Source organism: Cupriavidus sp. BIS7, assembly GCF_000292345.1.
In the GTDB taxonomy this organism is placed as follows: domain Bacteria; phylum Pseudomonadota; class Gammaproteobacteria; order Burkholderiales; family Burkholderiaceae; genus Cupriavidus.
Window position 1 is genome coordinate 1 of the sequence record NZ_ALOU01000075.1, and the last position, 54,854, is coordinate 54,854.

The 54,854-nt window shown below is 64.3% G+C and carries 58 protein-coding genes (1 of these 58 running past the window's edge); 20 read left to right on the plus strand and 38 right to left on the minus strand.

Going from position 1 to position 54,854, the window contains the following annotated elements:
- The 8 genes from B552_RS27830 to B552_RS0123065 all read right to left on the minus strand — a co-directional run.
- Positions 1–347 (minus strand): biotin carboxylase N-terminal domain-containing protein (locus tag B552_RS27830; protein WP_035880225.1); only part of this gene is annotated, 347 nt, incomplete at its 3' end.
- A 23-nt stretch (positions 348–370) separates the two neighbouring features.
- On the minus strand, positions 371–1,528 hold the full coding sequence (locus tag B552_RS0123035) for an acyl-CoA dehydrogenase family protein (protein ID WP_019451418.1): 1,158 nt from the start codon (positions 1,526–1,528) through the stop codon (positions 371–373).
- A gap of 46 nt (positions 1,529–1,574) precedes the next feature.
- Complete coding sequence (locus tag B552_RS0123040) at positions 1,575–3,194, minus strand: carboxyl transferase domain-containing protein (RefSeq protein WP_019451419.1); 1,620 nt, start codon at positions 3,192–3,194, stop codon at positions 1,575–1,577.
- Positions 3,181–4,068 carry an SDR family oxidoreductase gene (locus B552_RS0123045; RefSeq protein ID WP_019451420.1) on the minus strand — a complete coding sequence of 296 codons (888 nt, stop codon included), beginning with the start codon at positions 4,066–4,068 and terminating at the stop codon, positions 3,181–3,183. The genes B552_RS0123040 and B552_RS0123045 overlap by 14 nt, the downstream gene beginning before the upstream one ends.
- A gap of 11 nt (positions 4,069–4,079) precedes the next feature.
- Positions 4,080–5,234, minus strand: coding sequence for an acyl-CoA dehydrogenase family protein (locus tag B552_RS0123050; protein ID WP_026035965.1), 1,155 nt, complete (start codon positions 5,232–5,234; stop codon positions 4,080–4,082).
- Between the two features lie 7 nt (positions 5,235–5,241).
- Entirely contained in the window at positions 5,242–7,023 is a 1,782-nt protein-coding gene (locus tag B552_RS0123055) for an acyclic terpene utilization AtuA family protein (RefSeq protein WP_019451422.1), read from the minus strand.
- A 1-nt stretch (position 7,024) separates the two neighbouring features.
- The gene (locus B552_RS0123060) at positions 7,025–7,774 is read right to left on the minus strand and encodes an enoyl-CoA hydratase/isomerase family protein (RefSeq protein ID WP_035880230.1); all 750 of its coding nucleotides are present in this window, start codon (positions 7,772–7,774) and stop codon (positions 7,025–7,027) included.
- 276 nt (positions 7,775–8,050) lie between these two features.
- The gene (locus B552_RS0123065) at positions 8,051–8,917 is read right to left on the minus strand and encodes a LysR substrate-binding domain-containing protein (protein WP_019451424.1); all 867 of its coding nucleotides are present in this window, start codon (positions 8,915–8,917) and stop codon (positions 8,051–8,053) included.
- A 112-nt stretch (positions 8,918–9,029) separates the two neighbouring features.
- Here B552_RS0123065 and B552_RS0123070 point away from each other — a divergent pair, with 112 nt between their 5' ends.
- Positions 9,030–9,650 (plus strand): LysE family translocator, encoded by a 621-nt coding sequence (locus tag B552_RS0123070; RefSeq protein WP_026035967.1) that lies wholly within the window; start codon positions 9,030–9,032, stop codon positions 9,648–9,650.
- A gap of 122 nt (positions 9,651–9,772) precedes the next feature.
- Here the strand turns inward: B552_RS0123070 and B552_RS0123075 are convergent, their stop codons facing one another.
- On the minus strand, positions 9,773–10,957 hold the full coding sequence (locus tag B552_RS0123075) for a lipid-transfer protein (protein WP_019451426.1): 1,185 nt from the start codon (positions 10,955–10,957) through the stop codon (positions 9,773–9,775).
- A gap of 277 nt (positions 10,958–11,234) precedes the next feature.
- Between B552_RS0123075 and B552_RS0123080 the strand changes: the two genes are divergently transcribed.
- Positions 11,235–11,822, plus strand: a complete 588-nt coding sequence (locus B552_RS0123080; protein WP_019451427.1) for an XRE family transcriptional regulator — start codon at positions 11,235–11,237, stop codon at positions 11,820–11,822.
- Positions 11,823–11,835: 13 nt separating this feature from the next.
- Here B552_RS0123080 and B552_RS27835 read toward each other — a convergent pair whose 3' ends face one another.
- Together B552_RS27835 and B552_RS0123090 are read right to left on the minus strand one after the other, a co-directional pair.
- Positions 11,836–12,339, minus strand: a complete 504-nt coding sequence (locus B552_RS27835; protein WP_019451428.1) for a hypothetical protein — start codon at positions 12,337–12,339, stop codon at positions 11,836–11,838.
- Positions 12,340–12,426: 87 nt separating this feature from the next.
- A complete protein-coding gene (locus B552_RS0123090) occupies positions 12,427–12,960 on the minus strand; it encodes a GNAT family N-acetyltransferase (protein WP_026035968.1) in 534 nt (177 codons plus the stop codon).
- 403 nt (positions 12,961–13,363) lie between these two features.
- Here B552_RS0123090 and B552_RS0123100 point away from each other — a divergent pair, with 403 nt between their 5' ends.
- Complete coding sequence (locus B552_RS0123100) at positions 13,364–14,083, plus strand: haloacid dehalogenase type II (RefSeq protein ID WP_019451431.1); 720 nt, start codon at positions 13,364–13,366, stop codon at positions 14,081–14,083.
- Positions 14,084–14,188: 105 nt separating this feature from the next.
- Here B552_RS0123100 and B552_RS0123105 read toward each other — a convergent pair whose 3' ends face one another.
- Positions 14,189–15,190 (minus strand): AraC family transcriptional regulator, encoded by a 1,002-nt coding sequence (locus B552_RS0123105; RefSeq protein ID WP_019451432.1) that lies wholly within the window; start codon positions 15,188–15,190, stop codon positions 14,189–14,191.
- Positions 15,191–15,427: 237 nt separating this feature from the next.
- Here B552_RS0123105 and B552_RS0123110 point away from each other — a divergent pair, with 237 nt between their 5' ends.
- The 6 genes from B552_RS0123110 to B552_RS0123130 all read left to right on the plus strand — a co-directional run bounded on the left by B552_RS0123110 (position 15,428) and on the right by B552_RS0123130 (position 19,544).
- Positions 15,428–16,486: a 3-keto-5-aminohexanoate cleavage protein gene (locus tag B552_RS0123110; RefSeq protein ID WP_019451433.1), complete on the plus strand. Its 1,059-nt coding sequence runs from the start codon at positions 15,428–15,430 to the stop codon at positions 16,484–16,486.
- 44 nt (positions 16,487–16,530) lie between these two features.
- A complete protein-coding gene (locus B552_RS28610) occupies positions 16,531–16,656 on the plus strand; it encodes a DUF1289 domain-containing protein (protein WP_237718334.1) in 126 nt (41 codons plus the stop codon).
- Between the two features lie 34 nt (positions 16,657–16,690).
- The gene (locus B552_RS0123115) at positions 16,691–17,557 is read left to right on the plus strand and encodes a TauD/TfdA family dioxygenase (RefSeq protein ID WP_019451434.1); all 867 of its coding nucleotides are present in this window, start codon (positions 16,691–16,693) and stop codon (positions 17,555–17,557) included.
- 35 nt (positions 17,558–17,592) lie between these two features.
- Positions 17,593–18,762: a zinc-binding dehydrogenase gene (locus B552_RS0123120; RefSeq protein ID WP_019451435.1), complete on the plus strand. Its 1,170-nt coding sequence runs from the start codon at positions 17,593–17,595 to the stop codon at positions 18,760–18,762.
- 79 nt (positions 18,763–18,841) lie between these two features.
- Positions 18,842–19,129 (plus strand): DUF1330 domain-containing protein, encoded by a 288-nt coding sequence (locus tag B552_RS0123125; RefSeq protein ID WP_019451436.1) that lies wholly within the window; start codon positions 18,842–18,844, stop codon positions 19,127–19,129.
- A gap of 103 nt (positions 19,130–19,232) precedes the next feature.
- Positions 19,233–19,544 (plus strand): muconolactone Delta-isomerase family protein, encoded by a 312-nt coding sequence (locus B552_RS0123130; protein WP_019451437.1) that lies wholly within the window; start codon positions 19,233–19,235, stop codon positions 19,542–19,544.
- A gap of 78 nt (positions 19,545–19,622) precedes the next feature.
- Here the strand turns inward: B552_RS0123130 and ggt are convergent, their stop codons facing one another.
- Together ggt and B552_RS0123140 are read right to left on the minus strand one after the other, a co-directional pair.
- Positions 19,623–21,359, minus strand: coding sequence for a gamma-glutamyltransferase (gene ggt / locus B552_RS0123135; protein WP_019451438.1), 1,737 nt, complete (start codon positions 21,357–21,359; stop codon positions 19,623–19,625).
- Positions 21,360–21,652: 293 nt separating this feature from the next.
- On the minus strand, positions 21,653–23,047 hold the full coding sequence (locus B552_RS0123140; protein WP_019451439.1) for an MATE family efflux transporter: 1,395 nt from the start codon (positions 23,045–23,047) through the stop codon (positions 21,653–21,655).
- Positions 23,048–23,230: 183 nt separating this feature from the next.
- On the opposite strand from B552_RS0123140, the gene B552_RS0123145 reads away from it, so the two are divergent.
- Positions 23,231–23,704 carry a MarR family winged helix-turn-helix transcriptional regulator gene (locus B552_RS0123145; protein ID WP_019451440.1) on the plus strand — a complete coding sequence of 158 codons (474 nt, stop codon included), beginning with the start codon at positions 23,231–23,233 and terminating at the stop codon, positions 23,702–23,704.
- Between the two features lie 70 nt (positions 23,705–23,774).
- Here B552_RS0123145 and B552_RS0123150 read toward each other — a convergent pair whose 3' ends face one another.
- Together B552_RS0123150 and B552_RS0123155 are read right to left on the minus strand one after the other, a co-directional pair.
- Complete coding sequence (locus tag B552_RS0123150; protein WP_019451441.1) at positions 23,775–25,154, minus strand: FAD-containing oxidoreductase; 1,380 nt, start codon at positions 25,152–25,154, stop codon at positions 23,775–23,777.
- Positions 25,155–25,273: 119 nt separating this feature from the next.
- Positions 25,274–26,221, minus strand: coding sequence for a LysR family transcriptional regulator (locus B552_RS0123155; protein ID WP_019451442.1), 948 nt, complete (start codon positions 26,219–26,221; stop codon positions 25,274–25,276).
- Positions 26,222–26,305: 84 nt separating this feature from the next.
- On the opposite strand from B552_RS0123155, the gene B552_RS0123160 reads away from it, so the two are divergent.
- The 3 genes from B552_RS0123160 to B552_RS0123170 all read left to right on the plus strand — a co-directional run bounded on the left by B552_RS0123160 (position 26,306) and on the right by B552_RS0123170 (position 29,319).
- Positions 26,306–27,124 carry a class I SAM-dependent methyltransferase gene (locus B552_RS0123160; RefSeq protein ID WP_019451443.1) on the plus strand — a complete coding sequence of 273 codons (819 nt, stop codon included), beginning with the start codon at positions 26,306–26,308 and terminating at the stop codon, positions 27,122–27,124.
- Entirely contained in the window at positions 27,121–27,525 is a 405-nt protein-coding gene (locus B552_RS0123165) for a hypothetical protein (protein WP_237718336.1), read from the plus strand. The genes B552_RS0123160 and B552_RS0123165 overlap by 4 nt, the downstream gene beginning before the upstream one ends.
- A gap of 345 nt (positions 27,526–27,870) precedes the next feature.
- Positions 27,871–29,319, plus strand: coding sequence for a cytosine permease (locus B552_RS0123170; protein WP_202802753.1), 1,449 nt, complete (start codon positions 27,871–27,873; stop codon positions 29,317–29,319).
- Positions 29,320–29,656: 337 nt separating this feature from the next.
- Here B552_RS0123170 and B552_RS0123175 read toward each other — a convergent pair whose 3' ends face one another.
- Together B552_RS0123175 and B552_RS0123180 are read right to left on the minus strand one after the other, a co-directional pair.
- A complete protein-coding gene (locus B552_RS0123175; RefSeq protein WP_157160328.1) occupies positions 29,657–30,286 on the minus strand; it encodes a YceI family protein in 630 nt (209 codons plus the stop codon).
- Between the two features lie 195 nt (positions 30,287–30,481).
- Positions 30,482–32,362, minus strand: a complete 1,881-nt coding sequence (locus B552_RS0123180; RefSeq protein ID WP_019451447.1) for a sugar phosphate isomerase/epimerase and 4-hydroxyphenylpyruvate domain-containing protein — start codon at positions 32,360–32,362, stop codon at positions 30,482–30,484.
- 130 nt (positions 32,363–32,492) lie between these two features.
- Between B552_RS0123180 and B552_RS0123185 the strand changes: the two genes are divergently transcribed.
- Positions 32,493–33,260: an IclR family transcriptional regulator C-terminal domain-containing protein gene (locus B552_RS0123185; protein WP_019451448.1), complete on the plus strand. Its 768-nt coding sequence runs from the start codon at positions 32,493–32,495 to the stop codon at positions 33,258–33,260.
- Positions 33,261–33,306: 46 nt separating this feature from the next.
- On the opposite strand, the gene aroQ is transcribed toward B552_RS0123185, so the two are convergent.
- The 4 genes from aroQ to B552_RS0123205 all read right to left on the minus strand — a co-directional run bounded on the left by aroQ (position 33,307) and on the right by B552_RS0123205 (position 37,239).
- Complete coding sequence (gene aroQ / locus B552_RS0123190) at positions 33,307–33,768, minus strand: type II 3-dehydroquinate dehydratase (RefSeq protein ID WP_019451449.1); 462 nt, start codon at positions 33,766–33,768, stop codon at positions 33,307–33,309.
- A gap of 56 nt (positions 33,769–33,824) precedes the next feature.
- Complete coding sequence (locus B552_RS0123195) at positions 33,825–34,889, minus strand: porin (RefSeq protein WP_019451450.1); 1,065 nt, start codon at positions 34,887–34,889, stop codon at positions 33,825–33,827.
- A 79-nt stretch (positions 34,890–34,968) separates the two neighbouring features.
- A complete protein-coding gene (locus B552_RS0123200; protein ID WP_019451451.1) occupies positions 34,969–36,306 on the minus strand; it encodes an MFS transporter in 1,338 nt (445 codons plus the stop codon).
- A 99-nt stretch (positions 36,307–36,405) separates the two neighbouring features.
- Positions 36,406–37,239: a shikimate 5-dehydrogenase gene (locus B552_RS0123205; RefSeq protein WP_019451452.1), complete on the minus strand. Its 834-nt coding sequence runs from the start codon at positions 37,237–37,239 to the stop codon at positions 36,406–36,408.
- 278 nt (positions 37,240–37,517) lie between these two features.
- Between B552_RS0123205 and B552_RS0123210 the strand changes: the two genes are divergently transcribed.
- Positions 37,518–38,600, plus strand: coding sequence for a VOC family protein (locus B552_RS0123210; protein WP_019451453.1), 1,083 nt, complete (start codon positions 37,518–37,520; stop codon positions 38,598–38,600).
- A gap of 19 nt (positions 38,601–38,619) precedes the next feature.
- On the opposite strand, the gene B552_RS0123215 is transcribed toward B552_RS0123210, so the two are convergent.
- From B552_RS0123215 to B552_RS0123290, 16 genes are read right to left on the minus strand one after another with little or no spacing between them, the layout of a single operon-like run.
- A complete protein-coding gene (locus tag B552_RS0123215; RefSeq protein WP_019451454.1) occupies positions 38,620–38,811 on the minus strand; it encodes a 2-hydroxymuconate tautomerase in 192 nt (63 codons plus the stop codon).
- A gap of 39 nt (positions 38,812–38,850) precedes the next feature.
- On the minus strand, positions 38,851–39,891 hold the full coding sequence (gene dmpG / locus B552_RS0123220) for a 4-hydroxy-2-oxovalerate aldolase (RefSeq protein WP_019451455.1): 1,041 nt from the start codon (positions 39,889–39,891) through the stop codon (positions 38,851–38,853).
- A gap of 13 nt (positions 39,892–39,904) precedes the next feature.
- On the minus strand, positions 39,905–40,831 hold the full coding sequence (locus tag B552_RS0123225; RefSeq protein ID WP_019451456.1) for an acetaldehyde dehydrogenase (acetylating): 927 nt from the start codon (positions 40,829–40,831) through the stop codon (positions 39,905–39,907).
- A 38-nt stretch (positions 40,832–40,869) separates the two neighbouring features.
- Complete coding sequence (gene dmpH / locus B552_RS0123230; RefSeq protein WP_019451457.1) at positions 40,870–41,661, minus strand: 2-oxo-3-hexenedioate decarboxylase; 792 nt, start codon at positions 41,659–41,661, stop codon at positions 40,870–40,872.
- A gap of 25 nt (positions 41,662–41,686) precedes the next feature.
- Entirely contained in the window at positions 41,687–42,469 is a 783-nt protein-coding gene (gene dmpE / locus B552_RS0123235) for a 2-oxopent-4-enoate hydratase (protein ID WP_019451458.1), read from the minus strand.
- A 28-nt stretch (positions 42,470–42,497) separates the two neighbouring features.
- Positions 42,498–43,349, minus strand: coding sequence for an alpha/beta hydrolase (locus tag B552_RS0123240; protein WP_019451459.1), 852 nt, complete (start codon positions 43,347–43,349; stop codon positions 42,498–42,500).
- Positions 43,346–44,800, minus strand: coding sequence for a 2-hydroxymuconic semialdehyde dehydrogenase (locus B552_RS0123245; protein ID WP_019451460.1), 1,455 nt, complete (start codon positions 44,798–44,800; stop codon positions 43,346–43,348). Before B552_RS0123245 ends, B552_RS0123240 begins: the two co-directional genes overlap by 4 nt.
- Positions 44,801–44,859: 59 nt before the next feature.
- Positions 44,860–45,309: a heme-binding protein gene (locus B552_RS0123250; protein ID WP_019451461.1), complete on the minus strand. Its 450-nt coding sequence runs from the start codon at positions 45,307–45,309 to the stop codon at positions 44,860–44,862.
- Between the two features lie 48 nt (positions 45,310–45,357).
- Complete coding sequence (locus B552_RS0123255; RefSeq protein WP_019451462.1) at positions 45,358–46,302, minus strand: catechol 2,3-dioxygenase; 945 nt, start codon at positions 46,300–46,302, stop codon at positions 45,358–45,360.
- Between the two features lie 22 nt (positions 46,303–46,324).
- Positions 46,325–46,690: a 2Fe-2S iron-sulfur cluster-binding protein gene (locus B552_RS0123260; RefSeq protein WP_019451463.1), complete on the minus strand. Its 366-nt coding sequence runs from the start codon at positions 46,688–46,690 to the stop codon at positions 46,325–46,327.
- Between the two features lie 14 nt (positions 46,691–46,704).
- Positions 46,705–47,769, minus strand: coding sequence for a 2Fe-2S iron-sulfur cluster binding domain-containing protein (locus tag B552_RS0123265; protein WP_019451464.1), 1,065 nt, complete (start codon positions 47,767–47,769; stop codon positions 46,705–46,707).
- A gap of 4 nt (positions 47,770–47,773) precedes the next feature.
- Positions 47,774–48,142: a phenol hydroxylase subunit P4 gene (locus tag B552_RS0123270; protein ID WP_019451465.1), complete on the minus strand. Its 369-nt coding sequence runs from the start codon at positions 48,140–48,142 to the stop codon at positions 47,774–47,776.
- Positions 48,139–49,683, minus strand: coding sequence for an aromatic/alkene/methane monooxygenase hydroxylase/oxygenase subunit alpha (locus B552_RS0123275; RefSeq protein WP_019451466.1), 1,545 nt, complete (start codon positions 49,681–49,683; stop codon positions 48,139–48,141). The genes B552_RS0123270 and B552_RS0123275 overlap by 4 nt, the downstream gene beginning before the upstream one ends.
- 49 nt (positions 49,684–49,732) lie before the next feature.
- The gene (locus B552_RS0123280) at positions 49,733–50,002 is read right to left on the minus strand and encodes an MmoB/DmpM family protein (RefSeq protein WP_019451467.1); all 270 of its coding nucleotides are present in this window, start codon (positions 50,000–50,002) and stop codon (positions 49,733–49,735) included.
- 37 nt (positions 50,003–50,039) lie between these two features.
- On the minus strand, positions 50,040–51,047 hold the full coding sequence (locus tag B552_RS0123285) for an aromatic/alkene monooxygenase hydroxylase subunit beta (protein ID WP_019451468.1): 1,008 nt from the start codon (positions 51,045–51,047) through the stop codon (positions 50,040–50,042).
- A 53-nt stretch (positions 51,048–51,100) separates the two neighbouring features.
- Positions 51,101–51,310 carry a phenol hydroxylase subunit gene (locus B552_RS0123290; RefSeq protein ID WP_026035972.1) on the minus strand — a complete coding sequence of 70 codons (210 nt, stop codon included), beginning with the start codon at positions 51,308–51,310 and terminating at the stop codon, positions 51,101–51,103.
- A gap of 665 nt (positions 51,311–51,975) precedes the next feature.
- Between B552_RS0123290 and B552_RS0123295 the strand changes: the two genes are divergently transcribed.
- The 5 genes in view from B552_RS0123295 to B552_RS0123315 are tightly spaced (at most 24 nt apart) and all read left to right on the plus strand, a layout consistent with a single transcriptional unit that may run on beyond the window.
- Entirely contained in the window at positions 51,976–53,481 is a 1,506-nt protein-coding gene (locus tag B552_RS0123295) for a Toluene-4-monooxygenase system protein A (RefSeq protein ID WP_019451470.1), read from the plus strand.
- A 24-nt stretch (positions 53,482–53,505) separates the two neighbouring features.
- Positions 53,506–53,766, plus strand: coding sequence for a toluene-4-monooxygenase system B family protein (locus tag B552_RS0123300; RefSeq protein WP_026035973.1), 261 nt, complete (start codon positions 53,506–53,508; stop codon positions 53,764–53,766).
- 7 nt (positions 53,767–53,773) lie between these two features.
- Positions 53,774–54,109, plus strand: coding sequence for a Rieske 2Fe-2S domain-containing protein (locus B552_RS0123305; RefSeq protein ID WP_026035974.1), 336 nt, complete (start codon positions 53,774–53,776; stop codon positions 54,107–54,109).
- Between the two features lie 19 nt (positions 54,110–54,128).
- The gene (locus B552_RS0123310) at positions 54,129–54,446 is read left to right on the plus strand and encodes an MmoB/DmpM family protein (protein WP_019451473.1); all 318 of its coding nucleotides are present in this window, start codon (positions 54,129–54,131) and stop codon (positions 54,444–54,446) included.
- A 12-nt stretch (positions 54,447–54,458) separates the two neighbouring features.
- Positions 54,459–54,854: the 5' end (the start) of an aromatic/alkene monooxygenase hydroxylase subunit beta gene (locus B552_RS0123315; protein WP_019451474.1), read on the plus strand. It continues 603 nt past the right edge of the window; only the first 396 of its 999 coding nucleotides appear in the window; it begins with the start codon at positions 54,459–54,461; its stop codon lies beyond the right edge, outside the window.

Here is a 54,854-nt window from a genome sequence, read left to right on the forward strand (position 1 = left end):
CCGACGAAGATCAGGCCCGCCTCGGCACAGGCGCGGGCGAACGCGTCGCTTTCGGCCAGGAATCCATAGCCCGGGTGTATTGCCTCGGCACCGCTCAGCCGTGCCGCCTCGATCAACGCGGGAATGTTCAGGTAGGACGCCGATGGCTGCGACGCGCCGATCGGCAATGCCAGGTCTGCCTCGTGTACGTGCGGCGCATCGCGGTCAGCCTCCGAATACACGGCGATGGTGCGCATGCCCAAGCGGCGCGCGGTACGCATGATGCGCACGGCGATCTCGCCTCGATTGGCAATCAGGAGCGAGCGGAATGGCGAACCAAAGGTCCGGGTTGACTGGGTGCCTCGCATGGTGCCTCGCATGGTCCGTCGCTTTAGCCGTGCTTGCCCGGCAGCGTGTTCATGTACTTGCAGATGATGCTGAGCATGACCTCGTCAGCGCCGCCGCCAATGGAGCCAAGCCGGCCGTCGCGGTAGAAGCGCGAAACCGGGTTGTCCCACGTGAAGCCCATGCCGCCCCAGAACTGCAGGCACGCATCCGGCACGATGCGCGAAAGGCGGCCGGCCTTGAGCTTGGCCATCGAGGCGAGTTCGGTTACGTCCTGCCCGCTGATATAGAGCTCGCACGCGCGGTAAGCCAGCGCACGCAGTGACTCCACCTCGGTCTTCAGTTCGGCCAGCTTGAAATGCACCCACTGGTTGTCCAGCAGGCTGGCGCCAAACAGCTTGCGCTCGCGCCCGTATTCGATAGTGGTGTCCAGGCACATTTCCATCGTGCGCAGGCTGCTGGCAGCGGCCCACAGGCGCTCTTCCTGGAACTGCAGCATCTGGTAGGTAAAGCCCTTGCCCTCTTCGCCGATACGGTTGCGCTGCGGCACGCGCACGTCGTCGAAGTAGATCAGGCCCGTGTCCGAGGAGTTCATGCCGATCTTGCGGATCTTCTTACCCACCGATACACCCTTGGTGTTCATCGGCACGATGATCAGCGACTTGTTCCGGTGCGCCGGGCCGTCGGACGTATTGGCCAGCAGACACATCCAGTCAGCCTGCAGGCTGTTGGTGATCCACATCTTGCTGCCGTTGATGACGTAGTCGTCGCCATCCTTGCGCGCTACGGTCTTGATCGACGCCACGTCGGAACCCGCGCCGGGCTCGGACACGCCCACGCATGCCACCGCATCGCCGGTGATGGCGGGCGCAAGGAACTCGGCGCGCAGCGCATCGGAGCCAAAGCGAGCCAGCGCAGGTGTCGCCATGTCAGTCTGCACGCCGATCGCCATGGGTACGCCGCCGCAGCGGATATGTCCCAGCGCTTCGGCCATGGCCATCGCGTACGAGTAATCCAGTCCCAGCCCGCCGAACTCCGTCGGCTTGGCGATGCCAAGGAAGCCCAGCGCGCCCATCTTCCTGAACAGTTCCTTGGCGGGGAAGATCTCCGCCTCTTCCCATTCGTCAACGTGCGGGTTGATGTCGCTGTCGATAAAGCGCGTGAGGTTGCGCTGCAGTTCCTGGTGCTCGTGGGTGAATTGCATGGTGTCTCGCTCCGGTTGTTCTTTTACGGGCTGCTGCAACGTGGGATTAAGGTCTGGCGACCGCGAACTGCACGGGCCGCAACTGTCGGCGGCGTGCGTCTTCGCAGACGGATAGCACGCTGGCCAGCACTCTGCGCGTGTCGCGCGGGTCGATCACGCCATCGTCGAGCAGGCGGCCCGATACCGTGAAGGCGTCCGACTGGCGTTCGAAGGTTTCGATCACTTTGGCGCGCATGGCGTTGATGGCTTCGTGGTCCACCGGCTGGCCCTTGCGCTCCATGCCGGCGGCCATCACGCTGGCCATGGTGCCGGCAGCCTGCTCGGCGCCCATCACGGCGGTGCGGGCGTTGGGCCAGCTAAAGCAGAAGTCCGGAAAAAAGCCGCGCCCAGACATGCCATAGTTGCCCGCGCCGAACGAAGCGCCGCAATGCAGCGTAATGCGCGGCACATTGGCATTACTCATGGCCTGGATCATCTTGGCGCCGTGCTTGATCATGCCGGCCTGCTCGGATGCCTTGCCGACGATAAAGCCGGTGGTGTTCTGCAGGTACAGCAGCGGCGTGCCTGACTGGCAGCACGCCTGGATGAAGTGCACTGCCTTGGTGGCGCCGGCCGGGTCCAGCGGGCCGTTGTTGCTGAGGATGCCCACCGGCATGCCGCAGATGGCCGCGTGGCCCGTCAGCGTGGCGGGGCCGTAATCCGGCTTGAACTCGAGGAAGTCCGAGCCGTCGACAATTCGCGCGATGACTTCGCGCATATCCAGCGGCTTGCGGTGGTCAGTCAGCGCGATGCCGACCAGATCGGCGGCGTCGAAGCGCGGGGCTCGGTAGTCCGGCACGCCGGTCGGCATGTCGCGGTTCCAGCCAAGCGCGGCCACCAGTTCACGGGCGATGCGCAGTGCATCGGCGTCGTCTTCGGCCAGATATTCGGCCAGCCCGGACGTGGTGGCATGCATTTCGGCGCCGCCGAGTTCTTCTTCCGTGGCGATCTCGCCAGTGGCCGATTTCAGCAGCGGCGGCCCCGCCAGAAACGCGCGGGCGCGGTCACGCACCATCACCACGTAGTCCGACAGCCCCGGCATGTAGGCGCCGCCTGCCGTGCTGGAGCCGTGCACGACGCTGATCACCGGCAGTCCGGCTGCAGACAGCCGCGCCAGCCAATAGAAGCCGGAGCCGCCGTGGATAAAGGTCTCTATCTTGTATTCCAGCAGGTTGGCCCCGGCTGATTCCACCAGATGGATAAACGGCAGCTTCTGGGCCAGTGCGATCTGCTGCGCGCGCTGGAATTTCTCGATGCCCATCGGCTGGACGGCCCCCGCGTCGATGCCGGCGTCGTCCACCAGGATCATCGCGCGTACGCCGCTGACCCAGCCGATGCCGGCAATCATGCCGCCGCCCGGGATCGTGCGTGACGGGTCGCTGCGATCGAGGCAATAGCCCGCCAGCGTGGAAAGCTCAAGGAACGGCGCGTCCGTATCGAGCAGGTGGCCCAGCCGTTCGCGCGGCAGCAATTGGCCGCGCCGGGCAAAGCGCTCGCGCGAGGCGTCCGACTTGTCGCGCGTGCGCCGCTCCAGTTCGCGCAACCTGTCTACCAGTTCAAGCACCGCCGCCTGATTCTGGCGGAAGCTTTCCGCCTGCGGCACCACGCGGGTTTCAAGCACTGGCATCGTTGTCCTCCCTTGCCTGCAGCACCCTGGGGGTGGCCGCAAGATGGAATCCGTTGAACGGCTCGGCGGCATGCTGCGGCGCGGGCATTGGCGTACCGCCGCGCACATTGGGCCGGCCGCCATCGACGCGCAGCGTGACACCAGTCACGAATGCTGCCGCCTCGCTCAGCAGGTAGGTCACCGCCGCCGAAATCTCGGCCTCGGTGGCAAAGCGGTTCAGCGGCACGGTTGCAGGCATCGCGCGGATGTTCTCGGCCATCCACACCGGGTACTGATCCATGCCGGACGACGCCACGTAGCCCGGCGCCACCGCATTCACGCGCACGCCGTACTGGGACCACTCAAATGCCGCAGTCTCGGTGAAATTGACCATGCCAGCCCGCGCCGCGCCGGAATGCCCCATGCTCGGCATGCCGCCCCACATATCGGCCACGATATTGACGATGGCCCCGCCATGCCCCTGCATATGCTGGGTCAGGCATTCCCGCGCCATCAGGAAGCCGCCGGTCAGGTTGGTCTGCAGCACCGCTTCCCAGCCTTTCGCCGAGATGTCTTTCAGCGGCGCGGGAAACTGGCCGCCGGCGTTGTTGACCAGGCCGTCGACGCGCCCGTGGTCGCGCAGCACCTGTGCCACGAGTTCATGCACGGCGGCTTCGTCGCGGATATTGCAGACGTAGTCCTGCGCCCGGCCACCCTCGGCGGCAATCTCTTCGCGCACGGCGCGCAGCTTGTCCGGGTTGCGGCCCACCAGCGCCGCCGTGGCGCCCAGCGCCGCGAGTTCGTGCGCGATACAGCGGCCGATGCCGCTGCCGCCCCCGGTAACGATGACGACCTGACCCGCGAACAGGCCGGGCCGGAACACTGAGCGATACATGTCCTCTCCCTTCAATGCCAGCCAAGCTGGCGCGCGGCCAGATCGCTGAGAATGTCTTCCGCGCCGCCGCCGATCATGTAGACCTTCACCTCGCGGTAGATCCGTTCCGATCGCGTGCCGCGCATAAAGCCCATGCCGCCAAGCAACTGCACGGCGTGGTCTGCACAGAACTGCAGCGTCTGCGTGGCAAAGTTCTTCAGCATGCAGAGCTGGGCCACCGGCATCGCGCCGGCCTGCATACGGCGCATCAGGTCTTCCAGCATCGCGCGCGTGGCTTCGATGCGCGTGGCCATGGCCACCAGCTTCATACGCACGGCCTGATGCCCGACCAGCGCCTTGCCAAAGGTGGTGCGCTCGCGGGCCCAGTCGGACGCTTCGTCCAGGCACACACGCGCCAGCCCGTAGGCCTGCATCGCCAGCGCCAGGCGTTCGTGATTGAAGTTGCGCATGATCACTTCGAAGCCGCGGTTCTCCGTGCCCAGCAGATTGCCGGCCGGTACGCGGCAGCCGTCGAAGTGCAGTTCGGCCGTGTCGGAACACCACCAGCCCATCTTGCGCAACGGCGTGCGCGTGAGGCCCGGCGTGTTGCCCTCCACCAGCAGCGCGGAAACGCCGCCCGCACCGGGCCCGCCTGTGCGCACGGCTACGGTGAAGACGTCCGCACGCATACCGGAGGTGATGAAGAGCTTGCTGCCGGTGACGATGTAGCTGTCGCCGTCGCGCAGGGCGCGCGTGGTCAGGTTGGCAACGTCCGAGCCGCCCGAAGGCTCGGTCACCGCCAGTGCGCTGATGGTCTCGCCCGCCAGAATGGACGGCAGCCAGCGCGCCTTGAGCGCATCGGAGCCGCCAGCCACGATCGGTGGCGCGCCGATGGTGTGGCTGAAGAGCGAGGCCAGCAGCCCGCCGCTGCCGGCGCGCGTAAGTTCCTCCACCATTGCCATCTCCAGGAACGGGTCGCCGGGCGTGCCGCCATACTCCTCCGGAAAGCCGAGGCCGAGCAGGCCCAGCTCCGCAGCCGTTCGGTAGAGTTCGCGTGGGAAGCTGCCTGCTTCTTCCCAGGCATCGATATACGGGACGATGTTCTGTTCGACAAAGCGCCGCACGCTGGCACGAAAGTCCTCGTGACCGGCGCTGTATTCGGGGGATGGGGGCAATCCTGGGTACATGTTGTCCTCAGTCCGTGACCGGCACTCGCACCGGCATTGCCAGCAGTACCTGGGCCATGCCTTTGCCGAGCGGATCGTTGCGCAGCGATGCCATGCCACCACCGTCCAGCGCCTGCTCGCACACAAAGTTGAATGCGTGGATACCGGGCAACTCGTAACGGGTCACGCGCCCCTTGACCAGATGCGCCAGATGGCGCGCTACCGCTTCCTCCGTAAGCTGCGCACGCAGCAGCGGCACGTCTTGCGGGTTCCGGGCGATGACACCGATATTGGAGATGTCGCCCTTGTCGCCGCTGCGCGCATAGGCCAGCGCAATAAGCGGTACTTCGCGGGTCGGGCCTTCGGTGTCGTCGGTGCCTTCGGCTGGCACGGCCGCCGCTGCTGGCGTATCCGGAAGCGGCGCGCCTGCCGGCACGGGGACGTCAATCGCCACGCCGTCCGGCAGCAGGGTCACGCGCGGCTGCAGGCGCGCCTTGTCGAGCAGAAGCGCAAACTGTTTGATAGCCGGCGAGACCGATGGCCGCCCGCCCGCGCCGGTCGTGCCCGGCGACCACGAGGTGCCGGCCGGCGAGATCTCGCGCGTGAACAGTTCCAGCGCGCGTTTGTCGGCATGGGTAACGGCCAGCCAGAGCACGGACTCGAAGCGCGGCGATGCCGGCTGATGCGGGCCGAAGGAATAGGCCGAGCCCAGCGTCTCAAGATGCGTGGCGCTGTAGTCGCCCAGCCCCAACTTGCGGAACAGGCCGCGCGTGCGCTCCAGGATGGCCTCCCCCGTGCGGCGTGCCTTGCGGTCGGCGTCAAATCCCACCACGGTCAGCTGGGCGTTGCTGCGGAAGCCATCGGCAAAGGTCCCGCTTACCTTGTACGCGGGCGTGGGCGCATGGCCGCGCGCACCGTGGACTTCCACACGGTCCGGGCCGTCCTGCGTCATGGTTACCTGCGTGAAGTCGCACACCACGTCGGGCAGCAGATAGCGCGCGGGGTCGCCAATCTCATAGAGCAGTTGCTCGCCCACGGTGGCCGGCGTGACCAGGCCGCCAGTACCTGCGGGCTTGGTCACCACGAAGCTGCCGTCGCGCCTGCACTCGGCTATCGGGTAACCGCTGTTGGCCCAATCGGGCACGGATTCCCAGTCGGTATGCAGGCCGCCCGTCCCCTGGCAGCCGCATTCAAGGATGTGGCCGACAAGGCTGCCGGCGGCAAGTCGGTCGTAATCGTCCGGCGCCCAGTCGAATGCGTGCATCAGCGCGCCAAGCGTGACGGCACTGTCCACGCAGCGGCCGGTGATAACCACCTGTGCCCCGGCATCGAGCGCGGCCTTGATCGGCAAGGCGCCGAGATACGCGTTGGCGCTGAGGATCTTTTCCGGCAACGCGCGCGTGCCCTGCCATTCGCGTACGCCTTCGTCGCGCAAGGCCGGCAGCAGCGGCGTCACGTCGTCGCCCTCCACCACTGCGATGCGCACCGGCACGCCCAGTTCTGCGGCCAGCGTCTGCAAGGCCTCGGCGCAGCCGCGCGGATTAACGCCGCCCGCATTGGCAACGATGCGGATGCCCTGTGCCATCGCGTCCTTGAGCACCGCGCGCATGGCCACGCTGACGAAGTCCGTGGCGTAGCCCAGTTCGGGCTTCTTCTGCCGCGCCGCCGCCAGCAGCGACATGGTCAGTTCGGCCAGGTAGTCAAAGACAAGGTAATCAAGCCGGCCGGATGCGACCAATTGCATCGGGCCGGTGACGCTGTCGCCCCAGAACCCGCTGGCGCCACCAATGGAAACAGTATCCCTGGCCATATCAGCGCCCCGTCCAGTTGGGCGCGCGCTTCTCGCGGAAGGCGGCCTGTCCTTCCTGCGCATCGTCGGTCAGTGCAAACAGGCCGATCTGGCTTTCGGTAAAGGCCACGGCGTCTTCGAAACCCAGGTGCTCCGTGTGCTTGAGCGTATAAAGACCGCGCCGGATTGCCGACGGCGATTTGTCCAGCAGGCGGGACAGAAAAGCGTCCAGCGTGGCGTCAAGCGCATCAGGCTCGGCCAACTGATTGACCAGACCGATCGACAGCGCCCGTTCGGCGTCAATCGGCTCGCCCATCAGGCACAGTTCGTTCAGCACCCGGCGCGGCAGTTGATGCTGCAGCACGGCCAGCACCTGCGCGGGGAACACGCCAACCTTGACCTCGGGCAGGCCAAAGACGGCATGGCGGCTCGCCACGGCCAGGTCGCACATGGCCAGCAGGCCCATGCCGCCAGCCATGCAGGCACCGTTGACGCGCGCCACCAGCGGCACGGTGCAGCGGCGCGCCTCGCGAAACAGGTCGGCCAGTTGCTGGTGAGGCTGCGAATAGTCGAAGCGGAACGACGCGCCGCTCTGCAGGTCGGCCCCAGCGCAGAACGCCCGCGTGCCGGCGCCGGTCAGGACAATGGCTCGCACGTCAGGGTCCGCGCCCGCGCAGGCCAGCGCCTGCCGCAGCCCCGCAAGCACCTCGCCATTGATGGCATTACGGCGCGCCTCGCGCTGGATCGTCAGCCACATCACATGGCCGCGCATCTCCACTTGCAACGCGTCGCCCGTATCTTCGGTGTCTTCCTTGCTCACAACGATGACCCTCCAGAGTGGTACCTCGTACTGCGTGCCCCGAAACCGCCTGGAAATATTAAGCCATATGATTGAATAAAAGATACGCAGGGAAAACACGTAGGACGTGCTGCACTGCAAAACCGATGATTTCGATGACTTCGAGACGCGGCAAACAGGCTGGACAACACCTGCTGTCCAGCCTTGGGGCTCAGATAGATAGGAAGCTGCGGTGGGTCCCGGCTGCGGTCACGGGCCGGGTCTGACCTTCAGATCCGCCAGCAGTTGTTCGGCAAGGAAGTCGCAAGGCGGGCGCGCGGAGCGGGCACTTCGCGCAAGAATGACTTCAAGCGGCGGCAACGCCGGCAGCCCTTCGGGCTCTCCAATGACAGTCAATTGCGCCGGAACGCTGCAACGGGCTAGCGGCGCGACAGCCAACCCGGCGTCCACCATGCTGATCAGGCCGAGCAGGCTTGGGCTCTCATACGACATGCGATACCGGATATCGGCCTGCTGCAGTGCGTTGATGGCCATCGCCCGCGCCGCACTCCCCTGCGGAAACACCGCGATCGGCAAGGGGCGCTCTTTCCAGACCTGCGACGCGCCACCACGCGCGGCCGCCCACTCCATCGGTTCGTACCGCACGAATTCGCCTGTAACGCCGCGTGATTTCGTGATGCAGGCCAGATCGAGCGTGTTGTCCTTCAGCAGTGGAATCAGGGCGTGGCTGGGCATGCCTATCACGCGGATTTCCACGCGAGGATGGGCCGCCGCAAACTTGCGCAGGACGGACGGCAGCAGTGAAGACGCATAGTCGTCCGGCACGCCAATCGTCACACGGCCACGGACTTCAGGGCGCACTACCGCCGACCAGGCCTCCTCGCGTATCGCCAGCATCTGCCGGCCGTAGTCCGTGAGCGTCCTGCCGTCATCGGTCAGCGCAACGTTGCGCGTATTCCGGATGAAAAGCGGCTTGCCCATGGCGTCCTCGATGGCCTTGATCTGCATGCTTACTGCCGATGGCGAGCGGTGCAGCGATTCCGCCGCACGCGAAAAAGACCCCGCATCGGCCACGGCTACGATCATCTCCAGTACATCGAGGTCAAGCTTGCGCATGGGCTTTGGCCGGAATTTCAGCTTATCTGAATAATCGGTTCAGTATATTCCGTTTTACTTACTGATCACGGCGGTCCGATACTGCGTGCATCTCTTCCGGACGGTGACAGCAATGAAAGCGATGTACGACTTCCTGATGGTCGGTGGCCTTCTGGCCGTTACGCCGGGGCCAAACATGGTCTATGTGATGGCGCGCTCGGTCTCGCAAGGCACGAAGGCGGGCCTGGTATCGCTGGCTGGCGTCATGCTTGGATATTTCACGTACATGCTTGGCGCGGCCTTCGGCATCAGCGCGCTATTCCTTGCCATCCCCGGCGCCGCCCGCGCGCTGGCCCTGTTCGGCGCCGGATATCTGCTCTATATGGCATGGCGGATACTCGGGCCCGGCGGCCGCTCGCCACTTCAGGTGGAACGTACCGACGCACAGCCGCCGCGCAACCTGCTGGCGATGGGTGCAATGACCAGCCTCCTCAATCCAAAACTCGCACTGGTCTTTCTGTCGGTACTGCCGCAATTCATCGACTACCAGGCAGGTGACATCCTGAGGCAGTCGCTGATCCTCGGTTTGGCGCTCACTGCAGCGTTTGCCTCGGTGAATGCATGCGTAGCGATCGCTTCCGGGCGGGCCGCTGCTGCGATGACCAGCCGTCCAGGCATGCTGGCCGCGCAGCGCTGGATAGTCGGAGCACTGCTGGTGCTCCTTGCCGTGAAACTGGGGCTGCAGGCCTTGTAGAAGTTCGTATCGGCCCGGGTGATGAAGGCTGCGCCCTGGCGTTTCAGTGATTTCTTCAAGCTAGTCCGCGAGCGGTTGGACCTGCCCATCGCTGCCTCCCGGCTCCGCTGACTGTGTTCGCTTCAGTTCGACTGATAAAGCGTGACGACGCAGGCGCCGCCAAGACCGAGGTTGTGCTGCAGGCCTAGCCGCGCGCGGTCCACCTGGCGTGCCTCGGCGGTACCGCGCAGTTGATGCGTAAGCTCGTAGCACTGGGCCAGTCCGGTGGCGCCGAGCGGATGTCCCTTGGACAACAGCCCCCCGGACGGATTGGTCACGACCTTGCCGCCGTAGGTGTTGGAGCCATCGGCAATGAAGCCGGCCGCCCCACCCTCTGCGCACAGACCGAGCGCCTCATAGGTAATCAGTTCGTTTTGCGCAAAGCAGTCGTGCAACTCCACCACGTCGACATCATCGGGGCCGACGCCCGCCTCTTCATAGACGCGCTTCGCGGCGGCTTTGCTCATGTCGTAACCCACCAGTGACATCATGTCCCGGGCCTCGAAGGTCGAAGGCGTATCAGTGGTCATGGACTGGGCGCGGATAAAGACATCGGTGCGCAGGCCGTGCCGCCTGGCGAAATTCTCGCTGACAAGGATGGCGGCTGCCGCACCGCAGGTGGGCGGGCAAGCCATCAGGCGGGTAAGTACCCCCGGCCACAGCATCGGTGCGTTCATCACCTCGTCGGTGCTAAGTTCCCGGCGCAGCAGCGCAAGCGGGTTCCGCGATGCATGGCGGCTCGCCTTGGCGCGCACCGCTGCGAACGATTCGAGCGGCGTCCCGTATTTCTCCATGTGCGACAGGCCGGCGCCGCCAAAGTAGCGCAGCGCCAGCGGTAGTTCTGGCATGCCCACGAGTTCGCCGGCGCGCCGGTCGAATTCCTCGAACGGGCTTGGGCGGTCGCTGAATACGGCGCCAAGCGCGCCGGGGTTCATCTGTTCGAAGCCCAGAGCCAGCACGCAGTCTGCGGCCCCACCGGCGATTGCCTGGCGCGCGAGATAAAGCGCGGTGGAGCCGGTAGAGCAGTTGTTGTTGACGTTGACCACGGGAATGCCGGTCATGCCCAGACCGTAAACGGCGCGCTGCCCGCTGGTGGAATCTCCGTACACGTAGCCGACATAGGCCTGCTGCACCGCATCGTAGCCAATGCCGGCATCCGCCAGCGCCAGCCGGCCTGCCGCTGCGCCCATCACGGGATACGGTTCGTTGGCCCCGGGCTTTACGAAGGGGATCATGCCTACGCCTGCGATGAACACACGATTACCCATGCCTGTCTCTCCTTGTCGAGTAGCGTAGCGCGCACGTCCTTCTTCATCACCTTGCCCACCTTGGAAGGCGGCAGGTCGGCCCGGATTTCCACCTGCCTGGGCGCCTTGACGCCTTGACCAAGCTGATGATCATATCCCTGGTGCGATCATCGATATATAGGTAGCCGTCCTCATCCCGGTAGCCGCCATCAGGGTGGCTGTGCGGGCTCCATGACCGTGCCTCGCGCCGTCGTCGCACTCATCGGAGCAAACCAATACCGCTCGTATAATGGCGCCCATGACCGATACCTCTGCCCTTCCCGCTCGCGCGCCCACTGACCCGACGGATGCGATTTCCGCCCGATTGCGCATCGAGCGCGAGTCGCGAGGTTGGTCCATGGGAGAACTGGCCGAGCGCGCTGGTGTTTCGAAGGCCATGATCAGCAAGATCGAGCGTGGCGAAGCCAGTCCAACGGCAACGGTTCTGGGCAGGCTGTCAGGCGCCTTCGGCTTGCAGTTGTCGATGTTGCTGGCGTTGGCCGAACAGGCTGGCGACCGTCTCTGCCGCGCTGCATCCCAACCGGTCTGGACCGACCCGGAGACCGGCTACACGCGGCGCGCGGTGTCGCCCCGGCATGGCGGCATGCTTGAGCTGATAGAGATCACGCTGCCAGCAAACGTCCGGATTTCGTACCCGTCTTCGGCATTTATCTTCCAGAACCAACAGATCTGGGTACTGCAAGGCACGTTGGTGTTTGAAGAAGGGGAGCTTGTGCACCGGCTGGAAGTCGGCGATTGCCTGCAACTCGGACCGCCGGCGCCCTGCACGTTCATCAACCCGGGCAACAAGCCGTGTGTCTACCTGGTAGCCCTCGTCAAGCGGTAGAGGCTGCTTCCGGTCACGTGGTTCCTGCTGTTCGCCCGGAATGGCGACGCAGCAGCAGGAAACCCAGAATGCCCACCAGCGGGCCGGGCAGAAGAATCCAGGACGTTCTCATCCCCAAGTCGCCGAGGCAGGTAGAGGCCAGCGCGATGGAAGCCACGGTCAGAGCGAAGCCGATCGAGTTCTGGATGGCGAGTGCACCGCCAACCAGCGCTGGCGGGCACGCCTTGGCAGCCATTGCCGAAAACTGCGGTGAGTCCGCGATGACGGTTGCGCCCCAGATCAGGAAGAAGAACAGCAGCCAGCCCGGTGACAACGCGTCCGCCGCGAATGGCAGCAGCAAGCAACAGGCCCCGGAAATTGCCAGCGCGACAAGCGCTACCCGCGCGCTCCCTGCCGAGCGGCTCAGCATGCCGCCAAGAATGCAGCCAACGGCCCCGATACCGATGATCGAGAAGGCCAGCACGGAAATGCTGAGCCCGCCGAAAAGCGAAGGTAGCGACGAGCGGGCAATCAGCATCGGCAACACCGGGGAGAAACGGACCGATCCCGATTTCACGGTTGCATTCGATGGCTGAGTCATTTCCTGGATGTTCCGAGCCCGCGATTACTTTCCTGCGCCATCCGGGGTGCTGCGATGGTCGATATTGAGTTGCATGAAGACCAGGTCCAGCCACTTGCCGAACTTCATGCCGACCTCCTTCATCAGGCCGACCTGTTCGAAGCCGAGCTTTTCGTGCAGCCGGATCGAACTCGTATTTCCGGCTTCGATGGCCCCCACCATGATGTGCTTGCCCAGTTCGCCGGCCCGTTCGATCAGCGCCTTCATCAGCACGCCGGCAATGCCCTGGCCGCGCTGGTCATTGCGGATATAGACCGAGTGCTCGACGGTATGGCGATAGCCGTCAAATGCGCGCCAATCGCCAAACGACGCGTAACCGACCACAACCCCCGCCTGATTCAGTGCGACGAGCACCGGGAAGCCCGCCTTGCGCCGCGCCGCCAGCCAATCGACACGGTTGGCGACATCGACGCGCACTTCATTCCAGATCGCAGTCGTGTTCTCCACGGCATCGTTGTAGATCTCACATACCGCTTCCATGTCTTCCGGAGTGGCGTTGCGAATCGTGAATTTTGTCATCATGCAGACCTTCAATGTGTTCGATTTCTCAAAGTTTGCCGCCGCCTACGCGGCAGCCGGAAAGAGGCGCTCCGGGGCTCGCCCGGTAGCCAGGTGCCGCGCCGCTTCCGGCGACATGCCCCCGCCCAGGCGCGCGAGGCCATTTATCGTCCGAACGCAAGCATCCGCCACCTCTTCGCCCTTTGCAATCAGGTGCTGTGCGAACTGCTGCTGGCGGACGGCCACAATGGGTTCGCCCCTGAATCGTTGACTATGATAGACGATTGGATACTAAAAAAGACTCATTGAGCAAAGGAAAACACCTGAAACCATGCTGGTGTCAGCGCGAGGCTGCGGACGGTGGGAATATCTGTTAGACCTTCAGTGCGCAGCGCGCCCCAACACCTCTCCCTGGAGCAGATCGATGACACTACCCAAGGCCCTGGCATTCGACGTATTTGGAACCGTGGTGGATTGGCGGGCAGGTATTGCAGCCCAGACGGCCGCCTTCCTTGAGCGGCACCTCCCCGGCACCGATCCGGCTGAGTTCGCCGATGCGTGGCGCAGCCTCTATCAGCCTGCGATGGAGGAGTGCCGAAGCGGCCGTCGACCGTTCACGCTACTCGATGAATTGCATCTCGAAACGGTGATCCAGTTGCTGGAGCACCGTGGAGTCAAGACCGCTGCCATCGACGGGCGCGAACTGCTGGACCTGTCTCATGCATGGCGGCGCCTGCAGCCCTGGGCCGATGTACCCGCTGGCCTTGCCCAGCTTCGTGAGTTGTTCCCCGTGGTGACCTTGTCCAACGCGAACATTGCGCTGATGATCGCAATGAACCGATTCAATGGACTCGCCTGGGACGCGATCCTCGGTGCCGAGGTATCTCGCAGCTACAAGCCAACAGCTCAGGCCTATCTGGCGACGGCGGCGACTCTGTGCGTGCCGCCCCAGGATCTGTGCCTGGTGGCCTGCCACCATAGCGACCTGGCCGCCGCGAGATCATATGGACTGCAGACTGCCTATATCGATCGCCCGATGGAATACGGCGGCGCGCCGGCGCCGGACGCATCCTATGCGCAGCAATGGGATTGGGCGGCGGCCGACCTGCAGGAACTCGCCAGCGTCTTCAAGAGGCATCGATAGCGAGGGAATGGACGTCCGATCATTCAGCTTTGCTGATATCCCCCAAGGAAGCCATTCGGTGCGGTGCGCAATTGCACCCCGGTCCTGCAAAAGCACGAACCGACATCACTTCCGATGTTTGCTTCGCCATTCGCGTGGCGTCATGGAGAAACGCGACCTGAACCACACCGTAAAAGCGCCCTGGTGGGCGTAGCCCAGCAGGGCGGCGACGCGTCCGATCGGATAGCGGGGATTGCTCATGTAGCGCACGGCAAGATCACGGCGCACTTCCTCGACCAGGGCCGTGAAGCTGGTGCCGGCCGATTCGAGCTGGCGCTGCAGGGTCCGTACGCTCACACGCAGATGCCGGGCGACGCCTTCCACCGTTGCCTGCTCGAGCGGCAAGAGCAAATAGATCGCCTTGCGCACTTCGAGCGCGGTCGAATCGATGCCGGTGGCGTTGAGGGGTGTGGCGAGACTCTCTGCATAGCGGACCAGTTCCGGGTCAGCGCCCGGATTCGGGGAGTCGAGATCGGCCGTTGCACAAACGATGCCGTTGAAATCGCTGCCGAAGATCACGGAACAACCGAAGAAGCGCCTATGGAACGTTTGATCTTTCGGGGCGTGATGCGTGAAATGGACGCTCCAGGGTTTCCAGTGTGCACCAAGCAGGGCACTGAAGTGGCGGGCGAGAACGCCCACGGACAGCTCGATTGCCTGCATCGTGGGCGTGCCCGGCTCGGTCATGACTTCCTCACGGATCGTCACCGAATCACCGGTGGTTTCGACGTAGACGGCGAGCGCCTCGTTCAGCAGATGCCGGTATTGCGCGGCGGCCAGCAGCACCTCGCGCATCGTGCGCTTGTGGGCCAACAGTACGTTGACGACTCCGACGCCGAGTTGCTGGCGCGTTTCTGCGATCTGCAGGCCAAGGGTGGGGCAGGACGCCTTCAGTGCCGTGACTTCCAGCAACTGGCAGCCGGCGGTGGCCGGGATACGACCCTCGGGGTTTGCCAACGCGGCTGCATCGAGCCCGACTTCCTGAATCAGCTCGAAGGGGTTGAGCCCCAGCCGCCGCGTGACGTCGAAGTAGCCGCCCACGGTAGAAGACCGCACCATCAGTTCCATCGATTTTCCTCAATGCCGTACGACAGCTGGCCCTGGCCGTCGCAGTCGCGATTGCTCACGCTTTCCTTGGTATTAACACGTGCTGGCATGAAATCATAAAACGTTGGCGCGTAAGAGTAAAAGCGTACAGCGAAATTCGCGTACCTTGCGTCTCCGATGTTCCCGCTCTTCGATGCGCCTTCGGCGCGAACCATCCTGGACGGAGGGACAGGCCGTCACTCAGATCTGGAGGAAGAGATGCAATTTCTAGACGATTCGCTGCACCCCGAAAACATGGACAAGGTCGTCATCACGGTGGCCCCGTACGGCCCCGAGTGGATGCCGGAAGACTTCCCGGAAGACATCCCCGTGACGATGGAAGAGCAGATCCAGAAGGCCGTCGACTGCTACAACGCCGGCGCCACCGTGCTGCACCTGCATGTGCGCGAACTCGACGGCAAGGGCTCCAAGCGCCTGTCCAAGTTCAACGAACTGATCGCCGGCGTGCGCAAGGCCGTGCCCGACATGATCATCCAGGTCGGCGGCTCGATCTCCTTCGCGCCGGAAGATGACGGCCAGGCCGCCAAGTGGCTGTCGGACGACACCCGCCACATGCTGGCCGAACTGGACCCGAAGCCGGACCAGGTCACGGTGGCCATCAACACCACACAGATGAACGTCACGGAGCTGCTGTACCCCGAGTACACCGCAGGTACGTCGCTGGCTCAGCCGGCCTATGTATCGGCCTACCGTGAAATGGTCGTGCCGGCCGGCCCGGGCTGGGTGGAAGAACATCTGCGCCGCCTCAGCAACGCCGGCATCCAGCCACACTTCCAGCTCACCGGCATCCACGCAATGGAAACGCTGGAGCGCCTGGTGCGCGCCGGCAAGTACATGGGCCCACTGAACCTGACCTGGATCGGCATCGGCGGCGGCTTTGACGGCCCCAACCCCTTCAACTTCTTCAACTTCGTGCACCGCGCCCCGGACGGCTGCACCCTGACCGCCGAGTCGCTGCTGAAGAACGTATTGCCGTTCAACATGATGGCGATGTCCATGGGCCTGCATCCGCGCTGCGGCATCGAGGACACCATCATCGACCAGCACGGCAACCGCATGACCTCGGTCCAGCAGATCGAGCAATGCGTGCGCGTAGCGAAGGAACTGGGCCGCGAGATCGCCTCGGGCAAGGAAGCGCGCCAGATTTACCGCATCGGCACGTGGTACGACAGCGTTGAGGAAACGCTGGTGGCCCACGGCATGGCCCCGAACCGCAAGTCGGGCGAGAAGAACCTGCCGCTACGCGCAGCTGCCTGAGTTGCGCCCATGCCCGCTGCCAATCCCTGCGTCACATCTGCCGCATGGATTCTGCGGGCAAGTACTGCAAGGGTTGTCGCAGAACCTCGGTCGAAATCGGTCTGTGGAACCGCGTGAGTCGCCAGAAGACGCAATGCAGGCACACAAAGACTTGGAAGCGCGTGAGATGACAAGCTCTTCCGTCATATAAGGAGACCCTTGCAAATGAGAATCGAACAACTAACCTGCGCCATCGGCGCGGAACTGCTCGATGTGAATCTGGGCGATGCAGTGCGGGACGACGGCCTGTTCAAGGAAATCTACGCCGCGCTCTTAAAGCACAAGGTGCTGTTCCTGCGCGACCAGGACCTCGACAAGTTCTCGCGCCAGGACCATATGGCGTTCGCGCGACGTCTGGGCGAACTGGAAGACCATCCGATGGCGCCCAGCCACCCGGACGCCCCCGGTCTGGTCCAGATTTACAAAACCCCGGAGAATCCGCCCGACCGATACGAGAACGCCTGGCACTGCGACGGCACCTTCCGCGACTCCCCGCCCATGGGCGCGGTGCTGCGCTGCATCGAGTGCCCGCCGGTCGGTGGCGACACCATGTGGGCCAACATGGTACTGGCCTACGAAAAGCTGCCGGACGACGTCAAAAAGGAAATCGATGGCCTGATCGCCAACCACAGCTTCAATTCCACCTGGGCCGCTGCGATGCCTCAGGAAAAGCGTCTGGCGATGAAGGCGCAATACCCGGATGCCGAGCACCCAGTGGTGCGCACTCATCCGGAAACCGGCGAGAAGGCCCTGTTCGTCAGTGGCTTCGCGAGCCACTTCGTGAACTATCACACCAAGGACCGTGTACGTTATGGCCAGGACTACAGCAAGGGAGGGAGCGATCTGCTGCAGTACCTGATCAGCCAGGCCTACATCCCCGAGTACCAGGTGCGTTGGCGCTGGAAGCCATACAGCGTAGCGATCTGGGATAACCGATGCACCCAGCACTATGCCGTGATGGATTACCCGCCCTGCCACCGCAAGATGGAACGTGCCGCCATCATTGGTGACAAGCCGTATTACAAACCGTAATTGGTCGTCTACTTCAACAGAGCAAAGGACAAGTCATGAGTGTCACCACCGCCCCGAATGGACACAAGGCCAAGACGGGTCTCCAGCTACGGTCGCTGATCCGTGACGACGGGGAACTCGAGCTTTCGCTGGTTGACGTCGAAGTTCCTGCTCCGCAGGCCGACGAGGTCGTCGTTCGGGTCGAGGCAAGTCCCATCAATCCGTCCGACATAGCCAACATGTTCTCCGTTGCGGACATGAACACCGCGCAGCACGCCGGGACCGCGGCGGCCCCGGTGGTGACGGCGCGGATTCCCAAGGAGCGCATGAGCGCCGTGGCGGGCCGCATCGGGCAATCGATGCCTGTCGGCAACGAGGGCGCGGGCGTCGTTGTCGAAGCTGGTTCCTCTGCCGAGGCGCAGGCGCTGCTGGGCCGCACGGTCGCGCTCCTCGGCGGAGCGATGTATTCGCAGTACCGCTGCGTCAAGGCGTCGCAATGCATGGCACTGCCGGATGGCACCACGCCAGCAGAGGGTGCAGCGTGCTTCGTCAATCCGCTGACCGCGCTCGGCATGATCGAGACAATGCGGCACGACGGCCACCGAGCGCTTGTGCACACTGCGGCGGCGTCCAATCTCGGGCAGATGCTGAACCGGATCTGCCTTGCGGATGGCATTCCGCTCGTCAATGTCGTCCGCGATGAGAAGCAGGCGTCGTTGCTCCGATCCATGGGCGCGACGCACGTCTGCAATTCCACGGCCCCGACGTTTATCCAGGATCTCACGCAGGCACTGGCCGAAACCGGCGCGACGATCGCTTTCGACGCCGTCGGCGGGGGCCCGCTCGCCAGCCAGATCCTCGGCTGCATGGAAGCGGCGCTGACGCGCTCGATGAAGGAGTACAGCCGCTACGGATCGCCGGTCCACAAGCAGGTCTACCTCTACGGAACGCTCGACCCCAGTCCGACGATGCTCTCGCGCAACTTTGGGGTCGCGTACAGCGTTGGCGGTTGGCTGCTCACGCCGTTCCTGCAGAAGATCGGGCCGGCTCGGGAGGCGAAGCTGCGCGAGCGCATCGTCGCCGAACTCAAGACGACGTTCGCCAGCCACTACACGAAGGCGGTGTCCCTCGTCGAGGCGCTTCAGCTCGACGAGATTGCGGTCTACGGGAAGCGGGCGACTGGCACGAAGTATCTGATCAATCCGAACAAGGGCGTTGCACGTTAGAAGGGGCCGGTCGCTGTAGCGGCAGGCAGAGGCGATTGGGTAGCTATTCCCTGCACAACGAATTAAAGGAGGAACGGCCATGGCCGCTTATGTCATTGCGAATTTCGAGGTCCTGGATGCGGCAGCCCTTGAGGGTTATCGGCACGGAGCGCCGGCGACGATCGAGAAATACGGCGGGCGCTACCTGGTTCGCGGCGGCGCGGTCGATGTCCTCGAAGGCGAATTCGTGCCCAAGCACATCACCGTGCTCGAGTTTCCGAGCGTCGAGCACGCGAAGGCCTGGTACGAATCGCCTGAATACCGTGTGCTCCTCAAGCAGCGACAAGCAGCATCGCGCTGCGACGGGTTTATCGTCGCGGGCGTGTAGGCTCCGAGGGAGCCTCCCATGAGCCGCGACGGCGGATTGAATCGCGTGGACTTGGTACACCCCCCACTTTCTAACCTCCTAACTGTCAAACAAGGAGTCCAGGATGCTTTTTCTGGTCCAACTTGAAGTGAACCTTTCTCCCGATATGCCGGACGACGTCAAGGAAAAGTTTCGGCAGGCGGAACATGCTCGTTCCTTTGAATTGAGGGCGGCAGGTAAATTGCGCCGCTCCTGGCGTCCCCTGGGCACGCCTGACTCCTGTGGCCTCTGGGAGGCGGACAGTCTTGAGGAGCTTCATGCCAACGTACGGTCTCTTCCGCTTTACCCGTATATGAAGGTGTCCGTGACTCCCCTCGTTGAACATCCCGCCACCGCGGCATGGGAAAAGGAACACGGGCCCCTGCCTGCGCTTTGAGGCAGGCTGCTGATTTCCTGTCGGCCACCAACCAGAAAAAAAGCCCGCCGAAGCGGGCTTCCATTCCATCACGGACGATCAATAACCGGCTGCCAGCCCGGTATTGCGACGCGGGTCGTTGGCGCCATAGAAGCGGTTGTTTCCTACAGGCTTGCCGTTGAGTGACGGCGCGCCGATGATGATCGCCGCCAGGTGATTGGCCGGCTGCGGCGGCCCGAAGTGGTGCCCCATGTCTTCAAGGATCTTTCGCGTGTCCGGCGACAGCGTGTAGTCCTCCACATTGGTCAGATCGGGCAGCCATTGCTGATGGAAGCGCGGCATGTCTACGGCTTCCTGCACGTTCATGTTGTAGTCGATGGCGTTGATCATCGTCAGCATGACTGCCGTGATGATCCGGCTGCCTCCCGGCGTACCCACTACCATCACCGGCTTGCCGTCCTTGGTGACGATGGTCGGGCTCATCGACGAAAGCGGACGTTTGCCGGGGGCGATTGCGTTGGCCTCGCCCTGCACCAGGCCGTACAGGTTCGGCACGCCAACCTTGGCGGTGAAGTCGTCCATTTCATCGTTCAGCAGCACGCCCGTACTCGCAGCCATGACCTTGGCGCCGAACCAGTCGTTGAGCGTGTACGTGACCGACACGGCATTGCCGTACTTGTCGGCAATCGAGTAGTGAGTGGTGTTGCTGCCCTCATGAGGCTCCACACCCGGCTTGATGTCCTTCGACACACCTGCCTTCTTGGGATCTATCACGGCACGGATCCGGGCCGCGTAGTTCTTGTCCAGCAGGCGGGCCAGCGGGTTCTTTACAAAATCGGGATCACCCAGGTAGCTATTGCGGTCGACATAGGCATGCCGCATGGCCTCGATCTGGTAATGCACGGCCTGCGCCGAGTGATAGCCGAGGTCCTTGAGCGGATAGCCCTCCAGGATGTTCAGCATCTCGCAGATGATGACGCCACCCGAGCTGGGCGGCGGTGCCGATACCACGTGATAGCCACGGTAGTCACACTCCACCGGCGCCAGCTCACGCGTCTTGTAGGAGTCCAGGTCTTCCTGCGTGATCAGGCCCTTTCCCGCGCGGCTGGAGGCGACGATTGCCTGGCCTACCCAGCCCTGGTAGAAGCCTTCCGTACCACCGGCGCTGATCGCTTTCAGCGTCTTGGCGAGATCGCGCTGCACCAGCTTCTGGCCTACCTCGAACGGCTGCCCCTTGTTCAGGAAGATCGCGCCAGAGGCGGGGTCCTCCTGGAAGTCCTTGGTCGAGGTATGCAGCATGTCCACGTCGCCCTGGTCGAGCGTGAACCCGTTCTCGGCAAACTTGATCGCCGGTGCAATCAGGTCGGTGCGCTTCATGGTGCCGTACTTGCGGCGTGCGTATTCCATGCCGGACACCGTGCCCGGCACACCTACCGCCAGATGCCCCTTGGTGGAAGCCCCCTTGATGACGTTGCCATCCTTGTCCAGGTACATGTTCGCGGTGGCGCCCTTCGGTGCCACCTCCCGGAAGTCAAGGAACGTCTTGCGGCCATCGGCAAGCTGGATGGTCATGAACCCGCCGCCGCCCAGGTTGCCGGCAGCCGGGTACACCACGGCCAGCGCGTAGCCCACGGCAACCGCGGCGTCAACCGCGTTGCCACCGCGCTTGAGCACATCCACGCCAACCCTGGTAGCCAGATGCTGGGCCGTGACCACCATGCCATTCTCGGCGGCGACGGGGGCAACGGACGCGGCGTATGTCGACGGCGCGAAACTCGTGGTCAGACAAACTGCCGCAATGGCGGTGTACCACCGCAGGCCTGATTTCGATTTCATAGACTCTCCCGGGTGAATGCGGTCCATTCAGAAGAACTCGTATATGCGAAGTCGTGCGCCGGCGCCCTGCCCTTGCTGGCTCTGGCCATGGTCTGATAAAGACCAGGCGCGGCACACCGGCATTCAGCGAATGCCAGGGCGCACAATCTTCTCACAAGAGCTTTCCCGCTTCAGCGACAGGCTGTGCGGGTTCGGGAAAACCATGATCTCGCCGGAGGGAAAGCTACGAAACCGGACAATGGTGCAAATGTTGCCGCGTAGGACGATTAGTGGATCGACGGAGCTAGCGCCCGTCAGCCATGCCGCTGGCGGGCGCTACCCCAATCGCCACGCGCGATCGACCACAACACGCAGCTTCCATAGCAGAACATGGCGAGTGCGCCGAGTGCGAAGTACTGCGCCAGTGACGCACCAGCGGCCATCGCCACTGCCCCGCCGCCCGCGAACAACGCGAGACGCAGCGCCCCTGCCAGTAGCGGCCACTTGAGCCGCCCGGCACCTTGGCAAGCGAAATACAGCGAAAAACCCAGCGCAAAGAAGCCATACAGCGGGCCGACAATTCGCAGGTAGAGCGCCCCTGTCTCAAGCAATTGAACATCGGCACCGAACAGGCGCAGCCACGCTTCGGGCCAGAGTGCGGCGGCAAGTCCAACGATTTCCGCCATCGCAAACGCCATGCACCCGCCAGTTATGGCGATGCGCCTGGCACGTTCGGCCTGACCGGCGCCGATATTGGCGCCCACCAGCGCCACCATTGGCGCGCCAAGGCCGAAAGCAATCGGAATCAACAGGTATTCGAGCCGGGCGGCCGTGGCGTAGCCTGCCAGCGCCGCGGTGCCGCCATGGTTGCCGACTTGCGCTGTCGTCAGTGCAATCAGCGCATTCGTCAGCACTGGATTCAGGCACGCGAGCCCACCCACCACAAGGATGCTGCGCATAGGCGCCCAGTGGAGCGGGCCGGCCGAAAGCCGCGCCGCGCAACGGCCGGACAGGCAATACCAGCCCAGCACCACGGTGCCCGCTGCGTAGTACAGCACCAAAGCCCACGCGCCGCCGGCCACCCCAAGCTTCGGCAACGGTCCCAGGCCGAAGATCAGGCAAGGCGACAACGGAATCATCAGCAGCGCGCCCACGCAGATCACTATTCCGGGCATCGCCATATTGCCGGTACCGCGAATCACGCTCGCCATCGCGTTCATCGCCCACATCAGCGGCAGTGCGGCAAATATCACGCGGCCATAGGTCGTGGCCGCATCGAGTGCCGCCCCGTGCGCGCCGAGCAGGGAGAATAGCGGCCGCGCCCCCACGCATAGCAGCAACGAGAACAGCGCACCGATCATCACGTTGATCGCCAGGGCGTGACGGGCCAGTTGCCCAACCAGGACCGAGTTACCCGCGCCAAGCGCACGGGCCACGGCGGACGATATGCCACCACCCATCGCGCCCTGCGACATGTTCTGCGTCAGCATCAGCACCGGAATCACCACCGCCACGCCCGCCAGAACGTCTGTCCCGAGCTTCGCGAGGAACCACGTCTCGATCAGTCCGGTGGACGATTGCGCCAGCATCATCAGCATGTTCGACCAACTCATGCGGGCAAGCGTCGGTGCGATCGGCGCCTCCAGCATTGAGCGCAGGCGAGGATTGGCTGCCGGCAGTGCTGCCGCATTGGCTGGATTCATGGTCATACCCTGCTCCCCGGCGGTATCGCGCCGTACCGTCAATATACTTGCATATGCACGCATCTAAATTTACTTGCATATACCCGTATTCGTCAAGGCGGCGTATACTTTTGACGGGAGCCTTTGCGGGAAGCGCCGGATGCGCAACGCAGGGCTCAGGCGCGACACGAAACAGGAACGCACCCGGCAATGTCATCATCGATCATCAAGGATCCCCTGGTCTGCAACGGCGCCGCGCTCCGCAAGGCAACGCGGCGCATCTCCCAGCTTTATGACGCCGTACTGGCGCCATGTGGATTGAGCGTTTCGCAGCGGTCCGTGCTGCTGCACGTCTCGCGTGGGGATCGTCCAACGATGACCGAGCTTGCGCACGCCATGGTGCTGGACCGCTCCGCCCTGGCGCGCAATATTCAGCCGCTTGAACGCGACGGCTACCTGATCCAGACGCGTGACGAGGCCGACGGCCGCAGCCGTCGCGTGGAATTGACTGCGACAGGACGGGCCAAGCTGACAGAATCGAATCGATTGTGGCGACGTGCCCAGGAGCGCTTTGAAGCGGTCTATGGCGCGGAGCGGGCCGCGGCATTGCGTACCGCATTGGCCGAGATCTATTCCGACGAGTTTGCCGAGGCTTTCAATTCGACAACGCCGCAGCATCCTTGATCACCGAAACGCATGCCGCGGACAGGCCACGGCCGATGCGCAGCCCAGCCCCAGCGCCAGCCAGGCACAGCTAGTCCGGTTCCCGCAAATCCTGCAGCAGCGTCGGCACCAGCTCCGACACCGTGGGATGGATATGCATCGCGCGGCTGATCGTCGTATAGGGGGCCTTGGCATACATGATGTCCAGCAGCGAGTGAATCACCTCGTCGCCAGTCAGGCCAAGGATCGCGGCACCAAGGATCAGCCGGGTCTCAGCGTCAACTACCACCTTCATGAAGCCCAGGCTCTCGCCCCGCTCCACGGCCCGCCCGACACGACTCATCGGGCGAGTGCCGACCAGCACCTTGCGTCCGGATTGCCGCGCTTCCCGCTCCGTCATGCCAGCGCGGCCAAGTGGAGGATCGATGAACAAGGCATAGGCCGGGATACGGTCCGCCACCATGCGCGGATCGTTGTCGAGCAGGTTGGCCGCGACGATCTCATAGTCGTTGTAGGACGTATGCGTGAAGGCGCCGCGGCCGTTGCAATCGCCAAGCGCCCAGATGCCCGGAACGTTGGTGCGCAACTGTTCATCCACCTTGATATAGCCATGCGCGTCGGTCTCCACGCCCGCTTTATCGAGCCCCAGATCATCGGTGTTGGGCACGCGCCCAACTGCCAGCAGCAGGTGCGAGCCGTGGACTTCGGGCGCGCCGCTCGCGCAATCCAGCCCGACGGCAATATGATCGCCATCCCTGCGCGCGGTCATGCAGTTGGCATTGAGCCTGATATCGACGCCCTCGCCTTCCAGAATCTCCCGCACGGCCTGTGACACGTCCTCGTCTTCGCGCTGGATCAGGCGCGGGCTTTTTTCGACGACGGTCACCCTGGCCCCAAAACGCCGGTACATCTGGGCGAACTCGAGGCCAATGTAGCTGCCGCCGATGATGATCAGGTGCTCCGGCAGGAAATCCACGTCCATCATTCCCGAGTTGGTGAGGTACGGCACCTGATCGAGCCCTGGCATGGGCGGAACCAGCGCCCGGCCGCCCACGTTCACGTATATCCGGTCGGCTTCCAGCAATTCGCCATTGACCTGCACACCGTGCGCACTCTCGAAACGCGCGTGGCCTTGATAGACCGTGACGTTCTCCAGTCCTCGCATCCACTGCTCCACGCCGTTGCCGGAGCGTCCCGAGATCTTGTCCTTGCGTGCCTTCACCTGCTTCATGTCGACGGCGACCGGCCCGCCGATCGTCACGCCGTACTCGGCAGCCCGCCGCGCCAGTTGGGCTGCGTACGCGCTTGCGATCAGGGTCTTGGTGGGAATGCAGCCGGTGTTCACGCAGGTGCCGCCAAAACGCCCGCGCTCGATGACCGCCAGTTTCATGCCCGACCCGGCCAGCCGCGCGGCAAGCGCCGGGCCCGCTTGTCCGGTGCCGATGATGATCGCGTCGAATCGTTGAGCCATCACGAGCCTCCTTTTGCAGAGCCAGCAACAACTTTAGGCGAAACAGGCGAGCACGTCGAAGTGGCGGAAAACCGGGCCAGGCACGGCGTCCGGGCCGTCGTCAGCATGCACGGACGCTGTCAGTGCTTGTCACCTGCCGCGCGGCTCTTCACATGATCAATGAACGCGCGCAACTTCGGCATGATCTGCCGGCGGCCCGGATAGCAGAGAAACACCCCCGGCCTCACCGGCGCGTACGCCTCCAGTACGTGTATCAACTTTCCCGAACTCAACGCACCAGTTGCCAGCGGCTCAGGTATCTGGGCAAGACCCAGGCCTTCCATTGCCGCGCCAAGCATGCTGGAGTAGTCATTGGCGATAAGCGGGCCGGATACGGCAATCTCGATCGTCTGGTCGCTGTCGCTGTCGCTGTCGCTGTCGCTATCGTTGAATGACCATAGCGCGATCGCGCCGTTGGTTCGCCGCCATCGCAGGCATGCATGCTGGCGCAGGTCGTTCGGATGCGTGGGCCGGCTGCGCTCCGCGAAGTAGTCAGGACTGCCGACCACGATGAGACGAAATGGTGGCGTCATTGGCACCGCCACCATATCTGGAGCAACGAGATGCCCCAGCCGGACGGCGGCGTCGAATCCTTCGGCCGCAAGATCGATCACCTCCTTGCTCGCGGCAAGCTCCACCTCTACCTCGGGGTAAGCCCTGCAGAACGAGACGATCAGCGGCTCCAGCAGAATCGGGATTACCGCGCGCGGCACTGAGAGACGCAGCAATCCGGCCGGCCGCTGGCCGAGTCCACGCGCTACCTCGCTGGCGGCAACCAACTCCTCGAAGGCAGGCTTTGCGCGCGCAAGAAACTGTTCACCGGCTTCAGTCAACCCAACACTGCGCGTGGTCCGTATGAACAGCGCTGCACCGATACGCGCTTCGAGTACACGCACCGTCTGGCTGATAGCCGACGGCGTCACGCCAAGCTCCGCGGCTGCCTTGCGAAAACTGCGATGCTGGGCAACGCTCAGGAACACCTCGACACCGTCCAGCGCGCCCTGCCTGACTGTGAAGTTCTGCTTCATGGCCCGTCAACATTGTGATGAATAGTCGCCCTCAAAAATGGATGGTATACCTGACGCCAGCAGTTCACGAATGGAGACTTTGCAATGACTGATGCTCTGAATGGCGTACGCGATCACTACGGTGCGACTGGCCTGACCGAGCGGCTGAAGAGCGCACTCTCGTCCTTTGGGCCGGAGGATCAGCCGCTCACATCGAAGCAACTGGCCGCACTTGACCAATTTCACACGCGTGGACTTGCCGCCACCGCTGATCTGGCCAAACTGGCCGGTATCACAGCCGACATGTCGGTGCTGGACGTCGGTTCGGGCGTTGGCGGGCCAGCCCGTTTCCTTGCTGAGACACGGGGCTGCCGCGTGACCGGCATCGACCTCAGCGAGCCGTTCGTGGATGCCGCACGCTATCTGGCCGAGCGAACGGGCCAGAGCGAACGCGTGTCGTTCCATACCGCGAGCGCGCTGGACCTCCCCTTCGAAGGCAGCAGCTTCGACGTAGTACTGCTGCAGCACGTGGCGATGAACATCGACGAGCGCGCACAGCTATACCGGGAGATCCGTCGTGTGCTGAAACCGGGCGGCCGGTTCGCAACGTTCGACGTCGTCGCAAACGGCCACGAGCCGTACTATCCCGTTCCGTGGGCGCGAACGCCCGCAACGAGCTTTCTTCTTACGGCCAATGCCACGCGTGAGGCGATCGAACAAGCAGATTTCCGCACGCTGACATGGCAGGACGACACCGAGGCAGCCAAAGCCTGGTTCGCCGAACTCCGTGCATCAGGGCCGCCGCCCTCCCCCAATCTCGGTGTTGTGATGGGCCCAGGCTTTGCCGAGCTTGCCGCCAACCTCGGTCGAAATCTGGTGGAAGACCGGCTCGGTATTCTCACCGCAGTGTTCGAGGCCGCATGATGAAACGCGTTCTTCTTGAGATGGCAATGGCATCCGTGCTGGCCGCTTCTGCTGGCGTCTCCATGGCGCAAACCGCGCCGATGCCAGCCACGCCAACCACAAAGATATTGGCGATCGGTACGTTTCCGCCGGGTACGGACATGAAACTGGTCCAACACATCCTTCCGACCGAAGTTCGCGAGACGGCGCAGCTCTACCTCGATGGCAAGATTGACCAGTGGTATTCACTGGAAGACCGGGCCGGGGTGGCATTCATCCTGAACATCACGGACGCAAAGCAAGCGCATGAAATGCTTGAGGCACTTCCGCTGGGGAAGGCGCACTTGATGACGTTCTCGCTGCTCCCGATTGGCCCCCTGAATCCGCTGCGGCAGCTATTGAATCCGCCTTCCGCGCGGTAGAAAGCCGCTAGTGCGCACGGGCTGTTGCGCGCCCAGCCGTCATGGCTGATCGCAGCAGCCCGTCTGCGGAAACACTCCACGTCCAATGACACCAACGGCCTGATGGCCTCCCCTTAGGGTTTTCCATAGAGGCAAAGTGCTTAACGCGCCATTGCCTTTCAGGCGGCGTCTTTATATAGTTGTATAGACATGTTTAGACATGAGAAATCCTAAAGCCTGTTACGGCGCCAGCGCCACGCAGTCTTGAAGACAAGAGCGCGCGACAACTGCCCTCGCAGTTGCATGACGCCCCAGAACGCCTCGCCGGACGATGTCCGCCAACTCTCGGAATTCCGTGAGAACGGCATCGCCAACACTAGCCAGGCACAAGGAGACAAGATGGCAGTACAGATGGAACGGCGCACGATCGAGTTCATTCCGCATGACGAGCGCCATGGCACGCCCTTCGGGCAGTTCACGCTATGGTTCGGCGCCAACCTCCAGATCACCGCGATTGTTGACGGGGCGCTGGCCGTGGTTTTCGGCGCCGATCCGCTCTGGGCCATCATCGGCCTGTTGATCGGCAATATCGGCGGCGGCATTGTCATGGCATTGCATTCGGCGCAGGGGCCGGGCATGGGCATTCCGCAGATGATCTCGAGCCGCGCCCAGTTCGGCGTCTACGGGGCGTGCCTGCCATTGGTGCTGGTCATCCTGATGTACCTCGGCTTTGCGGCCACCGGGACGGTGCTTTCTGGCCAGGCCATCAACAGGATCATCGGTGTCGATACCCCGGCAGTTGGCATCATCGTCTTCGGTGCACTCACCATGCTGGTTGCCACGGTGGGCTACAGGCTCATCCATATGCTTGGGCGGATCTCGAGCATCGTAGGCGCCATCGGTTTCACGTACCTGGCCATTCGTTTGTTCTCCACAGGCAACGTGCCTGCCCTGCTCGGCATGAAGCCGTTCGAATGGCCGACGTTTCTTCTCGCCATCGGTCTGGGCGCGGGCTGGCAACTGACGTTCGGGCCTTATGTGGCCGACTATTCGCGATACCTGCCGCAGAACACGAAGGTCAGCACCACGTTCTGGTGCACCCTGCTTGGCAGCGCCCTTGGTTCGCAATGGTCGATGACCATTGGTGCACTGGTTGCTGCGGCGTGGGGCGCGGCGTTCCTCAAGTCGCAGGTGGCTTTTATCGGCGACCTGGCTGGTGGCGGCGCCGTGGCAATGCTGATCTACGTGGTCATTGTCACCGGCAAACTGGCCGTCAATACGCTCAACGCGTACGGCGGTTTCATGACGATGCTGACCACCGTCACGGCGTTCACGGGTACGCGCCGCGTCACCGGTGCCGTCCGCGCACTGTTTATCTTCGGCTTTATTTTTGTGTCGGTGCTGATTGCGCTGCTGGCCTCGAAAGACTTCCTGGCGACGTTCCGCGACTTTGTCCTGCTGCTGCTGATGGCCTTCACGCCGTGGAGTGCCATCAACCTGATTGACTACTACCTGATCTCCAAGGAGCGCATCGACATTCCGGCGCTCTACGATCCGAACGGACGCTATGGCAAGTGGAACTGGCCGGCGCTGCTTTGCTATCTGGTTGGCGTGGTGGCACAGATCCCCTTCCTTGCGCAGCACATGTACACCGGCTCACTGACAAAGCTGCTGGGCGGCGCAGACATTTCCTGGCTGGTTGGCCTGGTCGTCACCGGCGTCATGTACTACGTGCTGGCCAGGAAATCGGCAAGAACGCCAGCCCAGACGATCTATCCGGCCGACACGTACAGCCCGGCTGCGAAGCGAGCCTGAGTGTAGAAGGCCTTGAAAAGGGGCTGACTTCGCAGAGCGGAGTCGCCCCACCCGCTACATTCCGGACCCCGCGCCACCAGCCCCACCAGTCCCGCCTGAGCCACCGCCGATGCTGCCGGCGCCTGGCGCGGGCTGGACCACAGGAGCGCTTCCGGACGAGGCACCGCCGGTCATGCCTGGTCCGGTCGTGGTCTCGGGCTGGTCCCCATCGCCACCGCAGGCCGCAAGAAGTAATACGGCAAGCAGCGCCGCATGAATTCGAGTCGACATGATGTCCTCCTATGTCGCATCGATAAACAGATCCTGGTGTTACCGGCCGCTTGAACTGCCAGCCGCTTCAGGGTCCGCGTACGAACTCCACCTGGATATTCAGGTGCACGGCATCGCCCACAGTGGGGAACCATGCAGTCAGGCCAAATTCCCGTCGGCTGACCGCGCCTGCTGCGGAGAACGCAAGTGCGCCATCGGGCAGCGGACTTCCACCGGCGTCGCGCGGTGTTACGAGAAGGCTGACCGTGTGCGTGACGCCGTGGATCGTGAGGTTGCCGAACAGCCACCCGCTGCCTTCGCCGGTCCGGACAAAACCAGTGCTGACAAAGCGGATCTCCGGATAGTGGGCAACATCGAGAATGCCGCCGCCCCGGATGATCGGAGACAGGAAGCGCGGTTGCGCTTCAACGCTTGCGGCATCAATCGTCACCACAACGCGACCCGACTCAAGCCCGGCCTGCGTCCCTTCGAGTTGCGCTTCCACACGATGAAAGCGCATCCTGATCTGGGAGGTCGAGAAAGCGTCGACGTCGAACGTGACACTGGAGCGCTGCAGCACATACCGATCGGACTGCGCGACTGCCTCGGTTGACTGTGCCCGGCCAACATCGCCCGCCAGCGATGTGAATGTGACGAGTGCAAGCCCGACGATCACACGGCCGTGGGTAGCCCGGAACCAGAGTGGTGAATCGCGCACGGCGCCTCCTCGGCGGAAGAACTATGGCCCGTCTGAGTAAACGCCTGGCTGCCGCGATTTATTCCGTGCCGCACCGCCAAAGAACGCCGAAGGATCGGGTGACCGCCCCTGCCTGAAGTGTAGTCGCGGCCCAGCCCTTTCAGAGACTGCGCAGCGCAGCGCGCGCCGGTCCGTCAGCCCCTTAGCCCCGGCCGCTCAGCCGTGCTGCAACTGCGTCTGCGCGGCCATGCGCACCGCGGCGTTGGATGCACCGTAGCCGAGGTATCCGGTGCGCTGCACGAGTTCGAAGAAGAAGCGTTCGTGGAACGGCTCGGTGTAGGCGTGCAGGAATTCGCCATGGGCGTCGCGGTCGTAGAGCAGGCCCAGGCGTTGCAGCCGCGCAAGCAATGCATCGTCAAGATCGAGCCGGGCGGCCACGTCATCGTAGTAGTTGTCCGGCACATGCAGCATTGCGGCGCGGCTGCGGTCGATCGCTTCCAGCGCCCGGTCGATACGGTCCGACCGGAAGGCGATGTGATGCACGCCGGAGCCTGCATAAGCGGCAACGAAGCGCCCGGTGACGGTACGGCCGCTCTCGGACACATTGAGCGGGATGCGCACGTTCCGGCCGGGGCTGACCATGGCGCGGCTTTTCACCAGGCCATACGGATCGGCGATCTCATGCACGGCCTCCGGCTGCATGCCGAACACCGCACGGTAGAACAGCACGAAGCTGTTGAGCCGGTTCGCCGGCAGCGCCTGCGCGAGATGGTCGACGGCGGACAGCCCGGCGCCGTGGTGGACGGCTTCCGCAGTCCCGTCAGGCACGGCGTCAAGCACGAAGTCGCTCTCGTAGATGCTGCGGTCGGCATCAATGTCGTCGATCAGGTGATACAGCATGCCATCGGGCGAGCGCAATGCCGGGATCACGCGCTCGTCGGGCCCCACCGGCTCGCGCCATTCCTTGCACAGCAGCGCGCGGGCGCGCGCAATGGCGCGGTGGGCGTTGTCCACCTTCAGGCCCAGCGCGCAGACCGACGGTCCGTGAAGCTGGAAATGCTCGGCGGCGGCGCTGTCCTGTTCCGCATTCAGGATCAGGTTGATGCCGCCTTGCCGGTACAGGTCAACCGCCTTGGAGCGATGGCGGCCGGCGTGGGCGAACCCCAGCGATTCCAGCCGCTGCGCAAGCTCGCGGCCAGCCGCATCGTCGACGGCGAACTCGATGAAGTCCACGCCGCCGAGCACGGGCGGCTCGGGAAGCGCGGTGCCGCCGGCCTCCGACTCCAGCCAGATCAGCGAGCGCAGCCCGTCTTGCGCGGTTGGCCCGGCCGGCGCCGCGCGAAAGTCGTCGTTGAACACCTCCAGCGACAGCGGCCCGGTATAGCCCGCCTGCAGCACGGCGCGGGCGAATTCGGTCACCGGCAGGTCGCCCTGGCCTGGGAAGTTGCGGTAGTGGCGGCTCCACGACAACACATCCATCGACAGGCGCGGCGCATCGGCAAGCTGGACGAAGAAGATCTTCTCTGCCGGCACGGCGTCGAGGCCCGCCAACGAATCCCCCAGCGACAGCGTATGGAAGCTGTCGAGCACCAGCCCCAGCGCGGGGTGATCGGCATGCTGCACGATGTCCCATGCCTGCCGCCAGCGGCGCGTGTGGCGGCCCCAGGCAAGCGCCTCAAAACCCACGCGCAGGCCGCGCCGGGAGGCCGCCTCCGCCATGCAGCGCAGGTCCGCGGCGGCGCGCGCCGGGTCATCGATGGCCACTTCCTGCACGTTGCTGCAGACCAGCACCATCTCCGCGCCGAGTTGTTCCATCACGTCGAACTTGCGTTCGGCGCGGCCCATATTGCGTGCGAATCCGTCGCCGGGCATCGCCTCGAAGTCACGCAGCGGCTGGTAGAGCAGGATCTGCAGGCCAAGGTCGGCCGCCATGCGCCGAACGTCGGCGGGCGATCCGTCGAAATGCAGCAGGTCGTTCTCGAAGATCTCCACGCCATCGAAGCCTGCGGCCGCGGCAGCTTCAAGCTTTTCAGGCAACGTGCCGGAAAGGGAGACGGTGGCGATCGATTTCGGGAGCGGCGTGCGGTGTGCGGTCATGGCGAAAAGCAGGATGGCTGAGTTGGTCCAAGGTTATGAGCCAGCCAGCCCATCAACAACCACAATTCGCGCGTGAGCGTGCGACAATCGCTCCATTCAGATCATCATTCGCGCGAAACACGGGTTAACCATGGAAAACGAACCGCTGAACCGGCGCGACTGGATCGCCGGGCTGGAAAAAGGCCTGGCCATCCTGGAGGCCTTCGACAACGACCATCCCCGCCTCACGCCCACTCAGGCGGCGCAGTTGACAGGCCTCACGCGCACCGCCGCGCGCCGCTATCTGCTGACGCTGGAGCACCTTGGCTACACCACCAGCGACGGCACGCTGTTCAGCCTGACGCCGCGCGTGCTCAAGGTGGGTTGGTCGTATTTCGATTCGGCGCGGCTGCCGCGCACGGTGCAGCCGTTCCTGCAGCAGATCACCGCGCAGCTTGGCGAGGCGGCCTACCTGAGCGTGCTCGATGGATGGGAACTGGTGTTTATCGCCCGCACCGGCACCAGCCGCGTGATGAGCACGGGCTTTGTGCTGGGCGCGCGGGTGCCGGCGCCGCTGGGCTCGGCTGGTGTGATGATGCTGGCCTCCCGCCCCGAGGAGCAGGTGCGCGAATGGCTGAAAACCTGCGTGCTGGCGCCGTACACGCCCTACACCATCCTGCAGCACGAACGTCTGCTCGAGGAGATCCGCAAGGCCGGTGTGCAGGGCTATGCAATGCTCGAGCAGCAGTTGCAGACGGGTGTGCGCGGTATTGCGGTGCCGCTGCGCGACCGCCACGGCAAGGTGATTGCCGGGCTTTCGGTCAATATGCCGATCGGTGACGAGACACCGCAGCAGGCGCTGGACCGGGTACTGCAGGTGTTGCAGGACACCGCACTGCTGATCATGCGGGTGCTTTGAAACAGCCTCTTAGCCGCAGCAGCTACAGCACCGGCGCCGCTTTCTCTCACTGAGCCGGTGCCGTCGCGATACGCGCCAGCGCTTCCACCGCCAGCGCGTATCCCTTCACGCCCAGCCCCGCCATCACCGCCCGTGCCACTGGCGAGATCCACGAGTGATGCCGGAACGCCTCACGCGCATGCACGTTGGAGATGTGGTATTCCACCACCGGCACCGCCGCGCCCTTGATTGCGTCATGGAGCGCAATCGACGTATGCGTCAGCGCCCCTGCATTCAGCACGACGCCAACCATTTCCCCCTGCGCGCACAGTTGTCCCGCTTCGTGGATCCAGTCGATCAACTGGCCTTCATGGTTGGTCTGCCGGCATTGCGCCTTCAGGCCCAGCCGCTGCGCGGCTTCGTGGCAGATGCGCTCCACATCGGCCAGCGTTTCACTTCCATAGATGGCTGGCTCGCGGGTGCCAAGCAGGTTGAGGTTGGGCCCGTTGAGCACCAGTACTGTCTTCATCATGTCTCCTGGAAATCAGCCACGCGCTGAAAACGCGGCCGTCGACGATAGCGCCATCAGAACTTGTGCCGCACGCCGGCCATCACCCCGAGGCGCGACGCATTGCCATACGTATTCCCACTGTTTGCAAACGCCGGGGAACTGTTCAGCGCAATCCACTGCCCCTGCAGGTGCGTGTAGTCCACCTCCACGTACACGTCTGTACGCTTGCTGAAGTTGTAGTCCAGCATGCCCGCCGTGGTCAGCCGCTTGCCGCCCTGCCCCGCATGGCGCAGCCAGTCGTATTGCAGCGTGCCGATAAACACCAGCGCGTCCGTGATACTGAACCGCGTCCCCACATAACCGACGTTGTTGCGGTAGTCCGCCACATCCAGCCGGTTGTTGGTATAGCCGAGGTAATACTGCGCGCGCGCCGCCTTCCACGTGCCACCGAGGCCCCATACCGTCTGCTTGCTGGCCTGCGCCGCAGGCACCGCACCGAAGAAGGCCGAGGTCACGTTCTGCGTCTGCTGGTACACGGCGCCGATCTCCAGCGGCCCCGACGAATAGACCAGCGATCCGGCGGCAGCCGAGCCGCTCTTGATGCTGCCGGGCACCTCGCCGAACGTGTAGGCCGCCGCTGCCTGCAGACCGTTGAAGTCCTTGATGTACTTGACGGTGTTGTCGTAGCGCAGCCCGGTGTAGTTGCCGCCCTGGTAGCCGACGATGGAGTTGTTGGCAAAGGCCATGGCCTCGTAGGACGACAGTACCTCGTGCGCCAGCGTGTATTGGCGCCCCAGCGCAAGCTTGCCGTAGTTGCCGTCGAGCCCGACCACCGCGGTGCGCCCGAACAGCCGCCCGCTCTGCTGGCTGGTGCCGGTGTCGGGCGAGAAGCCCGACTCCAGCACGAACCAGGCCTTGTTGCCGCCCCCGATATCCTCGCTGCCGCGCACGCCCCAGCGGCTGCCGGTGAGTACGCCGTCGGTCATCTGCACGCGGCTGTGGCCCGCAGCGTCCTCATTGGTGCTGTAGCGAATGGTCGTATCCAGCAGCCCGTAGAGCGTGATGCCGCCCGAAGTCTGGGCGAGTGCGGGCACGCTGCCCGCACTCAGCGCGAGCAGCGCAATCAGTCGTTTTTGCATTGGAGCTTTGTCTCTGTGTTGTATTGACGACGGGGCGAACGCCCGCCGGTCAGGCGGGATCGAATGGCGTCAGGACGCGTCAGGCGTGTTCCGGCACCTTGCGCGGGGCCAGGAAGAACAGCCACGCAAGCGCGATGAAGTAGGCGCAGGGGATCATCGTGAACAGCACCGCATAGTTGTTGTGCGTCGAGGTGAGCACGTAGCCGACCAGCTGCGTCATGAACATGCCGCCAATGGCGCCGATCATCCCGCCGAAGCCGAACACCGAACTGACCACATGCTTGGGCGTGTAATCCATCACCATGCTCCAGATGTTCGCCGTCCACGCCTGGTGCGCGCCGATCGCAATCGAGATCGCGCCCACGGCCATCCACAGGCTGCTGGCGCCGGCAGCCATCACCACCGAGGTAATGCATACCGCGAAGATCAGCATCGACAGCAGACGCGCCCGCACGGCCGGCATGCCACGGCTGATCAGCCACGACGACAGCGCACCGCCGCCCACGCTGCCCAGATCCGCCGCCAGGTAGATCACGATCAGCGGAATCCCCATCTGCGTGACGCTGATGCCAAGCTGGTACTGCTGGTTCAGGAACGGCGGCAGCCAGTACAGGTAGAACCAGAACACCGGCGCGGTGATCGCGTACGCAAGGGCAAAGGCCCACGTGCCGCGCATGCGCAGGATCTGCGCGTAGCGGATGCGGTGCGGCGGCGGCTCGACGTCGCGCGTGACGTGGGCCAGTTCGGCGGCACTGACGGTCGGGTGCTGCTCGGGGTTGTGATAGCTCGCATACCAGAACACCAGCCAAACCGTGCCCAGCAATGCGATGGCGATAAAGGCCGCCTGCCAGCCCCAGGCCTGCAGGATCAGCGGCAGCATGATCGGCGTAAGCATCGCGCCGACGTTGGTGCCCGCATTGAAGATCCCTGTGGCGATTGCGCGCTCGCTCGCCGGGAACCAGATGCGCGTGGTCTTCACGCAGGCCGGATAGTTGGCCGATTCGGCCAGGCCAAGGAAGAAGCGGCAGATCATGAAGCCAACCGCCGAAGCCGCGAATGCATGTGCGCCACAGGCAATGCTCCACAGCAGCACCGCCAGAAAGAAGGCGCGCTTGACGCCGACCATGTCGATGAACCGGCCCTGCAGCGCAAAGCCGATGGCGTAGCCCACCTGGAACCAGAAGTTGATATTGGCGTAGTCCTGCGCGGTCCACGCCATGGCCTTGGCCAGCACCGGCTGCAGCACGCCAAGCGCGGCGCGGTCGATATAGTTCAGCGTGGTTGCGAAGAACACCAGCGCCAGCATGCACCATCGCACGTTGCCAAGGGCAAAGGCGGCGCGGATCTTGTCGCCGAGCGAGTTGCCAGGTGCCGAGGGCGTGGCACCGGCTGGCAGCTCCTTGTGAGTCGTGGTCATCTTGTCTGTCTCCACCGTTGAATTGGAAATGCTTGCCGGCGTGCCTTTATAGGATGGGCTTGGGCTCGGCTGTCGGCCAGGGCAACCGCCCTGCTGGCCTCAATACTGGATCTGGGCAACCGCGCGCAGCGCTTCGGGTGTGGCCGTACCGTAGCCAAAGAACTCCAGGTAGGCGGGGATCATCTCGAACAGCATGTCGGTGCCTACCTGGACCTTGCAGTTGCGCGCCAGCGCGGCTTCGAGGAACGGCGTGTATTCATGCTTCATCACTACCTCGCCAACCATGGTGCCGGCGGCAATGCGCGTAACGTCGAACGGCAGCGGATCGCCCGCATGCATGCCCAGCGGGGTGGCGTTCACCACCACGTCGAAGCCTTGCGGGTCGTTCGTGCCGGTGCTGACGCGCAGCGCCGGGTAATGCTCGGCCAGGCGGCGGGCCAGCGCGCGCGCGGCGCCCTCGCGGGCATCGAACAGCGCCAGTTCGGCCACGCCGGCTTGCGCCAGTGACGCGGCAATCGCGCTGCCCACGCCTCCGCTGCCGGAGACGATGGCGCGTGCACCTTCCAGCCGGCAGCCCTTGCGCACGATGCCGCGCACAAAGCCGGCGCCGTCGAACTGGTCGCCCACCAGCGTACCGTCATCGCGCCGCAGCACGGCGTTGCACGCACCGGCAATGCGGGCGGCCGGCGTCAGTTCGTCCACCAGTTCCAGCGTTGCGACCTTGTGCGGCATGGTCACGAGCGCGCCGCGGATATTGGTCATGCGGAACAGCGAACGGAACACTTCGGCAAAGTCGTCGGGCTTGACGCCCATCGGCACCACCACCGCATTGATGCCTTGCTGCGCGAACCAGGGGTTGTAAATCATCGGCGCCTTGAACGACTCCGTGGGATAGCCAAGGTGCGGAATGAGTGTGGTCTTGCCGTTGATCATGGTGCGGATACGTTCGTGGCGCGGGCCTTGCGGCCGGCCGGGGTGCGTTTCGATGACCGGAGATTAGTGTCCGAAAGCACGCCCGCCAAGAGGCCCTCAGGCCATATTGCGCGATCAGTGAACGCATATGCGCGATCAAGGCGCGCAGTTGGGGTTTCTACGAGGTGCGGCGGCCCACCATCCGGACTCGGTCCGGAGAGGCCCCGTTGCTATGATCCGATCGACGCCGCTTTTGGTCCGGCACCGCCCCCTTCGCCACCCCAACAGGAGCAACGACAATGAGCGCCGCAGACGTATCTTCCCCGCGCGCCGACGATCTCGATGCGTGGGACAACCCGCTCGGTATCCAGGGCTACGAGTTCATCGAATTTGCTTCGCCCGACCCGGCTGCGCTCGGTCGCACGCTTGAGCGCTTCGGTTTCGCGGCCATTGCCGGCCATCGCCACAAAGCCGTGAAGCTCTACCGGCAGGGCGAGATGAATTTCATCGTCGATGCCGAGCCAGATTCGTTCGCAACGCGTTATGCCAGCGAGTACGGTCTGTCGATCTCCGCGATTGGCATCCGCGTGAACGACGCCGCAGCCGCCTTTGCCAGCGCGCTGGAAGCCGGGGCGTGGCCGTTCGAGGGTGGCACGGTGGGGCCGATGGAGCTCAATATCCCCGCGATCCAGGGAATCGGCCAGTCGATCATCTACTTCATCGACCGCTGGCGCGGCAAGGAAGGCCGGCCCGGCGACGTGGGCGATATCTCGATCTACGATGTCGATTTCCGCCCGCTGCCGCAGCCCGTTGATACGCCCGATGCGGGGCTTCTGCGCGTCGACCACCTGACCCAGGCGGTTGAACCCGGCCATCTGGAGGAATGGCTGGAGTTCTACCGCAAGGTGCTTGGTTTCCGTGAAATCGTGGTCGCCAGCGAGGCCCACGCGCTGGTGTCGCCGTGCGGGCGTATTCGCATCCCGTTGTATGAGAAGGGCACGCCGCGCCACGACCAGATGCGCCACTACCTGTCGGACCACCATGGCGAAGGCATCCAGCATATTGCGCTGGCCAGCGCCGACATACTTGCCAGCGCCGCGGCACTGGAACGCAATGGCGTGCAGTTCGTGCAGCCCCCGGCGGCCTACTACGACGCCATCGAAGCGCGCCTGCCGGGCCATGGCCTGGACCTGGCAGCGCTGCAGCGCTACGGCATCCTCGCCGACGGCGCCGTGCGTGAAGATGGCCCGCCCGCGCGCTTCCTGCAGGCGTTCGTCAAGCGCGAGGCGGGCGAGTTCTTCTTCGAGATCGTCCAGCGCGACGCCTATCAGGGCTTTGGCGAGGGCAACCTGCCGGTGCTGGAAGCGCTATCGGGGAACTGACGCGAAGCCGCGGCGGCGGCTAGCGCCCAAGGTCCTTCGCCGATTCACCGGCAATACCCCAGTTCTCCTTCGGCACATCCTGAATCCAGACGCGGACGTTCTCCTTTGGCGCTCCCGTCGCCTCCACCAGCGCAGCCGTGACTTTCTGTATCACGGCGCGCTTCTGCTCCACGGTACGGCCTTCGATCATGTAAATCTGCGCAAACGGCATGGTTCTTCTCCAACAATCCCACGGGTAATCAGACTGCGCTCACGCGACTTGCCGGAGCCCGCGCTCGCGGGCCATCGTGAGCGCCGTATCCTCGATCATGTCTTCCTGGCCGCCCACCATGCCGCGCCGGCCGAGTTCGACCAACAGGTCGCGCGCAGGCACGCCGTACTTTTCGCCAGCGCGCTTGGCAAACAGCAGGAAGCTGCCGTACACGCCCGCGTAGCCCAGCGTCAACGCATCGCGGTCGATCCGGATGGGGAAGTCCATGATCGGCACCACGAGGTCTTCGGCAACGTCCTGGATCTTCCACACGTCCACGCCGGTATGGATGCCCATGCGGTCGCAGACCGCCACCAGCACTTCCATCGGCGTGTTGCCGGCCCCTGCCCCCAACCCGGCGGCGGCGGCATCGATGCGCGTCGCGCCACATTCGATCGCGGCCAGCGAATTGGCGATGCCCATAGCCATGTTGTGGTGCCCGTGGAATCCAAGTTCGGTCTCCGGCCGCAGCGCATCGCGCACCACGCGCAGCCGCGCCTTGACATCATCGGGCAGCATGTAGCCGGCCGAATCGGTGACGTAGATGCAGTTGGCGCCATAGCTCTCCATCAGCCTGGCCTGCCGGGCAAGGCCCTCCGGGCTATTCATGTGCGCCATCATCAGGAAGCCCACGGTGTCCATGTCGAGCTTGCGCGCGTGGCTGATGTGCTGCTCCGAGACATCGGCCTCCGTGCAGTGCGTGGCCACGCGGATGGTGTGCACGCCAAGCTCGCGCGCCATCTTCAGGTGATCCACGGTGCCGATACCGGGCAACAGCAGCGCCGAGACCTTGGCCTGCTTCATCAGCGGGATCACGGCGCCCAGGTATTCCTCGTCGCTATGCGCAGGAAAGCCGTAATTGAGCGATGAGCCGCCCAGCCCGTCGCCATGGGTAACCTCGATCAGCGGCACGCCCGCGGCGTCCAGGCCCTGCGCGATGGTGGTCATCTGTTCAAGCGTCATCAGGTGGCGCTTCGGGTGCATGCCGTCGCGCAACGTCATGTCGTGGACGGTGATGCTCTTGCCTTTCAGCGTAGTCATGTCGTGCGTCTCCTCAGGCTGCCACGGCGGCAGGAGTGGCTTGCAGGGTCAGTTCGCCCTTCAGTATTTCCTCGGCGAACATCTCGGCGGTGCGCGCGGCGGCGGCCGTCATGATGTCCAGATTGCCGGCGTATTTCGGCAGGTAGTCGCCAAGGCCCTCCACTTCCAGGAAGACGCTCACGCGATTGCCGTCGAACACCGGGCCATTGACGAGCTTGTAGCCCGGCACGTACTTCTTCACTTCCCCGATCATGGCGTGGATCGAGGCGGTGATTGCCTCGCGGTCCGGCTCGGTTTCCGTCAGGCAATGCACGGTATCGCGCATGATCAGCGGCGGCTCCGCCGGATTGATGATGATGATGGCCTTGCCCTTGGCGGCGCCGCCCACGCGTTCCACCGCCCCTGCCGTGGTGCGTGTGAATTCGTCGATGTTCTTGCGCGTGCCCGGCCCAACTGACCGGCTGGACACCGTGGCCACGATCTCGCCATAGGCAACCGGCTGCACGCGGCTCACGGCGGCCACCATCGGAATCGTGGCCTGGCCGCCGCAAGTGACCATGTTGACGTTCATCTCGGCGCGCCCGAGATGCTCGCGCAGGTTGACTGGCGGCACGCAGTACGGGCCGATGGCGGCAGGCGTCAGGTCGATCATCAGCACCCCGAGCGCGTTCAGCTTGCGCGAGTTGTCGGCGTGGACATAGGCGCTGGTCGCGTCGAAGGCGATCTGCACGCCGTCGGCAAGCACATGCGGCAGCAGGCCGTCCACGCCGTCGGACGTCGTCTTGATGCCCATCTCGCGGGCGCGCTTGAGGCCGTCCGATTCCGGGTCGATGCCGACCATCCACACCGGCTCGAGCACCGGGCTGCGCTGCAGCTTGGCGAGCAGATCGGTACCGATATTGCCGGGACCGATCAGGGCACATTTGATTTTGCGGGTCATTGAAGTGGTCTCCACTGGTTTGTTCTGGCGATCGGCGCTCATTCCACGAAGCGCATCGACACGTTGCCCAGGTCCTGAAAGCGGACGCACACGCTATCGCCCGCCGCAACGGCAATCGCCTCTGTCACGCCGCCGGTCATGATGAAAGTGCCGGCCGGGATTTCCTGTCCGCGCGCGCCGAGGTGGTTCGCCATCATCGCCACGGCCGCAGCCGGATGGCCCAGCACTGCCGCGCCGGCTGCCATGGCAACGGCGCGGCCATTCTTCTCCAGCACGACGCCGAGCGTGCGCAGGTCGAGATCTTCCGGGCTACGCGCACGTCCACCCACCACGAAGCGAGCCGCCGAGGTGTTGTCGGCAATAACGCTCTTCAGGTCGAACTTGAAGTCGCGGTAGCGGCTGTCGATGATTTCCACCGCCGGCACGACGAAGTCGATGGCCGCCAGCACGCTGCCCACGTGGCAGCCCGGGCCCCGCAGCGGTGCCTTGGTGACGATGCAGATCTCGGCCTCCACTTTCGGGTGGATCAACTCCGACATGCGGATCTCGCCGCCGTCAGGCCGCGCCATGTCTTCGCTGACAAAGCCGAACACCGGCGTCTCCACCCCCATCTGCTTCATCTTGGCGAACGATGTGAGCCCGGCTTTCAGCCCCACCGTCCTGAGGCCGCGCGACTCCTTGCGCCGGCGGATCTCGTCCTGGATGTCATAGGCATCGGACCAGTCGAGGTCAGGGTATTCGTCGGTGATCTTCGTGATGTCGCGCACGGCAAGCTGCGCGCCCTCGACATGCGCGGCAAGCGCTTCGATGGTTTCCCGGTTCAGTGTCATGGTCTGGTTTCCCGATGGATATGAGTCAGATGAAGCGCACCGAGGTCCCGCCCAGCCCGCCCACGCTGCAATACAGGCTGTCGCCCGGCTTGACTGGCACCAGCGGCGACTGCGAGCCGGACAGGATCACGTCGCCTGCCTTCAGCGCGATGCCGAAGCGGCCCAGCGTGTTCGCCAGCCACGCCACCGCATTGACGGGCGAGCCCTGTACGGAGGCACCGCACGAGGTGCTCACGATCTCGCCGTTCTTCTCCAGCACCATGCCTGCCAGCGCCAGATCGAGGTCGCGCGGGCTGCGGCGCGTGCCGCCGAGCGTGAAGACGCCGCACGACGCGTTGTCGGCCACGGTGTCCTGGATGCGAATCTTCCAGTCGCGGATGCGGGAATCGACGATCTCGAAGCACGGCATCACGAAATCGGTGGCACGCAGCACGTCGGCTGCGGTCACGCCCGGCCCGCAGAGATCCCGCGACAGCACGAAGGCCACTTCCGCCTCCGCCTTCGGCGCGATCATCCTGGCCGTGTCCACCGGCTCGCCCTCGTTGAAGACCATGCCGGACAGCAAGTGGCCGAAGTCGGGTTGGTCCACCCCTAGCATGTCCATCACCACCCGGCTGGTCACGCCGATCTTCTTGCCGATCACGGTCTCGCCCGCTTCAAGGCGGCGGCCGATCATGCGCAACTGGATCTGGTACGCGTCTTCGATGGTGATATCCGGCTCGCGGTCGGTCAGCGGTTCCAGCGGCGTGCGCGTCAAGAGCGATTCGTAGAGCGCGTCGCCGTAGTGTTGGATCTTGGTAGCGTCCATGAGTGTTCCTTGATACGTGAAATTCGGTTCAGGCAACTGCGGCGGCGTCGGCTTCGGCCAGGAAGTTGCTCACCAGCGTCGCGAAGCGCGCGCTGTGCTCGATCTGCGTCCAGTGGCCGCAGCGGCCGAAAACGTGGAGCTGGCTGTTGGGAATCCAGTCCGCCAGCGTCAGCGAATTGGACAGCGGAATGACCTTGTCCTCCCGGCCGTGGACCACCAGCGTCTCGTGCGGCAGCGCGCGGATATCGGCCTCGGCGCTGGCCATTGCGTCGGCCCACCGCTGGCGCGGCGCGGGAAACATCGCGGCATAGGATTCCTGCACGCCCGGTGCCACGCTGGCTTCGTACCGCAGCCGGGCCAGTTCGTCGGTCACGCGGCCACGGTCGAAGGCGAACAGGTCCAGCAGCCCCCGCATTGCCTCCAGTGATGGCTCATAGCCCCACACTGCCTCCAGCCCCGGCGTAATGCGGAATGGCACCCCGACAGATCCCATCAGCACAAGCCGCCGCACCCGCTCCGGTGCACGGATGGCAAGCGCCAGCGCCAGCGCGCCGCCAAACGAGTTGCCGACGAGATCGACCTGCGGCAGTTCCAGCGCATCGAGCAGGTCCAGGGCCTGCTGCACCCAGACACCCATGCCGTAGACCTGCCCGGCAGGGCGGTCGCTCTGGCCGAAGCCGAGCATGTCCGGCGCGATGACGCGGCGTTCACGGGCCAGCGTCGGCAGCACCGGGCGCCAGTTGGCCCACGCGCTGACTCCCGGGCCGGACCCGTGCAGCAGCAGCACGGGCGAACCCCGGCCAACGTCATGCACGTGGGTTGTCACCGCACCCGTTCGCACGTACCGGGTTTCGGGTGCCTGAATTTCGCTCTCGCTCATAGCTTCACCATCACGTTGCGCAGTTCCGTGTAGAACTCCAGGGAATGCACGCCGCCCTCACGGCCGATGCCCGATGCCTTGGCCCCGCCGAATGCCGTGCGGAGGTCGCGCAGGAACCAGCTATTGATCCAGCACAGCCCCACGTCGATGGCACGCGCCATGCGGTGAGCCGTGCCAAGGTCCTGCGTCCACACCGTGGTGGCCAGCCCATAGTCGGTGGCGTTGGCCAGGGCGATGGCTTCCTCCTCGGTGTCGAACGGCGCGATGTGGCAGCAGGGTCCGAAGATTTCCTCCCGGATCACGCGCGCGCTTTCGGGCAGGCCGGTCCAGATCGTCGGCTGCACCCAATGGCCTTCGGCAAGGTCGGGCGGCATGGACGGTGCGCCGCCGCCGGTCACCACCGTCGCGCCCTCGCTGCGCGCCACGTCGTAGTAGGACATCACCTTGGCCTTGTGCTCGGCCGAGATCAGCGGGCCAAGACCCACGCCCGGAGCGTCTGACGGCCCGATGCGCAGCGATTCGGCCTTCTCCTTGAGCGCCTGCACGAACCTGTCGAAGATTGGCCGCTGCACGTAAACACGCTCGGTTCCCAGGCAGACCTGCCCACAGTTCTCGAACGCGCTGCGCGCGATGCCGGCCACAGCCTTGTCGAAGTCGGCATCGGCAAAGACGATGCCCGCGTTCTTGCCACCCAGTTCGAAGCTGACCGGCCGCACGCCCTTTGCCGCCGCCGTCATGATGGCCTCGCCGGTGCGCGTTTCTCCGGTGAACGTAATGCCGTTGACGCCGGGATGGCGGGTCAGGAACTCGCCAGCCGAGCCTGGCCCAAAGCCGTGCAGCACGTTGTAGACGCCTTTTGGCACGCCTACCTTCTCCATCACCTCGCCCAGCAGCGTGGCCGTGGCCGGCGTCTCCTCGGAAGGCTTGACGATCACCGTATTGCCGCAGGCCAGCGCGGGGCCTACCTTCCACGTCATCAGCAGCAGCGGCAGGTTCCACGGGCAGACCACCGCCACCACGCCCAGCGGGGCGCGCAGCGCGTAACTGATCGCCGTGCCACCGTCCGGCGTGGTCATCTCGAAGCTCTCGGTGGGTACGTTCTTGACGATGTCGGCGAAGACCTTGAAGTTGGCGGCGCCGCGCGGGATGTCGATATGCGCGGCGAGGCTGCGCGGCTTGCCGGTGTCGGCCAGTTCGGCTTCGAGGAAATCGTCGAAGCGGCGACTGATCTCGTCGGCCACGGCATGCAGCAGTTCAACGCGCCGGGTCACCGGCATGCGCCCCCACTCGCCATGCAGCGCGGCGCGCGCGGCGGCGACGGCGGCGTCCACCTCGGCCTGCCCCGCCTCGTGCACGAGCCCGATCACCCGGTTATCAACCGGCGCGCGGTTCTCGAACGTCTTGTTGGTGGCGACAAACTCGCCATTGATGAAATTGCGGAATTGCTTCACGGTCGGATTCCCGAGGCAGACAGTCCCAGACAGTCCCTGTCCTGGTTAAGAAGAAAATTTCATTGCAGGCCGATGGCGTGCAGGCCGGCGCGCGCGCAGGCTTCGTCCTGCCGGGCCGAGCCGCCGGACACGCCGATACCGCCAATCACCTCGCCAGCCTCGCGCATCGGCAGGCCGCCGCCGAAGATCACAAGCCCCGGGCGAGTTGCCAGACCCAGGCGCAACGGCTCGTCATCGGCCAGCAATTCGCCCCACTGCGCAGTGGGAAAGCCGAAGCTGGCCGACGTGCGCGCCTTGTCGATGGCAATGTCGATCGAGTGCAGGAAGGCGCCCGTCATGCGCGCAAAGGCCACCAGCGCGCCACCGCCATCCACCACGGCCACGTTGATGCGCAGGCCCTGCTCCGCTGCCGCCGCCACCGCGGCCGTCACCGCTGCCTGTGCTGCAGGCAGCGTGATATGGGGACGAGGTTCGCTCACACGGAGCGCGTTGGAAGCGGTCAGGGACATGGCAGTCTGCGGAAAGTGGTCATGGGGATGGCGGCCGGCACGGAGCGATCAGGTGTACACGTCCGTGAAGGACGGCACCGCTTCGCCGGTGTGATAGAAGATGCCGGTCCACAGCATGTCTTCGCTCCACGTCGTGACGGGACGGTCCGGCTGCGCAAGGTAGCCCAGCCCGGCGAATGTCTCGTTGCGGTTGCCGCTCGGGTCGAAGAAGTAGATCGTCTCTCCGCGCGTGATGCCGTGGCGCGTGGGCGCGACGTCGATCTTCGTCTTGTTCTTCGCCATGACGTCGGCGGCCTTGAGCACGTCGTGCCATGAGTCCAGGAAGAACGCGATGTGGTGCAGGCCGCTGCGCGGCCCGCCAACGAAGGCGATATCGTGCGGCGTGGAACTGCGGGCGAGCCACGTCGCCGCCTGCACCGAGCCATCCGGCCCCACCAGCACCTGCTCCGTCAGGAAGAAGCCAAGCACATCCCGCATGAAGCGCGTGTTGTCCGCCACGGTGTTGATGCCGGCCTCGGGGTTCAGTTCGCACATCAGCAGCGCATGGTCCAGCCAATGCGCGCCAGCTCCCTTGATGTTGTCCGGCCACGGGTCCGGGTTGCGGCTGCCCACCTCCGTGCCAACCAGTTCCTTCATGGCGTAGAGCCGCATGTCGTGGCCGCTCGGCAGCAGGAACTGCAGCATCCGTCCCGTGGACGGCAGCGTTGCCTCTGGCAGCATCGTGGTGCGGATGCCCCAGGCTTCGATCCTGGCCTGCAGTTCGTCGAGATCGGCGTCATTCTCGACCTTGTAGGCAAGGTGGTTCAGGCCGGCCTGGTCCGACGGCGTGAGGATGAGCGAGTACTTGTCCCACTCGTCCCAGCACTTCAGGTAAACGTTGCCGGCCTTGTCCTGCATCGTCACCTTCATGCCCAGCACGTTCTCGTAGTGCCGCAGCGCGGCGGCCATGTCCATCACCTTCAGGCTTGCATGCCCAATTCGTAGAACACCCATTTCTGTCTCCTCGTTGAGGGTCTCACTGCGGTTTGTACTCGGGCTGCGCCCCCGCAGACGCGGCGAAGCCCTTGAAGAACGATTTCTCGATCCGGCCCAGCACGGCAAGCCGCACGGCGGTCAGTGGTGCCTCGCGGCATGCCAGCGTGATGCCCTGTGCTTCTTCTTCAGCGCTGACGTGCGCCCGGCTGAGCGGCCCCAGTCGCGCCGTGCGGCCTTCGATGACGCGCACCTTGCATACCCCGCAGCCACCGTTGATGCAGCCCACCGGGATGCCCTTGCGCCCAAGGCGCAACATGCCGGCCAGCAGGCTTTCGCTCGTCGCGCAGACGTAGTGCTCCTGGGTCTGCTCCACGCAGACATCAACCTTTGGTCTTTCATCCGGCATTGCACGGTCCTCCTTCACACGCGGCGGAACAGCGGGCTGCGTTGCGCGTCGGCATCCGCCGCCGAGAGGAATTTCTCGGTGTAGATGTCCTCCTCGAAAAGCCGGCCCTGCATCAACGCACCGATCGTGGCTTCCACCATCGGTGGGGGCCCGCACAGGTACGCCTTGTGCCCGGCGAACTGCCCGTCGAACAGCGTCCGCGCGGCGTCGTGCGCATAGCCCCGCGCACCGCGCCAGTCGCTGTCTTCTGGCTCGCCGGACAGCACGGGCACGTACTGGAAGTTGGGGTGCCGCGCAGCCAGGTCGACGAACTCGTCGTGGCCGTACAGCTCTTCCAGGCTGCGCTGACCGTTGATCAGCGTGATGGGAAGCGCGCAGCCGCCCGCCAGCAGGTCAAGGATCATCGAGCGAGGGCTGGAAAGACCCGATCCCCCTGCGACGAACAGCATCGGCATGCCCGCCGACTGCCGCACGAAGAAGCGGCCATAGGGGCCAGTCACGCGCAGCACGTCCCCGACCCGTACCTGCTCATGCAGCACGCCGGTTCCCGCCCCGCCGGGCACGCGGCGCACCTGCAACGCGATCTCGCCGGTTTCCGCGACTTCGGCGGGGGCGTTGGCGATCGAGAACGCACGCTGCTGCCCCAGCCCGGGAATCTCGACCATCACGTACTGGCCGGCCTGGAAGTCGATCGGCTGGTCCAGCTTGAGGCGCAGCCCCTTGATCGTGGGCGTCAGCGTTTCGATGCGCGTCACCGTCGCCGCGAAATCCCGCACCGGGATGACGCGGGCGTCCGGCTCCTCATCGATGTCGGCTTCGATGCAGACATCGGTAAGCGCCGTCGCGCAGCAGGCCAGCGTTTTGCCCTCCTCCCGTTCGAAGTCCATCAGCGCGAACGGGTTGGCCGCGCCGTGGTCCACTTCTCCGCTGGTCACCTGTACCTTGCACGTGCCGCACAGCCCGTGCCCGCAGGCGTGCGGTATGTACACGCCAGAACGCAGCGCTGCGTCGAGCAGCGTCTGGCCCTCGGCCACGTCCAGCGTGGCGCCAAGGGGTTCAATGGTGATTTGATTGCACATGGCTTTAGCTGCAGGAACCGTTGATGCCGGCAAGGCCCGGCGTGCGAAAACGGATGACGTCCTTGTGGCCCAGCCCGTTCGCGGCGAGCGAGGCCGCCGGGTCCGGCGTCCACGGCTTGCCCGACCTGAACCACTGCACCGTGCTCCAGTCGATACGCTCGAAGTCGGGGTGCTCGGCGTAGATGCCGGGCAGCACCTGGCTCACGAGCGCGCCGAACGGCATCTCGGGCGGCAGCGGTACGCAGACCGGCGAGCAGAACATCAGGTGGTCTTCCCATCCGATGTACAGCAGCGGCGCGGGGAAGTTCTCACGCACGTCCTTCATGGGGAACTGGTAAGGCACCCCGGCGGCGGGATTGACGACGACGCTCATGCTTTCTCTCCTGTCCAGGCGGCGAAGTTCTTCTGGTCCTCCGATCCCTCGAAGTCGAAGTTGTCCCGTCCGATGTTCATTTCGTAGTACTGCAGGACGGCTGTCAGCGGATCGAAGCCTTCCGCCGTCGGGTCCGTGCCTTCGGGGAAGCAATGCCCCTGGTAGATCTGGTGCACCGGCAGCCAGCTCTGCACGTACTTCTCCGGCTCGTCCTCGAAGATGTGCTGGCAGTGATCGGAGCAGAAGTGATACTTGTTGCCGAAGTAGCTGGTCTCGCGGTAGCAGATCTTCGTGGCATCACCGGGCTCGGTGAAGAACATCGGGACCTGGCACGTGGTGCACAGCATCGGCAGCGTCTTGTTGTAGAAGCGCCGGCCTTCGTCCGCGCGCTCGCGCCAGTATTCGAAGCGCGGGCGATACAGCTTGTCGAAGCTCTCGGGATACTTCTGCGACAGCCACTGCATTTCGTCGTCCTGCGGCAGCCACGTATGGAAAGGCGCTGCGGCCCCGTAGTTGTAGAAGGTGGCCCACGCCTGGTGGCTGATGTGGTCCTTGCCCTCGCAGGCGTCCTTCCAGCCGCGCGGCTCGCGAATGCCGTAGCGCGCGAGGTCCTTGAACAGCGCACCGCCGCTGCCCTCGGCGTACATCTCCCACGCCTCTTTCCAGCTCATCACGCGCTTGGGCAGCATGTAGTCCTGCATCATCGCCACGATGGTCAGCAGGCGGTAACCGCGCCAGAACCATTTGTCGATCCAGCGCTGCACGATGGGCACGTTGCCGGGATCCTGCTCGAGCATGAACTTGATGCACTCGATGCCCAGCGTCATGTGCCGCGATTCGTCGGACTGTGCCGAGAATCCGAACGTGACGGTACTCATATCGCCGTTGTGTGCCGCGCCTGACATGAAGGGCACGAACAGCAGGTTCGTCAGCACGTACTCGAACGAAAAGCTCACGGCCGTCAGGAACTCGAATGGGCCGGCGGTGCAGGCATCCTCGAAGAACGACTTCGGCACGGACAGGTACCAGACACGGTCGAACCAGTGGTGCGACCGGTGCAGGCCGTTGAAGTACTTGTTGTAGTGCGAGATCGCGTGCGTCTCGGTCTGGTAGTGGCGCAGTTCGTCGATGGACTGCATCTGCGCCGCAACGCGCGCGCCCTCGCCTGTGAACTGGCGGCCAACATGCGCAAAGCCACGGTGTGCGCAGTATTCAAGCGGCGTCACGCCCTGGAGGAACAGCTTCAGTGCGTTGATATAGCGGGCATCGCTGACGCCAAGCTGGCCGTTGTTCTGCGCGAAGGCCTCGATCACCGCATACAGCTTCTTTTCCTTCTCCCCCTGGTACTTCCAGTAGGCGTCCATCGTCAGGCGGAACGGGTCCTGCCACTTGTCCCAGTCGTGGATCTTGATGCCTTCATAGGTGTCGTAGGGAAAGACCTTGTCCATCGGCTGGTACGTGGTCTCCCAGCCCAGGCCGCGGGTCATGGCGGCGTACCGTTCCTTCAGGCCAAGCTTCTTCTTGGCAACGCGGGTATCCATGGTGTGTCTCCTCTTGTCGGTATGTGCGGTGCTGTGCGTCCAGCGGCGTTCAGTGGTTCCAGCTCAATGTGAGCTGGTCGTCGTCTTCGTCGATCTGGCCCGACAGCGTGACCAGGTTCACGTGTAGCTGCTGCAGGTCGAAGGGCCGGCCGGTCTGTTCCTCGATGGTTTCGCGACGGATAGTGAGCCTGCCGGGGGCATCGATCTTGACGAGCCCCGTGGGATAGCTGACCACCGCCTCGGGGTTGTCAGTCACGATCGCTTCGACGACGGGACGCGATTCCTCATTGGCCTGGAAGGCGATAAAAACCTGGGACATGGTTGTTCCTCTGCAAGAAGTCCGGACGTGTGACGGGTCAGAGCGCGAGGCCGAGCTTCGCGGCGCGTGCATCGAGCGCGGCGGAAACCTCGCCCAGCGCGGCAGCACCGTGCTCACCAAGCGCCAGTTCGGCAATCGGCGCCATGGCCTGCGTGGCGCGGGCTACCCAGTGTCGGAACCACTGCGTCAGCAGTTCGCGGTTCGCGGCGGCCTCAGGCTCGGTTGCCGCGACCATCGTCTTCACGACGGCGTCTACCCAGCGCGTGGTTTCGTCGTGCCACTCGGGCATGAAGCTGGTCAGCATGGCCGCCGCCGTACCGCCATGCAGCGTGAGGTGGTCGTCCACGTAATGACCGTAGACCAGCGGGTACAGCAGGCCATCGAGCGCAAGGTTCTGCGCGACGAACAGCTCCACCGGGTCCTGCAGGACGAAGGTGTCCTCTACATAGCGGCGCAGGTCCTGCCAGCACGCATCGTCGAGCCAGGCGCGCTTGCCAGCATCCAGCACGTCGGGTTCGTCCAGTGCCAGCGCCAGGCGCGTGATCAGTTGCGCGATGCCCAGGTGATCCATCGCATGGAACATCGCCGGCGCAGTGAACGCCGTGCCGTAGCCATAGGCGCAGATCGCGGCGTTATTCATGTTCGCGCCCCAGGCCACGTGACGCAGCGGCAGCAGCACCTCCAGCAACCGCGTGCGCAGCGCATCGCTCATCGAAGCGGCCAGCCCGCGTGACTCCACGAACTGGAAGTTGGCCTCCACCGCCTCCTGCTGGCGCGCGCGGGTCATCGTCCACGTGGCGTAGTAGAACTGGCGCGGGTCCTTCAGGGCCTGCCAGTCGGCCAGACGGATGCGGCTGCGGCTGGCGTCGAACAGCTCATGCGCCGGGTCCCACGTCGGGCGATAGTGGAAGTTGGCCATGGGCTGCCCGCCATAGGTGGCCTCCTGGTAGCGCGTTGCGGCCTTGCCTTCGCCAACAAGTCGTGCAACGTGCGCGAACGTCTGCCGCAACGGCGTGATCTCGCGGGTCTGCAGATCGATATTCATGCGGATGTCTCCTGGTGCTTTTATGAAATGGGGCTTCGGTGGTCTGTGCCGCCTCAGGTTTCCAGCCTTGTCACCTGATGCCGGTCGCAGAAGGCCATGAAGGCCGGCTCCGGCAGCAGCAGGTCCACGCTCAACTCCGGCCAGCCGATGGCGAACTCGAAGCTCACCAGCCCATCGGCATGGCGCTCGACGCGGCTCACGAACTTGCGCGTGACATCGACATCTGGCAGTGCGTCGCCGGTTGTGGCGGAGGGGGAAGTCATGGGCATGTCCTCTTGGTGGTCCGTGGTCCGTGGTCCGTGGTCCGTGGTCCGTGGTCCGTGGTCCGTGGTCCGTGGTCCGTGGTCGGTGAATCTGCGCTGGCCACTGCGATGTGTCGCGGTGACAGCCGGTCTTTGCAGAAGCTGTGCCAGCCGACTGTTTGATCCGCATAAATCTCGATATTTGCAGGGAAAACCCCTACTGAGCGCGGGGTGCACGAGATCGGAAGAGCACCTTTCCCGAAGGGACGCTGTGCGCCTAAAGGGCCGCTAATGGTGGGAATTTGATGATTTGGTTGAGTCGATTCGGGGCGCCTTCATCAAATGATCGATTCCCTGGCTAATCGTGCGAAATCGGCTACTCGCTAGATTCTCGAGATTCTTATCAATTGATGAAACTCGCCGCCGCGCGAAGAGGGCCCGCATCTCATCAAAAACTGAAATCCATGAGTGCCCGTCCGTTTTTGCGGCGCACAGGTTCGGGCCTCCAAGCGCGGTGGAGTACCCCGCCATCCCTTGCGCTCCAACGGTTTTGCAATGCAGCACCGCTGCACAGCCATGCCCGCTGGCATTGCATTTGCGAAAGAGAAAGCGCCCCGGGGTCTGCGGACTGTCGCAACCGGGACTGCAAATCAAGAAAGACATGACATCCACCAAGGAGATATCCCATGGCGCTTTTGGAACGCGCAGCGTGGTACGACATTGCCCGCACAACGAACTGGACGCCGACGTACGTCGCCGAATCCGACCTTTTCCCGGAGGTCATGGCAGGGGCGCAAGGCGTGCCCATGGAAGTCTGGGAAACCTATGACGAGCCCTACAAGACGTCGTATCCCGAGTACGTCCGCATTCAGCGCGAGAAGGACGCCGGCGCCTACTCCGTGAAGGCCGCGCTGGAGCGCAGCCGCATGTTCGAGGACGCCGATCCCGGCTGGCTGTCGATCCTGAAGGCGCATTACGGCGCCATCGCGCTCGGCGAATACGCGGCGATGAGCGCCGAGGCACGCATGGCCCGCTTCGGCCGCGCGCCGGGCATGCGCAACATGGCGACGTTCGGCATGCTCGACGAGAACCGCCACGGGCAGTTGCAGCTCTATTTTCCGCACGACTACTGCCAGAAGGACCGGCAGTTCGACTGGGCGCACAAGGCCTATCACACGAACGAATGGGGCGCGATTGCCGCGCGCAGCACCTTCGACGACCTGTTCATGTCGCGCAGCGCCATCGAGATCGCCGTGATGCTGACGTTTGCGTTCGAAACGGGATTCACCAACATGCAGTTCCTCGGCCTGGCAGCCGATGCGGCGGAAGCCGGCGACTTCACCTTCGCCAGCCTGATCTCGAGCATCCAGACAGACGAGTCGCGGCACGCGCAGATCGGCGGCCCGGCACTGCAGATCCTGATTGCCAACGGGCGCAAGGAGCAGGCGCAGCAGCTTGTGGACGTGGCCATTGCCCGCGCATGGCGCCTGTTCTCCCTGCTGACCGGCACGTCGATGGACTACGCCACGCCGCTGCAGCATCGCAAGGAGTCATTCAAGGAGTTCATGACGGAATGGATCGTCGGCCAGTTCGAGCGCACGCTGATCGACCTTGGCCTGGACCTGCCCTGGTACTGGGACCAGATGATCAATGAGTTCGACTACCAGCACCATGCCTACCAGATGGGCATCTGGTTCTGGCGGCCGACCGTCTGGTGGAACCCGGCCGCCGGCATGACGCCGGACTGCCGCGACTGGCTCGAGGAAAAGTATCCCGGCTGGAACGACACGTTCGGCAAGGCCTGGGACGTCATCATCGACAACCTGCTTGCGGGCCGGAAGGAACTGACCGTCCCCGAGACCCTGCCCATCGTCTGCAACATGAGCCAGTTGCCAATCTGCGCGGTGCCCGGCAACGGCTGGAACGTCAGGGACTATCCGCTCGACTACAACGGCCGCACGTACCACTTCAATTCCGAGATCGACCGCTGGGTCTTCCAGCAGGACCCGGTGCGCTACCGCGACCACCTCACCCTGGTCGACCGTTTCCTCGCCGGGCATATCCAGCCGCCCGACCTGGGAGGCGCGCTCCGGTACATGAACCTCGCCCCCGGCGAGATTGGCGACGACGCGCACCAGTACGCGTGGGTAGAGGCCTACCGCCGCCAGCGCGAACAGATCAAGGCCGCCTGACGCGGCAACCCGATGGAGGATGACATGGCACTGTTTCCAGTGATTTCGAATTTTCAGTACGACTTCGTGCTGCAGCTCGTCGCCGTTGATACGGAGAACTCGATGGACGAGGTAGCGGCGGCCGCCGCGCACCATTCAGTCGGGCGCCGCGTGGCGCCCCGGCCCGGCAAGGTCGTACGGGTGCGCCGCCAGGGCAGCGACCAGTTCTACCCCCGCGACGCGCGGCTAGGCGACACCGATATCAAGCCAATGGAGTCGCTCGAATTCATCTTTTGCGATGCATGAGGTCACCATGAATTTCCAGAAAGTCTCCACGCTCGACGAGCTGTGGGAAGGCGACATGGCCGAGGTGGAGGTGGACGGCCACGTCATCGTGCTCGTCCGCCCCGAAGGCGGCGCGCCACGCGCGTTCCAGGGCATCTGTCCGCACCAGGACATTCCGCTTGCAGAGGGAAAGTTCGACGGGCGCGTACTGATGTGCCGCGCCCACCAGTGGACCTTCGATGCCAACACGGGCAAGGGCATCAACCCCGGCGGATGCCGGCTTGCCGAGTATGCCGTCAAGGTCGATGGCGATGACATCCTCATCGCCGTCGAGGGCGTCGAACCACTGTTCTCCAACTGCTGATATTGCACAGGAATCGACCATGAGCATGGACCACAACACCGCCGAGGCGTACCGAAACAACCGCGTCGGCCCCGTGCTGCGCGCCAGCAGCATCACCGACGGCGTCATCGAGGCCGCGCGCGAAGACAACCCGGGGAAGAACATCCGCGTCGACGACAAGCTCGCATACGTGCGCATCGACACCGACGGCGAGCTGATCCTGCGCCGGGCCACGCTGGAAGATGCGCTGGGCCGCCCGTTCAGGATGTCCGAACTGGAGGTCAACCTCAGCTCGTTCGCGGGCCGCATCGAGACCACGGACGACTACGTCCGCTTCTATTACGAAAAGACGCTGTAACCGGAGACGAGCATGACCACGCAACCCGACGTCCTCAAGCCGCTGAAGACCTGGAGCCACCTGGCCGCGCGCCGGCGCAAGCCAAGCGAGTACGAGATCGTCTCGACGAACCTGCACTACACGACCGACAACCCCGACGCGCCGTTCGAACTCGATCCGAACTTCGAGATGGCGCAGTGGTTCAAGCGTTACCGCAACGCCTCGCCGCTGGCTCACGCCGACTGGAACGCGTTCCGCGATCCGGACGAACTGGTCTACCGCACCTACAACATGCTGCAGGACGGCCAGGAAACCTATGTATCCGGCCTGCTCGACCAGTTCTCCGAACGCGGCCACGACGCCATGCTGGAGCACGCCTGGGCCGGCACGCTGGCGCGGCTGTACACCCCGGCGCGCTACCTGTTCCAC

Excerpts from the sequence above, each read along its gene's own strand:
- B552_RS0123035 (WP_019451418.1), bottom strand. The coding sequence starts at position 1,528 with ATGCAATTCACCCACGAGCACCAGGAACTGCAGCGCAACCTCACGCGC.
- B552_RS0123040 (WP_019451419.1), bottom strand. The coding sequence starts at position 3,194 with ATGCCAGTGCTTGAAACCCGCGTGGTGCCGCAGGCGGAAAGCTTCCGC.
- B552_RS0123045 (WP_019451420.1), bottom strand. The coding sequence starts at position 4,068 with ATGTATCGCTCAGTGTTCCGGCCCGGCCTGTTCGCGGGTCAGGTCGTC.
- B552_RS0123050 (WP_026035965.1), bottom strand. The coding sequence starts at position 5,234 with ATGTACCCAGGATTGCCCCCATCCCCCGAATACAGCGCCGGTCACGAG.
- B552_RS0123055 (WP_019451422.1), bottom strand. The coding sequence starts at position 7,023 with ATGGCCAGGGATACTGTTTCCATTGGTGGCGCCAGCGGGTTCTGGGGC.
- B552_RS0123060 (WP_035880230.1), bottom strand. The coding sequence starts at position 7,774 with ATGCGCGGCCATGTGATGTGGCTGACGATCCAGCGCGAGGCGCGCCGT.
- B552_RS0123065 (WP_019451424.1), bottom strand. The coding sequence starts at position 8,917 with ATGCGCAAGCTTGACCTCGATGTACTGGAGATGATCGTAGCCGTGGCC.
- B552_RS0123070 (WP_026035967.1), top strand. The coding sequence starts at position 9,030 with ATGAAAGCGATGTACGACTTCCTGATGGTCGGTGGCCTTCTGGCCGTT.
- B552_RS0123075 (WP_019451426.1), bottom strand. The coding sequence starts at position 10,957 with ATGGGTAATCGTGTGTTCATCGCAGGCGTAGGCATGATCCCCTTCGTA.
- B552_RS0123080 (WP_019451427.1), top strand. The coding sequence starts at position 11,235 with ATGACCGATACCTCTGCCCTTCCCGCTCGCGCGCCCACTGACCCGACG.
- B552_RS27835 (WP_019451428.1), bottom strand. The coding sequence starts at position 12,339 with ATGCTGATTGCCCGCTCGTCGCTACCTTCGCTTTTCGGCGGGCTCAGC.
- B552_RS0123090 (WP_026035968.1), bottom strand. The coding sequence starts at position 12,960 with ATGACAAAATTCACGATTCGCAACGCCACTCCGGAAGACATGGAAGCG.
- B552_RS0123100 (WP_019451431.1), top strand. The coding sequence starts at position 13,364 with ATGACACTACCCAAGGCCCTGGCATTCGACGTATTTGGAACCGTGGTG.
- B552_RS0123105 (WP_019451432.1), bottom strand. The coding sequence starts at position 15,190 with ATGGAACTGATGGTGCGGTCTTCTACCGTGGGCGGCTACTTCGACGTC.
- B552_RS0123110 (WP_019451433.1), top strand. The coding sequence starts at position 15,428 with ATGCAATTTCTAGACGATTCGCTGCACCCCGAAAACATGGACAAGGTC.
- B552_RS28610 (WP_237718334.1), top strand. The coding sequence starts at position 16,531 with ATGGATTCTGCGGGCAAGTACTGCAAGGGTTGTCGCAGAACCTCGGTC.
- B552_RS0123115 (WP_019451434.1), top strand. The coding sequence starts at position 16,691 with ATGAGAATCGAACAACTAACCTGCGCCATCGGCGCGGAACTGCTCGAT.
- B552_RS0123120 (WP_019451435.1), top strand. The coding sequence starts at position 17,593 with ATGAGTGTCACCACCGCCCCGAATGGACACAAGGCCAAGACGGGTCTC.
- B552_RS0123125 (WP_019451436.1), top strand. The coding sequence starts at position 18,842 with ATGGCCGCTTATGTCATTGCGAATTTCGAGGTCCTGGATGCGGCAGCC.
- B552_RS0123130 (WP_019451437.1), top strand. The coding sequence starts at position 19,233 with ATGCTTTTTCTGGTCCAACTTGAAGTGAACCTTTCTCCCGATATGCCG.
- ggt (WP_019451438.1), bottom strand. The coding sequence starts at position 21,359 with ATGAAATCGAAATCAGGCCTGCGGTGGTACACCGCCATTGCGGCAGTT.
- B552_RS0123140 (WP_019451439.1), bottom strand. The coding sequence starts at position 23,047 with ATGACCATGAATCCAGCCAATGCGGCAGCACTGCCGGCAGCCAATCCT.
- B552_RS0123145 (WP_019451440.1), top strand. The coding sequence starts at position 23,231 with ATGTCATCATCGATCATCAAGGATCCCCTGGTCTGCAACGGCGCCGCG.
- B552_RS0123150 (WP_019451441.1), bottom strand. The coding sequence starts at position 25,154 with ATGGCTCAACGATTCGACGCGATCATCATCGGCACCGGACAAGCGGGC.
- B552_RS0123155 (WP_019451442.1), bottom strand. The coding sequence starts at position 26,221 with ATGAAGCAGAACTTCACAGTCAGGCAGGGCGCGCTGGACGGTGTCGAG.
- B552_RS0123160 (WP_019451443.1), top strand. The coding sequence starts at position 26,306 with ATGACTGATGCTCTGAATGGCGTACGCGATCACTACGGTGCGACTGGC.
- B552_RS0123165 (WP_237718336.1), top strand. The coding sequence starts at position 27,121 with ATGATGAAACGCGTTCTTCTTGAGATGGCAATGGCATCCGTGCTGGCC.
- B552_RS0123180 (WP_019451447.1), bottom strand. The coding sequence starts at position 32,362 with ATGACCGCACACCGCACGCCGCTCCCGAAATCGATCGCCACCGTCTCC.
- B552_RS0123185 (WP_019451448.1), top strand. The coding sequence starts at position 32,493 with ATGGAAAACGAACCGCTGAACCGGCGCGACTGGATCGCCGGGCTGGAA.
- aroQ (WP_019451449.1), bottom strand. The coding sequence starts at position 33,768 with ATGAAGACAGTACTGGTGCTCAACGGGCCCAACCTCAACCTGCTTGGC.
- B552_RS0123195 (WP_019451450.1), bottom strand. The coding sequence starts at position 34,889 with ATGCAAAAACGACTGATTGCGCTGCTCGCGCTGAGTGCGGGCAGCGTG.
- B552_RS0123200 (WP_019451451.1), bottom strand. The coding sequence starts at position 36,306 with ATGACCACGACTCACAAGGAGCTGCCAGCCGGTGCCACGCCCTCGGCA.
- B552_RS0123205 (WP_019451452.1), bottom strand. The coding sequence starts at position 37,239 with ATGATCAACGGCAAGACCACACTCATTCCGCACCTTGGCTATCCCACG.
- B552_RS0123210 (WP_019451453.1), top strand. The coding sequence starts at position 37,518 with ATGAGCGCCGCAGACGTATCTTCCCCGCGCGCCGACGATCTCGATGCG.
- B552_RS0123215 (WP_019451454.1), bottom strand. The coding sequence starts at position 38,811 with ATGCCGTTTGCGCAGATTTACATGATCGAAGGCCGTACCGTGGAGCAG.
- dmpG (WP_019451455.1), bottom strand. The coding sequence starts at position 39,891 with ATGACTACGCTGAAAGGCAAGAGCATCACCGTCCACGACATGACGTTG.
- B552_RS0123225 (WP_019451456.1), bottom strand. The coding sequence starts at position 40,831 with ATGACCCGCAAAATCAAATGTGCCCTGATCGGTCCCGGCAATATCGGT.
- dmpH (WP_019451457.1), bottom strand. The coding sequence starts at position 41,661 with ATGACACTGAACCGGGAAACCATCGAAGCGCTTGCCGCGCATGTCGAG.
- dmpE (WP_019451458.1), bottom strand. The coding sequence starts at position 42,469 with ATGGACGCTACCAAGATCCAACACTACGGCGACGCGCTCTACGAATCG.
- B552_RS0123240 (WP_019451459.1), bottom strand. The coding sequence starts at position 43,349 with ATGAGCGAGAGCGAAATTCAGGCACCCGAAACCCGGTACGTGCGAACG.
- B552_RS0123250 (WP_019451461.1), bottom strand. The coding sequence starts at position 45,309 with ATGTCCCTGACCGCTTCCAACGCGCTCCGTGTGAGCGAACCTCGTCCC.
- B552_RS0123255 (WP_019451462.1), bottom strand. The coding sequence starts at position 46,302 with ATGGGTGTTCTACGAATTGGGCATGCAAGCCTGAAGGTGATGGACATG.
- B552_RS0123260 (WP_019451463.1), bottom strand. The coding sequence starts at position 46,690 with ATGCCGGATGAAAGACCAAAGGTTGATGTCTGCGTGGAGCAGACCCAG.
- B552_RS0123265 (WP_019451464.1), bottom strand. The coding sequence starts at position 47,769 with ATGTGCAATCAAATCACCATTGAACCCCTTGGCGCCACGCTGGACGTG.
- B552_RS0123270 (WP_019451465.1), bottom strand. The coding sequence starts at position 48,142 with ATGAGCGTCGTCGTCAATCCCGCCGCCGGGGTGCCTTACCAGTTCCCC.
- B552_RS0123275 (WP_019451466.1), bottom strand. The coding sequence starts at position 49,683 with ATGGATACCCGCGTTGCCAAGAAGAAGCTTGGCCTGAAGGAACGGTAC.
- B552_RS0123280 (WP_019451467.1), bottom strand. The coding sequence starts at position 50,002 with ATGTCCCAGGTTTTTATCGCCTTCCAGGCCAATGAGGAATCGCGTCCC.
- B552_RS0123285 (WP_019451468.1), bottom strand. The coding sequence starts at position 51,047 with ATGAATATCGATCTGCAGACCCGCGAGATCACGCCGTTGCGGCAGACG.
- B552_RS0123290 (WP_026035972.1), bottom strand. The coding sequence starts at position 51,310 with ATGACTTCCCCCTCCGCCACAACCGGCGACGCACTGCCAGATGTCGAT.
- B552_RS0123295 (WP_019451470.1), top strand. The coding sequence starts at position 51,976 with ATGGCGCTTTTGGAACGCGCAGCGTGGTACGACATTGCCCGCACAACG.
- B552_RS0123300 (WP_026035973.1), top strand. The coding sequence starts at position 53,506 with ATGGCACTGTTTCCAGTGATTTCGAATTTTCAGTACGACTTCGTGCTG.
- B552_RS0123305 (WP_026035974.1), top strand. The coding sequence starts at position 53,774 with ATGAATTTCCAGAAAGTCTCCACGCTCGACGAGCTGTGGGAAGGCGAC.
- B552_RS0123310 (WP_019451473.1), top strand. The coding sequence starts at position 54,129 with ATGAGCATGGACCACAACACCGCCGAGGCGTACCGAAACAACCGCGTC.